Here is a 57,671-nt window from a genome sequence, read left to right as displayed (position 1 = left end):
GGGGCTGTCACCAATACCCTGCCCGTACTTTGGACCCTGGCCAGCGGCGACACCGACAAAGACATACAGGAAGCCCACGACCTGCTGGCCAACGGCCGCCACCGTACGTTCAAGCTTAAAATCGGCCGGAAAGACCCCAGCGTGGACATCGCCCATGTGGCTGCCATCAAACAGGCTGTGGGAGCCGATGTGAAGGTAACGGTGGATGTAAACCAAGCCTGGACCGAAAGCGCGGCCAAACAAGGTATTGCCAAACTTCAGGAGGCCGGCGTGGATCTTATCGAACAGCCGATCGTGAAAACGAACTTCGACGGGCTGGCCCGCCTGACCCGTTATTTCCGCGTACCTATTATGGCCGACGAAGCCGTCGCCACGGTATCCGATGCCTTTAAATTGGCCAAAATTGGTGGCGGCAGCGTGTTTGCCCTCAAAATCTCCAAAGCCGGCGGCCTGACCAACACCCAACGGCAGGCGGCCATTGCCCGGGGCGCTGGCATCAGCCTCTACGGCGGCACCATGCTGGAAGGCACCATCGGCACCCTTGCCTCAGCCCACCTTTTCAGCACCCTCTCAGACCTGGACTGGGGCACCGAGCTCTTCGGCCCGCTCCTGCTCACCGACGACATCGTGAAAAAAAGAATCACCTATGCCAACGGGGGGATGGAGCTACCGCAGGGACCGGGCCTGGGCATTGAACTGGATCTAAACCAAGTAGAAAAGTATAAACGAAAATAAGCCATGCTATTTCACGTGCACATGACCGTTAACATCCCCCTGGACCTGGACAAGGCCTATGTGGATGAATTGAAAGCCAAGGAAAAAAACCTTTCGCAGGAACTGCAGCGGCAAGGCAAATGGACACATATCTGGCGCATAGCCGGCCAGTATGCCAACATCAGCATCTTTAATGTAGACAGCGCCGGCGAGTTGCACGACATCCTGATGTCGCTCCCGCTGTACCCTTTCATGCAGGTGGAGGTAACCGCCCTTTGCCAGCATTACTCTTCCATCAAAAACGAGGAGGAAGCCCACTAACCACCTTAAAACAAATCGAACTATAATCTATAAAACTTTACGACCATGGAAAGAAGTCAAATCGATGCCGTTATAGAAAGAATCACGTCCACTGAGGATCCAAGCAAGGGCTCTGCCCGTGTGAAGGAAATCGTGAACCGCCTGACCCGCGACCTGTTTTACGCCATTGAAGACCTGGATATACAGCCAGAGGAAATCTGGCATGCCGTGGACTGGATGACAAACACCGGCAGAAGCAACGAGTGGGGCCTGGTGGCGGCCGGTATCGGCCTGGAGCACTTCCTGGACCTGCGCATGGACGAGGCCGAGGCGAAAGCAGGCATCACCGGCGGCACGCCCCGCACCATCGAAGGGCCGCTTTACGTACCGGGCGCTCCGGAGTCGGTAGGGTATGCAGAGCTGGAGACAGAGCCAGAAATAGGTGCTGAAAGACTGTACATGCAGGGCCAGGTGAAAGACCAGGACGGCACGCCTATTCCGAATGCCAAAGTTGAAGTATGGCACTGTAACCTCAAAGGTATGTACTCTATTTTCGATACCTCCCAGCCTCCTTACAACCTGCGCCGCAGCATCATCACTGATTCAGAAGGAAAGTATAAATTCAAGAGCTTTTTGCCGGTAGGCTATAGCTGCCCTCCGGGCGGGAGCACCGATCAGATGCTGCAAGCCCTCGGTCGCCACGGCAGCCGTCCGGCCCACATACATTTCTTTGTAACAGCGCCCGGCCACCGCAAGCTTACCACACAGATAAACATCGAGGGTGATCCGCTGATTTGGGACGACTTTGCCTTTGCCACCCGCGAAGACCTGGTGCCACACATTACCCGCTACTCCGAGTCTGAGGCCAAAGAAAAATTCGGCATCGACGAGCCTTTTGCCTCTATCAACTTCGATTTTGAAGTGCATAAGGAGAAGGAAGGCGTGTTTGACGCAGAAATTGAGAGAACCCACGGTCCGCGCTAACATCAAGCAAGCAACCGGAAGTATGGCAAATGGCAGCCATACTTCCGGTTGTTCACCAAGTATCACATTGCCAGCTGCGCGCGCCAGCATCATCACTACAGAACACTTACCTGCCTTATGCCAACTGTTAAGCTAACGAACCATACCTGCTTTTATACTTTTCTGGATGCCGGGAAAGAAGATACGATCGTGTTCTCCAACTCCCTGGGAACGGACCACACGATGTGGGATGAACTGGATCCCATACTTCGTCCGCAGTACAACATTCTTCGCTACGACACGCGCGGCCACGGGCAAAGCACTATTCAGGCAGACACGGTTAGTATAGCGGAGTTGGGGCAGGATGTGGTGGAATTGCTGGACCACCTGGGGCTAGGTAAAGTATACTTCTGCGGCCTGTCCATGGGCGGGCTGATTGGGCAGTGGCTGGGCATTCATGCTACGGAGCGCTTTAAAAAGATTGTGCTGGCCAACACGGCTGCCAAGATCGGCACCGAAGAAGGGTGGAATTCCCGCATCAAACAGGTGAGGGAGCATGGCCTGGAAAGTATACTGGACGGTACGGCGCAGCGCTGGTTTACGCCAGCATTTCGCGAGCAGCATCCTGAAGTAGTGGCTGCTATTCTGGAAAAGTTCGCACGGAATTCGGTGCAGGGCTATACGTCCTGCTGCGCCGCTGTACGCGATGCTGACTTCAGGGACAAGCTGCAGCGCCTGCAGGTGCCGGTGCTCGTCATCAGTGGCCAGCAGGACGAAGTGACCACGCCTGCCGACGGGGACTTTATAGTTAGACGCTTGCCGCAAGGGCGCCACGTGACGCTCGATGCCAACCACCTTTCCGCCGTGGAGCTGCCTCAGGCCTTTGCTGAAAGTATGCTGCACTTCCTCCAAAAAGATTAAGTCTTCTACAAAAGAATTAGAACATATGAAATCGGTACCACAAATTAGCCTTGAAGAAGCCGTTGCTTTGGTAAAGGATGGCGATATACTACTGCAGGGCGGCTTTGGCATGACAGGCAACCCGGTGCACCTGATGCACGCGCTGGCCGAAACTAACACCAAAGACCTGACCTTTATTGGCAACAACGTAGGCGAAGCCGGCATCGGTGGCGGCAAGCTGCTGCGCAACGGACAGATCAAGAAGATGATCGGTTCGTTCTTTACCAGCAACCCGGAGGCCGTAAAGGCTGCCCAGGAAGGCAAGGTAGAGTATGAGCTCCTGCCACAGGGAACGCTGGCCGAGGCCATCCGCGCAGGTGGCGCAGGCATTGGCGGCTTTTTTACTCCAACCTCTGCCGGAACAGAGCTCGCCAAAGGGCGCGAAACAAAGGTGATACAAGGCAAAGAGCAGGTGTTTATTGAGGGCATCCGGGGAAATGTGGCCTTTATCCGTGCCTGGCGGGCTGATACTGCCGGTAACCTCACGTACCGCATGACGGAGCAGAACTTTAACCGTGCCATGGCCACGGCCGCCGACCTGGTGATAGTCGAAGTGGAGGAAATTGTGCCGGTAGGTGAGATAGCGCCGGAGCACGTGCACACGCCGGGCTCTTTTGTGGATTACCTCGTAGAAGCCAAACTAACCTTGGAAGACTTGGGGTCCTCGGCATCGGTGGCCTCGTCTAAGAAAGTGGATGAGAAACGCATGCACATGGCGCGCCGGGCTCTAAAGGAACTTAAAAAAGGGGATGTGGTAAACCTGGGCATCGGCATCCCGACATTGGTAGCGGATTTGATCACGCCGGCAGATGGCATTGTGATGCACACCGAGAACGGGATGCTGGGCGTCGGGCCAACCCCAACTGACGGGGGAGGCGCGATGGATTATCCGGTGAATGCCGGTAAAATTCCGGTAACAGCCCTGCCGGGTGCCAGCTACTTCGATAGTGCCGACTCGTTTGCCATGATCCGCGGCAGGCACGTGGATGTGGCCATTATGGGCGGTCTGGAGGTGGATGAGAAAGCCAACCTGGCCAACTGGGCGGTGCCGGGCCAACCGCTGCTGGGTGTTGGCGGCGCCATGGACCTGGCCTCCGGAGCCAAAACGCTCATCATCACCATGACCCACACGAACAAAGATGGTTCTGCCAAAGTAGTACCTGACTGTAAGCTGCCGCTTACAGCGCTCAAGGCTGTGGATATGATCGTCACCGATCTGGCCGTGTTCCGATTTATTGACGGGCAGCTGACGCTAACGGAGCTGATGCCGGGTGCTACGCTGGAAGAAGTGCGGACTAAAACATCGGCCCATTTTGAAGAGAGATTAGGGTAGCCGCCAGCAAGTATGGCTGCCGCGACAAAGTATAAAAGTATAAGTATGAGCAAAGAAGCCTATATCATAGATGGAATAAGAACTCCGATCGGAAGCTTTGGCGGTAAACTTTCCCCCGTGCGCACCGACGACCTGGCGGCCATGGTCATCCGGGAACTAGTAAGCCGTAACCCCGGCATCCCGCAGGACGCAGTGGACGACGTTATACTTGGCTGCCACAACCAGGCTGGCGAGGACAACCGCAACGTGGCCCGGATGGCGTTGCTGCTGGCCGGGCTACCAACCTCCGTGCCTGGCGAAACGGTTAACCGCCTTTGCGCATCGGGCATGTCCGCAATCATCAACGCGGCGCGTGCCATTAAAGCCGGTGACGGGGAGGTATTTATCGCGGGCGGCGTGGAGCACATGACGCGTGGCCCGCTGGTCGTTTCCAAGCCGAGCAAAGCCTTCGGCACCGATTCCCAGATGCATGATTCAAGTTTCGGCTGGCGCTTCGTCAACCCGAAGATGAAAGAAATGTACGGCGTGGACCCCATGGGCAATACCGCTGAAAACCTGGCCGAGAAGTATGAAATTTCCCGTGAGGACCAGGATAAGTTTGCCTACCACTCGCAGCGCAAGGCAGCGCAGGCGCAGCAGAACGGCATCCTGGCCGAGGAGATTATGCCTGTAACGATACCCCAGCGCAAAGGCGATCCGGTAGTGGTATCGGAAGACGAGTTTATCCGCCCCAACACCACGGTAGAAACCTTGGCAAAATTGCGTCCGGCTTTTAAGGCTGATGGTACTGTTACTGCCGGCAATGCCTCGGGTTTGAATGATGGTGCCGCAGCTGCCTATGTGGTGTCCGGGGAAGCGGTAGAGAAGTATGGCCTTAAGCCCTTGGCCCGCATCGTAAGTTCGGCAGTGGTAGGAGTGGAGCCGCGCATCATGGGCATCGGCCCGGTACCAGCCACACAAAAGGCGCTGGAAAGAGCAGGGCTCAGCCTGGACGACATGGACATAATCGAGTTGAACGAGGCCTTCGCCGCCCAAAGCCTCGCCTGCACCCGTGCCTTAGGTCTGGAGGACGAGGACCCGCGCGTGAACGTAAATGGTGGCGCCATTGCCCTCGGCCACCCACTCGGCATGTCGGGCACTCGTATTGTACACAGTGCAGCTCTTTCTCTGCAGCGAACCAATAAGCGTTATGCCCTGGCTACCATGTGTGTAGGCGTAGGGCAGGGGTATGCCGTGGTGCTGGAGAAAGTATAACTCCGGGTTTAAAGTATAGATTGATAGGTGGAAGGTGCGGTAGCAGTTACCTCAAGTATGGAAGAACTGTTACCGCAACTTCTGTTTATACTTTATACCCGCCGCTTCTCATCCCGCTGGCGCGAGTTTGCAACTCGTGCCTACCTATGATGTTGGGTTTGTAACCCAACTGGCTTGAAAAGCCATACTTATACTTCGGCTATACTTGTCGGTTTATACTTTCATAGCCGCCGCTTCCCTCAACTGACACAAGCTATACTTTCTAGCCCCCGTTCATCCTCCAGACTTACATAAGCTATTGTTTCATCTCTTACTTGGCTCCCTCAAGGCCGGGAGGCCTCGCCTTCGGGCATCGCGCTGTCTACATTTCCTTTGCTCCTACGTCGCAATGCCGCCACAGCGGCACCGGAAATCTAGAAGGCGCTCAACCCAAAGGCTGGGAACAGGTTCGATAGCTACAGCCTTTGCTATGGAACGAATACAGACTGTCCCCTTGAGGGGACCATAGGGGTGTAACTCCCAATACCGTTTGCTACGGAGCTTATACTTTAACAACAGCAGTCACAGGCTCCCCGCCTTGGATAAGGAGGGGCAGGAGTGGTTGGGCCCGGTAATTACAAAACTCCAATAGTATATTTTGAGCAAAGCGCTTATGGCAACTTATACTTTACCTAAAAGTCCCTCTCCTAGAATCTCACGAAGGGTATGCGCCCCCCCAAACAAAGTATAAAAGAATAATGCCAGTCCCCGGAAGAAACTCCCGGGGACTGGCATTATTTGGAAAGTATAAACAAACTTACTGCACGGCAGGCATCTTCTTCAGGTCGTCCTGAAACTTCTTCAGCTGCTTGTCAATCACTTTTTTATCACCCACCACTACCAGCGTCATTTCTTTCGGGCGCATGTAGGTTTTGGCGATTTCTTGTACTTTCTGGGGCGTCACGGCATGTATGTTCTCTACCTGGTTGGTCAGGAACGTTTCGGGCAGGTCGTGCAGGTCGAGGAAGTTGAGCTGGCTGATGATACCCGATGGAGTGGAGTTGCGCAACACAAAAAGCCCGGCCTCATAATTCTGAATGCCTTTCAGTTCTTCCTCGGTTGGTGGCTCTTTACGCAGCCTGTCAATTTCATACACGATCTCTTTAAGCGAGTTTCCGGTATGCTCAGTCGTCACATCGGCTTGCTGGTACCAGTCACCCACCTTATACCTGGCCGAGATGGAACTGTAGGGCGAGTAGGTATAACCTTTGTCTTCGCGAATGTTGCGGGTGATCCGGGAGCCAAAAGAGCCACCCAGCAGCGAATTGGTAACACGGAGCGCCATGTAATCGGGATGGGAAGGGGGAACTACAGGCAAACCGATAACGAGGGTGGACTGCGGAGCACCGGGTCGGTCCACCACAATCATATCGCTTTTCGTAACTGGTTTGGCCAGCTGAATCTCACGTGCAGGTCCCTCGCGCCAGCCGCGGAGCGAAGAAGTAATAGCCTCTTTCATGGCACTTTCATCGAACCTGCCGGCTACATACACATTGGTGCGCTTCGCTCCGAACTGATTCTGGTAGAAGTTTCGCACCTGTTCCAAGGTATAGGCGTCTATCTCCTTGTCGGTAGGCAGGTCGCGGCCATAGGGGTGGTCGCCGTACAGGGCTTTGGTGAACCTGATTTGCGCCTGCATGCCCGGTTGCGCGCGGGCCAGGTTCATCTGCCGCTTAAAATCGTTCTTCACCCGCTCCAATTCCGACTCCGGAAAGGATGGGTTCTGCAGCAAGTCCGCCATGAGTGCTACCAGCTCCGGTCCATACTCCGAAAGCGCATCCGCATAAATGATGGTTTGGTTGGCACCGATGCTGATGTTCAGAGAGCCGCCCATGCGCGCCACTTCTTCCGCTATCTGCGTGGCGCTGCGGGTGGTGGTGCCTTCCTGCATCAGGTGACCGGTGATGTCTGCCAGTCCGTTCTCGTTGGCCTGCTCATGTACGTTGCCGGTCTGCACTACCAGGTTTATGGTCACCTTCGGTAGTTCCCCATAGGGCACCATGGTCGCCTCCAGGCCATTGGGCAGTTTAAATTCTTCCTTGGCAGGCAGGGTAAAGTTCTTGGGCTGTCCGCCTTCCGGTGGAGTCTGTTTCTGTGCCACGGCTATACTGGCGCTCATGGCCAGCAGCACGCTTAGCGATATCGTAAGTATATTTTTCATGATGTTCTAGATTTGGGCCTGTGGGTTGATGACAAGTATGGTGCGGTTAGTGGGTCGCAGGTATTCCTTGATGGTTCGCTGAATCACCTCGGGCGTTACTTTCCGGAACTCCGCCTCCAGCTCGTTGATGCGGGCCGGGTTATCGTCAAACAGGGCGAAGCTTGCCAGCAGGTCTGCCTTGCCAAACCCGTAGAGTTCGCTCAACTGGTCGTAGAGGGAGGAGCGGACTTTTACCATAGCCAGGTCAAGCTGTTCCTGGCTAATGCCTTCCTGCTGCAGCCTTGCCACCTCCTGGTCCAGCACCGTGAGGATAGAGTCGGCCGAAACATCTTTGTCGTACACCAGGTTGCCCATCCACAGCATAGGGCCGTTGTAGTTAAACATGTTGCCCAGGTAGGCGTTTATGCCACCGGTAACCGAGCCCGTATAGCCTTTCTCCTGCACCAGGGCCTGGTACAAGCGGCTGTCGTTGCCCTGCAGTAGTATCTGGTCCAGCAGGCCCATGGCATAATACTCAGGTGTGTTGCGCTCCGGCATGTGGTAGGCAAAGGCCAGGGCCGGCTTGTTGGCCAGCTTGTCGTCCTTGGTAAAGCGCTGCTCTTTCTCCTGGCGCGGCTCGGTCAGGTCTACCGGTGCGGGCAGGGTAGAGGATGGAATCTGCCCGAAGTACTGCTGCACCCACTGTTTGGCCTGCTCCGGCTCAAAATCCCCGACTATCACCAGGGATGCATTGTTGGGCGAGTAAAAGGTTTTAAAGAACGACTGCACGTCCTCCAGGTTGGCAGCATCCAGGTCTTTCAGGTCGCCATAGAAGTTGTGGGCGTTGTACCAGTTCTTGTTGGCATACTGCGGCATGTCGAGCCACGGAAAACCGCCATAGGGCTGGTTGAGCACGTTCACCTTCACCTCGTTCTTCACCACACCCTGCTGGTTAGTCAGGTTTTCCTGCGTAATGTTGAGGCCCTTCATGCGGTCCGCTTCTGCCCAGAGCATGGTCTCCAGCTTGTGCGCCGGCACAATCTCGAAGTAGTTGGTGTAGTCAAAGCGCGTGCTGCCGTTCAGGATGCCGCCGTTCTTCTGCACCAGTTGGATGAACTCCATCTTACCCAGGTTCTCCGATCCTTGGAACATCATGTGCTCGAACAGGTGGGCAAAGCCGGTGCGGTCCTTGGGCTCAATCCGGAAACCGATGTTGTAGTACACCGCCACCGTTACGACAGGAGCCGTCTTGTCAGGCGAGAGCACCACTTTCAGGCCATTGTCCAGCTTGTAGTAATCTACCGGCACCTGATAGGTTGGAGCGGCGGTAGCCACCTCGGTCGTATCAACAGCCTCGGCACCTTCGGTGGTACTAGCGGTGGGCGCCGTTGTTTTCTGGCTGCAGGAAGCCGCCAGAACAGCCGCACCAAATACCAGCGGTATCAGTCGCCGCTTAGTCGGATGGAATAGGTTAGGGATAAATTGCATAGGAACAATTGGTTAGGATTAGGTTTCAGCATTAAATATAGCACTATACGATTATTGCGCAGTATAGTGCAAAATATTATTAGTTAATCTAAAAATAATTTCTGAACGATACGTTATACTTGAAAATTATTTTTCCAGCTCCTGCGCATACATAAACTTAGTCTTGAATAGCTTAACCTGACCAATTTAAACTATGAGCAAAAGTATACTTTCAGTTCTCGTCTTTTTTGCCTGTTCCCTGGCCTTTCCGGCACAGGCCCAGCACCTGAAGCGCCGCCCTTTTCTGGGGGTGCAAATTGCGCCAGTCTCTGACTCCCTGGCAGCGGTGAATCAGCTCGGGGACGGCGCAGGAGCCATGGTGGTAGCCATTATTCCCAACAGCACGGCAGCCGCGCTCAAGCTTCAGCCAAACGATGTCATAGTCAGCATCAACAAGGAAGCTGTCCGGACGGCAAATGATGTGGTGGCCAAGGCCCGTACTTTCTCCACTGCTGCGCCTGTTACGGTTGGCGTTATCCGGAACAAGAAGCGACTGACGCTGAAAGGGAAGGTGAAGGAAATGCCACGCGAGGAGGATGCAGCTGCTGAGGTGCTCTATGATGAAGTGAAGACAGACCACGGCTACGCCCGCCTGATAGCAAAGAAGCCAAAAGGTAAGGGCAAATACCCCACGGTTTTCTTCCTGCAGGGCTACGGCTGTAGCTCCATCGATAACCTGCCCCCGCACGACCCGCAGCGCCGGTTGATGGATGGCCTGGTGGCCAAAGGTTATGCGGTTTTCAAAATGGACAAGCCCGGCGCGGGGGACAGCCAGGGCAGTGCACCATGCACCGAGATTGGCTACGAAGAAGAACTGGCTGCCTTCTCGGTTGCCCTTAAAAAGCTACAGACCTATGACTTCGTGGATACGGGCAACGTGTTCCTATTCGGCCACTCGCTCGGCGCCAACACAGCGCCTGTTATCGCTGCCGATACAAAGGTGAAAGGCATCATCGGGTATGGCGTGGCCGGTAAACCCTGGTATGAGTACATGCTGGACGTGTTCCGGGAGCAGCGTGCCGAGATAGGGTTTGACCCGGTGCGGATTGACGAGGACATGCTGGTGTTGGGCCCGCTGACATACGAATTGCTCGTCGGCAAGAAATCGGCGGAAGATCTGGCGCAGGATCCGAAGTATAAACAGCACCTGGAGCAAAGCTTCGAGTACGATGGAAAGGGGCATGTCTTCGGGCGCCATTATCGCTTTATGCAGGAAATACAGAACGTGCCCTATCACAAAACCTGGCGCGATGCCGATACAAACGTGCTGATTATCTATGGCGGGGCAGACCTGCCTTCCATCAGCCCGCATAACTCGCAGCTGCTGGTAAATGCGCTCAACACCATGCGTCCGGGCTCAGCTGCCTATCAGTTCCTTCCCGATACCGACCATGGCTTCATCAAAGTTGGAACCAAGCAGGACCTGATGCGGCTGCAGCAAAACGGGGGTTTTGAGGCCTACGTGCGCGATAATTTTAACCCGGAGCTGGTGGAGATGCTGGATAGCTGGATGAAAGGAATCATGCAGAATCAATAAAGCTGGTGTTGGAAAGGGTAGAAAAGTATAAAGCACTGGATACTTCGGGTAAAGTTCTGAGGCATACGCAGAAATATCTTGTATCTTTGCAGCCCTAAAATTGATTGTATGATTTCAGTAGACGCGGTTGCAGTAGAGTTTAACGGGGCAGCCCTTTTCAGTAACGTAACCTTTAACATCAACGAGAACGACCGGATTGCCCTGATGGGGAAGAACGGAGCCGGTAAATCCACCTTGTTGAAAATCATTGCCGGTGTAAACAAGCCTACCCGGGGTAAAGTGTCGGCCCCGAAAGATGCCGTAATCGCCTACCTGCCGCAGCACCTGCTCACCGACGACGATTGCACCGTGTTTGAGGAGGCTTCCAAAGCCTTTGCCAGAATACTGGAGATGAAGAAGCAGATGGAGTTTCTGAACAAAGAACTGGAGACGCGCACCGACTACGAGTCGGATGAATATTACGCCATCATCGAGCAGGTATCGGAGCTGAGCGAGAAGTATTACTCGGTGGAGGAGATAAACTACGATGCGGAGGTTGAGAAAACATTAAAAGGCCTCGGTTTTACGCGCGAGGATTTTACGCGCCCGACCAACGAGTTCAGCGGTGGCTGGCGCATGCGCATCGAACTGGCTAAAATCCTGCTGCAGCAACCCGACCTGATTCTACTCGACGAGCCTACTAACCACCTCGATATTGAGTCGATTCAGTGGCTGGAGGAGTTTTTGGTGAACAACGCCAAGGCCGTAATGGTGATTTCGCACGACAAGGCCTTCGTGGACAACATCACCAACCGCACCATCGAGGTGACAATGGGCCGCATCTACGATTACAAGGTAAACTACAGCCAATACCTGCAGCTGCGCCAGGAGCGACGCGAGCAGCAGCAGAAGCAGTACGACGACCAGCAGAAAGAGATTGCCGAAATCACGGCTTTCATCGAGCGTTTTAAGGGCACTTACTCTAAAACCCTGCAGGTACAGTCGCGGGTGAAGATGCTGGAGAAGATGGAAATTATTGAGGTGGATGAGGTGGATACTTCAGCACTAAACCTCAAATTCCCGCCTGCCCCGCGCTCCGGTAACTACCCTGTTATTGTAGAAGGGCTTACCAAGAAGTATGGCGACCACACCGTTTTCCAGGATGTGTCCCTGACCATCAACCGTGGCGAGAAAATAGCCTTTGTGGGCAAGAACGGTGAGGGTAAGTCCACGCTGGTGAAAGCGATTATGGGCGAGATTGACTTTGACGGAAAGCTGCAGTTGGGCCATAACAGCATGATTGGCTACTTCGCCCAGAACCAGGCTTCGCTGCTGGACGAGAGCCTAACCATTTTCCAGACGATTGATGAGATTGCCGTAGGGGATGTCCGTACGAAGGTAAAAGACCTGCTGGGCGCCTTCATGTTCAGCGGCGACACAATTGAGAAGAAAGTAAAGGTGCTGTCTGGCGGTGAGAAAACGCGCCTGGCCATGATCAAGCTGCTGCTACAGCCGGTTAACCTGCTCATACTGGACGAACCTACCAACCACCTGGACCTCAAAACGAAGGGAATCCTGAAAGACGCCCTGAAAGCCTTTGACGGAACCATCATCCTGGTTTCGCACGACAGGGATTTTCTGGATGGGTTGGCTACCAAGGTGTTTGAGTTTGGCAACAAGCGCGTGCGGGAGCACTTCGAGGACATCAACGGCTTCCTGCGCAACAAGAAAATGGAGAACCTGCGCGAAATTGAGCGCAGCACAACGAAGTAACAATTTTATACTTTGCAGAAAGTATAAATCCGGAATTAAAAAAGCGGTGCAGGGGAAGGCTTGCACCGCTTTTTTGCTTTGGGCAACTGGGTTATACTTTATTCCACCTACTTCAGCTGGCTGAACTTCCGGCGGATAATCTCCTGCACCGGGATGTTTTCAATCTTGCTTTCCAGCCAGGAGATGATGTCCAGGTAAAGGAAAGGGCGGCGCTGGAAAGGGTTTTCCGCAATAACCGTAAGCTTCTCTTTCAGGTCAACAAAGGCATGCTTTAGCTCATGGGGCGGTATACTTCCCAGCCTGCGCAAGAACCTGAAAATCTCCACCTGCATCTCGTGCTGGTCGTTCATTTTGCCCAGGAAACGGTATACAGAGCGAATCTGCAGCTCCAGCTCGTAATCGTCCCCGGCCTCGTAGTAGGCAATCAACCGCAGAATTCGGGCAAAGCACTGGATGTCTACGCGCAGGCTGGTGTCCTGGTAGTTGATGATCTTGTTCAGGTAGCGGATGGCTGTCTCGTTATCGCCGCTGCCAAAGTATAAACTGGCTATTTTAAAGTAGAAGATAAGCTGCCGGTGCGGGTCGAGTTGCTGCTGGAACTGCTCCAGCTTTTTGAGCAGGTTGGGCAGCCATACTACGCCGCCCTCAAAATCGCCCCGCATGAAGAAGGCATTAATCCGGTTGGTATAGCCGTAGAGAAACAGCTGCGCCTCGGTGTTTGGCGTGTGTCTTCTGTCCTCGTCCTCTGCAAACTGCTCCAGTTCCTGCAGCACCTGCTCAAAGCGGGAGTAGTACTGCAGGTTAAACAGCGCGGCCAGCAGGTTATGCAATCCTTTGATATAGAGTGAGGACTGGATGTTCTTCATCTCTGGGTTGTCTTCAAACAAGTTTACCCACTTTTGCGCAAAGCGGTAGCAGGCTTTGAAGTCCTGGCCCAGGTAATGGTACCATACATGCGCCTGGTAATAGTATAGCTTCTCCATGAAGCTGGCCGAAGCGATATCAATGTCGGGCAGGTTCTCCCGGAAATAGGCCTCGAAGTGGGCATAGTCTTCCTGCGTCTTGGCGTGACCCGCCTGTATGTATACCCCGTAGAGGCGCAGTGCCAGGTTCGAAAGCTCGTGTGCCCGCGACACATGCATGGCCAGCTCGGTTGCCTCTTCCGACAGGGAGTCGGCGCGGCCGCTCAGGCTTCGGGTGATAAACTGCGACTCTATCTGCTTCTCAAAATCGATGGCGGCGAGGGCTATGTGCTGCAACTCTGCCTGCTTGGCGGCAGTCTTCACTTTGTCCAGCAGCTTCAGGCATTGGCGGTAGAGCCCTTTGTTATAGAGCACGCGGGCATGGCCCAACTGCTCCAGCAACTGTATGTCCAGGTTCTGGTTAGCATGGTAAAGGCGCAGGCTGGAGAGCAGCTGCTTGTACAGGTTTGCTTTCAGGTTGGGCAGCTGCACTTTTTTCAGCTCCGGCATTTGCTCCAGTATCCGCTCTTCCTCGTAATCCGACAGTCTATCGAGCACATCGAAAAGCTGCAGAAATTTTAAGCCTTCGTTAGTGCCCTGCCGCTTGGTGAACAGGCGGAAATGCCGCTTCTCGGAGCGGGTAAGCGACTTAACGAGCTGGAAAACAGGATCGGAACTCAAATTAGCCATGGTAGAAGTGTAAACGTTATTTTGTTGACTTACAGCATGTTGTGTTTAAGGGCTCTACCTATAGAAATAGTAGCGTTTTGGAAATTTGGTTTCCCTTGCTGCAGATTCTCCGGGATATTTAGAGCAGTACCATAACTGTAAAAGACCAAATAAAGGATGTCAGCAGAGAAAATACAAATATTTGATACCACCTTGCGTGACGGGGAGCAGGTACCCGGCTGTAAATTGAACACAAATGAGAAGCTTGTTATCGCCAGGCAACTGGAGCTGCTGGGCGTGGATGTGATCGAGGCCGGCTTCCCAATCTCCAGCCCCGGCGACTTTGAGGCGGTTAGAGCAATAGCCCTTCAGACAAAGGAGGCAACCGTTTGTGGACTCTCCAGAGCTGTGGAAGGCGACATTCGTACGGCAGCGGAAGCCCTGAAAGGGGCTGTTCGTCCGAGAATCCATACCGGCATTGGCACTTCTGACCTGCACGTGCAGTATAAGCTGCGCACCTCCCGCGAAGAAGTTATTGCCCGCGCTGTGGAAGCGGTGAAGCTGGCCAAAAGCTTTGTGGAGGACGTAGAGTTCTATGCCGAAGATGCCGGTCGCACCGACAACGAGTTCCTGGCCAGAGTCTGCGAGGCAGCTGTTAAGGCAGGTGCTACTGTGCTGAATATCCCTGATACGACTGGGTACTGCCTGCCAGAGGAGTATGGGGCCAAGATCAAATACCTGTATGAGAACGTGAAGGGCATCGAGAATGTATGCCTCTCCACACACTGCCATAACGACCTTGGCCTTGCCACGGCCAACTCTATAGCCGGCGTTGTCAACGGCGCCCGCCAGATAGAGTGTACCATTAATGGGGTAGGGGAGCGCGCAGGAAACACCGCTTTGGAAGAAGTCGTGATGATCCTGCGCCAACACCCATACCTGAACCTGATGACCGGCGTGAACAGCAAACTGCTTACCGAAACCTCGGCGTTGGTATCGCACATGATGCGCATGCCGGTACAGCCGAACAAGGCCATCGTGGGCTCCAACGCCTTCTCGCACTCCAGCGGCATCCACCAGGACGGGGTAATCAAGCACCGCGAAACATATGAGATCATTGATCCAAAGGATGTGGGAGTAGACAGCTCCTCCATTGTGCTCACGGCCCGCTCCGGCCGCGCAGCTTTGGCCTACCGCTTCCAGAAGCTGGGCTATAACTTCGATAAGGAGACATTGGATAAAGCTTACGGTGTGTTCCTGCAGGTAGCAGACGAGAAGAAAGAAGTAGGCGATAGCGACCTGCATGTGTTGGTAGAAAAGCAAAACCTTGTTACGGCAGGATAAGATGGGAAAGACCTTATTTGACAAGATTTGGGATGCACACGTCGTGCGAACCATTGCAGGAGGTCAGGATGTATTTTACATCGACAAGCACCTGATACACGAGGTAACCAGCCCGCAGGCGTTTGAGGAACTCGAGAAGCGCAACTTGCCGCTGTTCCGCAAGGAGCAGATTGTGGCTACCGCCGACCATAACGTACCTACCAAAAACCAGCACCTGCCTATCGAGGAGCCGCTGTCGCGCTCGCAGGTGGATAAGCTGACGGAGAACTGCGCCAAGTATGGCGTAGAACTCTACGGCTTGGGCCACCCGTACCAGGGCATCGTGCACGTGATTGGTCCGGAGTTGGGCATCACCCAGCCCGGCATGACCATCGTATGCGGCGACAGCCATACTTCCACGCACGGCGCTTTCGGCACGATTGCCTTCGGCATCGGCACGAGCCAGGTGGCGCAGGTGATGGCTTCACAGTGTTTGCTGCTCTCGCGCCCCAAGCGCATGCGCATCACTGTAGAAGGGGATTTGAAGCCAGGTGTTACCGCCAAAGACCTTATCCTCTATGTGATCGCTGCCCTCGGAACAGGAGGGGCCACCGGCTACTTCGTGGAGTATGCAGGAAGCGCCATTCGCTCCCTAAGTATGGAAGGCCGCATGACGGTTTGTAACATGAGCATCGAGATGGGCGCTCGCGGTGGTATGATTGCCCCGGACGAAACCACCTTTGCCTACCTGAAAGGCCGTCCGTTTGCGCCACAGGGCGAGCGTTGGGAAGAAGCAATAGCTTACTGGCAAACTTTATACTCTGATGAGGACGCCACCTTTGAGATGGAGTATACTTTCAACGCCGCTTCTATCACCCCGATGATCACCTACGGCACCAATCCGGGCATGGGCATTGCCCTGAATGCAAATGTGCCTTCCCAAGTAAAGGCCAGTGAGCAGGTGAGCTTCGAGAAGTCGCTGCAGTACATGGGCTTCCAGGCGGGCGAGTCGCTGCTGGGCAAGCAGGTGGATTACGTGTTCATCGGCAGCTGCACCAACTCCCGTATCGAGGATATCCGCATGGTGGCCAATTACGTGCAGGGCAAAAAGAAGGCCAGCCACGTGGAGGCCATTATAGTACCAGGCTCCAAGCAGGTAGAGCAGCAGGCAATCGCCGAAGGGCTCGACAAGATACTGGCCGAGGCGGGTTTTGAGCTGCGCGAGCCGGGCTGCAGTGCTTGTCTGGCCATGAACGAAGACAAGATTCCGGCAGGGGCCTACTGCGTGTCTACCTCGAACCGAAACTTTGAGGGGCGCCAGGGACCTGGGTCACGCACTTTGCTTGCGAGCCCACTGGTGGCGGCGGCATCTGCCGTGGAAGGAAAGATTGTAGACGTAACTGAATACCTCTAAGGAAATGGAAAAGTTTGAGATACTCCGAACGTCAGCCGTGCCGCTGCCGATCGAAAACATAGATACAGACCAGATTATACCTGCCCGTTTCCTGAAGGCCACCTCCAGGGAGGGTTTTGGCGAGAACCTGTTCCGCGACTGGCGCTACAATGGCGACGGCACGCCGAAGGCTGATTTTGTGCTGAACAACCCGCGCTACCAAGGCCAGGTGTTGGTGGCAGGCAAGAACTTTGGCTGCGGCTCCAGCCGCGAGCACGCTGCCTGGGCGCTGTCCGATGCCGGCTTCCGCACCGTGATCTCCAGTTACTTTGCCGACATCTTCCGTGGCAATGCCCTGAACAACGGCCTGCTGCCTGTGCAGGTGTCTGATGAGGTGCTGGCGCGCCTGTTCGAGCAGATTGAGAAAGATCCGGAGACAGAGCTTATCGTGGACCTTCCTGCCCAGCAGCTGCATGTGCCGGTTTGGGAAGAGAGCATCCCGTTTGAGATTGATCCTTATAAAAAGGAGTGCCTGCTGAACGGGTACGACGACATTGATTTTTTAGTAAGCCAGAAAGAGGCGATTGAGACTTACGAAACAAAGAGAGTATGGGTATATTAACTAAGAAAATAGCAGTGCTGGCCGGGGACGGAATAGGTCCGGAAGTATGCCAGGAAGCCATTAAAGTGCTGAATGCCATAGGCGATAGATTCGGCCATACTTTTACGTTTGACCACCAGCTGATGGGCGCCTGTGCCATCGACGCCACAGGTGATCCGCTGCCCGAAGAAACGCTGCAGGCTTGTTTTGAGGCGGATGCCGTGCTCCTGGGAGCCATCGGCGATCCAAAGTATGACAACAATCCGGCTGCGAAGGTAAGACCGGAGCAGGGCTTGCTGCGCCTGCGCAAGTCGCTGGGCTTGTATGCCAATATCCGTCCGGTAACGGCCTATGAAATGCTGATTCCGCACTCTCCGCTGAAGAACGACCGCATTGCCGGGGCTGACATGATTTTCTTCCGCGAGCTGACCGGAGGTATCTACTTCGGGGAGAAGGGCCGCACTGAGGATGGCGCCTATGACAACTGTACGTACAGCCGCTTTGAGATTTCGCGCATCGCGCACCTGGCTTTTAAAGCGGCGCAGAACCGTCGCGGAAAGCTAACGCTCGTGGACAAGGCCAATGTGCTGGAAACCTCGCGTTTGTGGCGGGAGGTAGTGCAGGAACTCAGCCCATCGTACCCGGACGTGAAGGTGGATTACCTATTCGTGGACAACGCAGCGATGCAGCTGATCCTTAATCCAAAACAGTTTGACGTGATCCTAACGGAGAACATGTTCGGGGACATCCTTTCGGACGAAGCCTCTGTGATTGCGGGCTCGCTGGGATTACTGCCTTCCTCTTCTGTAGGTGATGCGGTAGCTTTGTTTGAGCCGATCCATGGTTCCTATCCGCAGGCCAAGGGCAAGAATATTGCTAACCCGATTGCCACGATACTTTCCGCAGCCATGATGCTGGAGCACTTTGGGCTGCTGCAGGAGGCCAACCTGGTGCGCTACGCCGTGGAGGAAGCCCTCGACAAGAAAATCGTAACGCAGGATTTAGCCTCTCCAATCATGTCTTACTCAACTGAGCAGGTGGGTACTTTTGTCGCCTCTTGCGTGATGGGTGGCGTACTGGAAGGCCTGCACAAAGAGAATGTGCAGCTTGGCATGAGCACGGTGATTTAGAATTAAGGTTAACTATTTTGCCATTGTAAGCAGCCCGGTAAGTTTATACTTGCCGGGCTGTTGCTTTTTGTAGCTGATGGAAGTGTGGCGTTCGGTAGTGGTAAATCTGGTTTGCAAAGACACAGAAGTATAATTTTCAGCATAAGTAAAATAATGTCGAAAAATTCTGAACTCTGCTGACAAAGGGCTGTCACTGGGTGGGTATAGCTTTGTAGTAAATAAAAGTTACACCTTAAAAAAACAAGAACGTATGGAAAATGCAGTTGCAACCCCCCAAACCGCTAGCGTTATCACACCAACTGAACTGCTGGAGCACTGGCAAGGCCACCGAAGCCTCACCCGCCGGGTAATCGAAGCCTTTCCGGAGAAGGAGCTTTTTGAGTATTCTATCGGCGGTATGCGCTCCTTTGCAGCCATGGCGCAGGAGCTTTTAGCCATTGCTGCTCCGGGTATGAAGCAGGTAGCTACTGGACAAATTGAGGAGTTGAATGAGGAGATCAAGGAGGCTACTTCAAAAGAGCGTATCCTGGCGCTTTGGGATCAGAGCACGGAGGAGATCAACACGTATTGGGCCCAGGTTCCGGAGGAAAGATTCCGCGAACGCATTCTGACCTTCGGGAAGTATGATAACGTGGTGTGGTGCACCATTCTATACTTCATCGATAATGAGATCCACCATCGGGGACAGGGTTATGTGTACCTGAGGGCCTTGGGCATTGAGCCTCCAGCCTTTTGGGATAGATAAACGGAGACCTAAGATGAAAAACGTTTTGGTCTTTAAAACATCCGTGAACACGAGCCTGGCAGCGCGCCTGCTTCGCCCCACGCTGGATGGTTTGATGGGCCACGGCGAAACCTGGAACTTCGACCTGGAGGATTGCGACCGCATTCTCCGGGTCGAAGCTACCACGCTGCAGGCAGCCACCGTTATCCGCCACCTAGAGCGAGCAGGGTTTTGGTGTGAAGAGCTGGAGGATTAAGTATAGCTTTGTACTCCAGCCTCCAGGTTCACCCGGGCTTTTTCAAGCAGTTCGCTTACCCGGTCCCGGAAGCTCTCTGGGCCTACTATCTCGGCGCAATCCGCGAACATCATGTACCAGCGTGGCATGCCATCCTGCATATCATTGGCCAGAAAGGTCATCTCCACTTTATCACCCACTATACTTTCCGATACCAACCCGTAGTACTTGCTCCCGGACCGGATGTAACGGGCGGCTTCCTTGTCTACCCGAATTGTGACCTCTGTGCCAGGTGCCGTAGGCGCTGCTTTGCGGTAGTTCTGCAAAGGGCCGTGATCTTTGGTGAAAGGGGTGGAGGTGAGTCGGATACCCTGCATCCGGTCGGTGCGGAACTGCCGGTAATCGTGGCGCAGGAGGCAGTAGGCCATCACGTACCAGTAGTTGTTCTCGTTAAACAGGCCTATTGGCTCTATGATACGGTCCGTTAGTTCGTCGTTGTAGGGAGTACGGTACTGCAGCGTCACCTGTTTTTTCTCGGCAATGCTGCTGAGCAGCACGTTCAGCGCGTCGGGGGTGCGCTCGTTAAACAGCTCCAGCGAGGTCTCCACCCAAATCTGCGACTCCAGCGCGGCCACCTGGTCTTTGGCGCTGCCCTTCAGCACCGACTTCACCTTATACATGGCCGATTCGTAGTGGGAGCTGAGCGCTTTGTCGCTGAACTTTTGCATGAGCTTCTCGGCGGCCACAAAGCTGGCGGCTTCCTCCTGCGTAAACATAACCGGCGGCAGGCGATACCCGTCTACGAGTGAATAACCCACGCCTGCCTCGCCCGTAATCGGCACCCCGGCAGCTTCCAGCGAGCGGATATCGCGGTACACGGTGCGCAGGCTCACCTCAAAACGCTCAGCCAGATCCTGCGCCTTTACCACACGCCCCGACTGCAAGTGAATTAGTATGGCTACAATGCGGTCGAAGCGGCTTAAGTTTTCGTTTTTCATAGTTTGGGGTTTGTGTTTAGCTTGGTGTTACTCAGCGTGTTTTGCTGTCTGTCCAAATCGAACCTAGGTATGCCTGTCGTTTACCTACTGAGTTTAAGTTGCGATATACTAATTGCGATATACTAATATGGTGGAAGTGTAAACCCACCCCTGCCCCCTCCAAGGAGGGGAATAATACTACACTTGCAGAAATTCCCCTCCTTGGAGGGGTTAGGGGTGGGTTAATCATAAGTTACTTCATTACATTCGTCGCTATTCTGAATCCTAAATCGTCAATTTTAAAGGAGAAAGGATGACTACGTCTTCTGGTTGTCGCCATAACGCTTCTTTCCGCATCACTCCAACCGCCACCCCGGAAAACCCGGTAGGACCCATAGACGCTTTCGTCATAAATGTCGGTACACCACTCCCAAACGTTCCCCAGCATATCGTAGAGCCCCCATTCGTTGGGCTGCTTTTTCCCGACTTCCTGCGTTTGGTTTTGCGAATTGTCTTTATACCAAGCTATGGCATCTAACTCCCCGTACCTGATGTTCTTTTTTCCTGTCTGGCAGGCATACTGCCACTCTGCCTCCGTAGGCAACCGGAATCCATCTGCATCCGAATCAAATGCGACTTCTTTTGTCTCGAAGTCAATAGTATAGCATAGGGTTCTTCCCATCTGCTCCGATAGCCTGTTGCAAAAAGTGATAGCCTCAATCCACGACACTGTCTCAACAGGGAGATTGCTACCTTCAAAAGTAGCGGGATTTTCATTCATCACAGCTCCATAGAGCTCTTGCGTAACCGGGAATTTAGATAAGTGAAATGACTCAATCTCGACCTCCCATACCTTTTTGATTCGATCATCTCTCATTTCAACAGCTCCTGCCGGAATCAAAATGAGCAATTCATCTACAACGCTTTTGTCTATCGTTCTTTCTGTAATTGGTTTCACGTTATCTCAATTAATCCCAGAGGGTTCCATTATGTAGCTGTGTGCAATAGCTTATAGGAGTTGGTGTAGACTATTTTAAGTTCTATCCTGGCACATTCGGCACATCAATTTTTAAATCTCCTTTGCCCTGACGAAACGTAACGTTTAAAAATATCCACCATTCATTACCAGCGTTAACATTCAAGTTGTCAAATCCTGACTCTGAAATTGTCATGGATTCTTGTATTGATGCGTACAGTTTGAGGATATCATTTTCTTCGATTTCAATTGTGAGGCTAATGGCCAAGTCTGAGAAAAAAGTAGAATTTACAATATACCCGCCATGGCTCGAGATTTTACCTTTCAAGTCTTCAATGGCCTTATTCCTCTCCTGCTCTGTAAATACTTGCCAGTTTAATTTTCGAATCACTTACTAAAAAGACTTTATGTTTAATGGTAGCTACAGCGTGCATTAGTACTTTATCATTTTCTCAATCTTCAAGGCTTCACCGATTTTAGGTCTAATCAGTTTCATCAGATAAATAGTATCTAATTTGGCAGGAAGTTTTTTAGCTCAAGCTGCCAATCAATCAGAAGCAGTATTGTTATTTCTTTCAGTGCTTCTAGTTGCCCTTTTTCTTATTCCTATTCTTCAAGTCACCTTCGAGAAACTGCCTTATTTTACTAAAAGGAGACAAGCTGTAATATGCAACAACTAAGAGTATTAAGCCTAGCAATATCAACAATTCTCCACCAAAGCCTGATGGGGATAGGGTCCTACTATTAACACCAACTGCTACTAGGTTATATACAATCATCATGATGCCCCAGATGATTAAAACTACCGCCAGCATGAATAATGATATAGACCCAACCTTATCTTTTTTCCCCTTCATTGCTTTAAATTTTCTACAACCAAAGTATAAAAGAAAGTTGAAACCTGCTTTACACCGGCATCACCCGCTGATACCGGCTGCGGTACTGCACTGGCGAGAGCCCTGTGATGCGCTTAAACACGCTCCGGAAGGCCTTTACATCCGTGTAGCCCACCTGGTACATCACCTCGTTCACGTTCTCCTTCGAGGTTTCCAGGCTCATTTTGGCCGCCTCTATTTTTACCCGCTGCATGTACTCGATGATGGAGTTGCCGGTGGCTTTTTTGAAGCGGCGCTCCAGGTTGCGGCGACTCAGGGCCAGCCTGTCGGCCAGGGTGTCCACCGTAATCTTCTCCTGGAAGTTTTTCTCGATGTACTCTTGAGCAGCTTTTATCGGCTCATCCTCGTGCTCTTTCTGTCCGCTGAAAATGGTGAAGGGAGACTGGCTGCGCCGGTCGATATCTATCTGGAAAGCCTTGGACATGAACACGGCCACATCGCGGCCCGCATACTTCTCAATCAGGTAAAGGATAAGGTTGAGGTAGGAGAAGGCCCCGCCGCTGGAGTAGAGCCCCTGCTCGTCGGTGATGATGCGGTCCTGCACCAGCTGCACCTCGGGGAACATCCTGCGGAAATGGTTCGCCGCCATCCAGTGAGTGGCGCACTGGCGACCATCCAGAAGACCGGTTGAAGCTAGCAAAAAGGCGCCTACGCAAAGGCTGCCCACTTCGGCGCCCGCCCTGTGCTGCTCCACAATCCAAGGGATAAAGTCGCGGTTCAGCTCCATGGCCGCGGCAAGGTCTCCGTCTAGTGCAGGAATGATAATCAGGTCCGGTTTTTCAGCGTCGGAAAGCAGCGCATCAGTATAGACGGTGTAGAGCCCGCCGGCCACCTTTACCTGCTCGGTCAGCCCCACCAATTGTATCCGGAACAGAGCAGGTTTGCCTGTGTTTTGCAGGAATTTGTTCACCTCGCTGAGCACCTGGCGCGGTCCTTCGATGCTGCCAAGTATAGCTCCCTTGGGCACAAGTATAGCGATGTTTTTCATAGTTTTTTCAGGTCAGTATTTTGTCGTAATCAACCCCTTTTATTGGCGTAAAAGCACTCGTTTTAAGACATCCTTTTCACCTAAGTTTGTATTGCTGCCGGTAAGTATGGAAAGCAGCAATCAGTTGATAACTAAGAGAGTAAACATACTAAAATTTACGACTATGAAAAACAGAACCATCAGAAAAACCATCACCATCAATGCCCCTAAAGAGCAGGTTTGGGAGGCGATGATGCAGGATAAGTATTACCAGGAATGGACAGCTCCGTTCAGCGAGGGCTCAAAGGTAGAGACAGACTGGGAGTTGGGTAGCAAGGCCGTTTTCACAGACAAGAGCGGCAGTGGCATTGTTGGGAGAGTGGTGGAGAAAGAGCCTTATAAAACGGTAACCGTGGAGTTTGAAGGCATGGTGCGCGAGGGCAAGGAAGATTACGAAAGCGAAGAGGCCAGGCAGGTGAAGGGCAGCCGGGAATCCTACGTGCTGACGGAAGAGAACGGCAGCACCCGGCTCGATACTTCCTCTGAAATGGGGGAGGAGTACTACGAGCAGATGTCGCAGGCCTGGGACAAGGCGCTGCAAAAACTGAAGCAACTGGCCGAAGGCCTGGCAGAGAAAACTGTTTAAATATTTAACATAAAAATAGCACCATGGAAAAAGCATTTGAGGCTACTGAAGCTGCCACTGCACGCGCACTTATACTTTCCCGCACCTTCGAGGCAGACCGGGAAACCGTTTTCAAAGCCTGGACGGAGGAAGACCAACTGGCACAATGGTGGGGGCCAAAAGGGATTCCCCTGCAAATCGTTAAGCTGGACGCCCGTCCGGGTGGTTACTTCCATTACAACCTGCAGTTGCCCGACGGTAGCCTGATGTGGGGCCGTTTCGATTATCGCGAGTTGGCGGAGCCGGAGAGAATCGTGTATGTGTCGGCTTTTTCGGATGAGGAGGGCAAGGTGGTGCGCGCGCCGTTCAGCGCGGACTGGCCACTTCAAATCCTCAACATCGTGACGCTGGAGGAGGAAAACGGCAGGACCACCCTCACTTCTAAAAGTATACTTGAAAATGCAACTGTGGCCGAGCAGGTAACCTTTGAGCAGGCCTTTGACAGCCTGCGTCAGGGGCTAACCGGCACCTTCGACCAGTTGGAAACTTATCTTAACAAAGTATAAAGTATAAAGTATAAAGTATAAAGTATAAAGTATAACCATCTTAAATAACTAGAAACTATGATTACCATCAATCCTTATCTCAACTTTAAGGGCAACACCGAAGAGGCGTTCAACTTTTACAAATCCGTTTTCGGAGGCGAGTTTCTCGGCCTGATGCGTTTCGGCGACACTCCGGGTTGTGAGAACATGCCCGAGGCAGACAAATCCAAGATTATGCACATTGCCTTGCCTCTCGGCAAAAACAACATCCTGATGGGCACCGATGTGCTGGAATGCGCCGGAGCTGACTGTGCGGGAGCTGATTTTAAGGTAGGAAACAATATTTCGCTATCGCTGAGCCCTGAAAGCGAGGAAGAGGCTGATAAGCTGTTCGCCGCACTGGCGGAAGGAGGGCAGGTGGTGATGCCGCTGGAAAAGGCCTTCTGGGGCGATTACTTCGGGATGGTAACTGATAAATTCGGCATCCAGTGGATGGTGAATTACGCTTACCAGCAGGAAGCGGCAGGAGCGGAGCGCGTGGCGGAGGCAAACGCCTAGTCGCAAAGTATCAACTACACAGGAAGCGGGAGGGAAAGTATAGATTTCCCCTCCCGCTTTTTTGTGGGCATACTTGTGGAGAAGCCGCGAGTATTTATACTTAAGTTAGAAGCTTGAGAGATGATAAGCAGTTATCAATTCCATAGAGCCTGCAGGGGGCAACTTCGGCTGTAGTATAAATCCCGGTAAAGTGATAACTTAGGGCAAGACCCTAACCCGTACTGATGGCTACATTCAGATTTCACCCTGGCCTGCTGCTGCGCACCCCTGCACTTTCCTATACTTCCTATCATCCGGAATCACTGCCTACGCTGCTCTTAAATCCATACTTTCGGGCCGCTTTGCGTTTGGCTAGTCCGGCGCTGTACCAGGTGGTGGAGGGCAGCAACTTTACCTACGAGGCGCTGGCTCCAAAAGTGAAAGCGAGCTTGCAGAAGTACCTGAACAGGATGTGTTTCCGGCCAACCCCGTTCGGACTTTTCTCTGGTTTCGCCTTGTGTAGCTGGGGCACTCCTGAACCACTTATACTTCAGCAGGAGAAGAGTAGGGCGCATCTTTCCCTAACTTTTTCCTGCTCTAAGCGGCTGGCAGCGGAGCTGTTGGCTAACGAACTGGCTCCCGCTCAGCGGTTCCGGCCAAACCCTTCGCTCTACAAGGTGCCGGGAGGGTACCGGTATATCCGCTTTCAGGAGGATGCCACGGGCAGCAAACGGGAATTCTCCATCGACAACCTACAAGGCGGACGTATACTGGAGCGGCTACTGCGTGTTTGCTCCGATGGCTACACCTGCCAGCAGTTAATAGGGGAGGTGGTGAAACTGGCGGATGTGGAGGAAGCCGAGGCTGCTCTTTACGTAGAGCAGCTGCAATCGGAGCAGGTGCTGGTACCGCTTAGCGGCATGCGTGTGACGGGTGCCGATAGCTTGTCCGGGCTGCTGGAGGAAAGCAAGGCGCAAAGTATAGCAAGTCCCAGGGTAGAGCAGATTGGATGTCTGCTGAGCGGGCTAAAAAAAGCTGGGCAGGTCACCCAAGTTTCCGAGTCAGCTTTATTCGAAGAACTGCCGCAGGAGGCGTTAGCTGACTTGGCTATTTCCCCGGAAAATGACCTCCAGGCTACGTTGGAGAACACGGTGCAGGGCACGCTGGAGACTGCTTATCAGGCAAAACTGGCTGAGGCGCTCGACTGTCTGCAGCGCCTGGTGCCTGCGCCCGAGCCCACGGGACTTCGTGCGTTTGCCAACGCCTTCAGCAAAAAGTTCGACCAAAGGGCTGTGCCGTTGCTTACTGCGCTGGACCCGGAACTGGGTGTAGGCTACGAAGATCTTGCAGTACGGCACCAGGCGCCCCGGCTGCTGGAAAGTATAAAATTGGAGGAACCACCCACGACAACACAGTCCCTTAACTGGACGCCTGCCCACCGCCTGCTACTGGAAAAATGGCAATCCGCCGGAGCTTTCCCAAATGAGCTTATACTTTCCGGGGATGATTTGGAGCAATTGCCTGCGGCGGAGGAGGCCTTGCTGCCACCCAGTTTTTCGGTCGTGTTCAGGCCCATGGGGGAGGAGGTGTACCTGGAGCAGGCGGGCGGTATCAGCGCCACGACCCTGCTGGGGCGTTTTACCCCGCTTCACGACGGCGTCAGAAGTATGGCCCGGGACATTGCAGCGGCAGAGGAGAAGTATAACCCAGGAGTAATCTTCGCTGAGATCGGCTATTACAACAACGCACACACCGCTAACATCGATCGGCGCGAGGCCGTGCGCAGCTATGAGATTCCGGTACTCGTGCCCTCGGCACATCCTGTAGAGAAACAGGTGCAGTTATCCGAGCTTTGGGTTATGGTGGAGGCGGGGCGCATCGTGCTGTGGTCGGAGCGCTTGCGGAAAGAGGTGGTGCCGCGCCTTGGCTCCGCCTACAACTATTTCCGCGACGACCTGGCCGTTTTCCGCTTCCTCTGCGATTTGCAATACCAGGGGCTGCGGAGCAACTTCACACTCGAACTGAGCCACTTCTTTCCCGGCTTAACCTATTACCCGCGGGTACGCTACAAGCAATCTATTCTGCACCTGGCTTGCTGGCATCTGCAGGAAAAGCAGCTGGCGGCTATTTTTGAAAAGGGGGAGGGAAGCTCGCTTCTCCGGTTGAAGCAACTAGCCGAAAGTATGCATTGGCCACGCCACGTAGCCCTTACCCAAAACGATCAGCAACTCGTGTTTGACCTGGAGCGTGAGGCTAATTTATGCCTACTCCTGGAAAGTATAAAAGGTAAGACTAGCGTGCAGGTACGGGAGTTTCCGTTCACCGCGGCAGAAAATCAACTGGTTACGGATGCCGTAGGCCAGCCCTACGTGCACCAGTTCATCACGGCGGTGTATCAGGAGCGCACCGTTTATCAGGCGCAGCCACTGCCCATACTCTCAGCATCAAAGCGTAAATCACAAAAGCGAACCTTTGCCCCCGGCGAGGAGTGGTTATACTTTAAAATCTACTGTCATCCCTCCCGGGCCAACCAGTTACTTGCCCACACGCTTCTGCCGCTTTGCCACAAACTGCAGCAAGCGGGTGCTGTCACGCAATGGTATTTTGTGCGCTATCGCGACCCGGACTATCACCTGCGCCTGCGGCTTAAAGTTCTTTCAGGGGCAGGTCAGGTGATGGAGCAGGTAAGCAGAAAGTTAAGTGGCTCGTTGCGGCAGGGGCTGCTGCAGGATGTGCAGTTGGCCGTGTATGAGCAGGAATTGGAACGGTACGGGCCGGAGCTGATAGAGACCGCGGAGCAGGTGTTCTGGGCTAACAGCCGTTGGGTGGGGGAGTATCTGCGCCAGGTTCCGTTTGGCGAGGAGGAATACGCATTCTACCACATGGCCTTCCTCGGTTTAGAGGAGGTGCTGGAGGCATTTGGTTTTTCTGCAGGAGAGAAGGAAACGCTGCTGGAGCAGCTCTACCATACTTTCTACCAGGAGTTTGGGGCCACAAAAGCGCTGCGCCTGAGCCTGGCCGCAACATACAGGGAGCTTAGCCAGGTGCCGGGTATACTTTCTGATGATGGTATAAAGTATAGCCCACCACTCAAAAAACAGCGAAAAGCCCACCGGGAGGCGCTACAGATGATGGCAAAGCTGGCAGAAAAGCTTCCGTTTCAGAGGCGTCAGCAGCTGGCCTCCGACCTGATGCACATGCACCTCAACCGCCTGCTTTCGGACCGGAGCAGGCAGCAGGAACTGGTGATTTATTTCTGCTACTGGAAGTACTGCCGATCTGCCCGGGCGCGCTCCACTGCCTGAGCCTTTCCTATACTTTTATACTATCACCGCTGCCTGCGTAATATGCGCGGCGGGGGCAATGTTGTTGGGGGCCGTTACCCTGGTTTCGGTAATAAAGTGGCCGTCCGGAGTAGCGTAGGCTGCAAAAGAGGCCCGCTCGCCGTAGGCGTGCGCGAGTCGCCGCTGCAGGTTGTCGAGCCCGATGCCGTGGCCCCCTGCCTGGTTCTGGTTTATGAGGTTCCTCGTCGTGATACAAAGCACCCCGTTCTCCAGATTTATTTTTACCTGCGCCGCATCCTCCTCCTTGGCCAGGTTTCCGTGCTTAAAAATATTCTCTGCCAGCGTGATAAGCACCAGCGGGATAAACCGCACGCCGGCCAGGTTATCGCCGTAGCATAAGTTTACCTGCAGCCTGTTGTTGTGTCTGATCTGATGGATATTGATCAGGTGCTCCAGGTGCTCGATTTCCTCTAGCAGGTCCGATTCCTGCAGCTCGTTCTCATTCTGCAAAGCGTAGCGCATCATCTGCGACAAGGACATAATGGCCTCCGCCGCTTCCGAAGAGGTTTTCCGGACGCTGTTATACACATAGTTCAGGGTGTTGAACAGAAAATGCGGGTTGATCTGCGCCTTCAGGAAAGCGTTCTGAGACCTAACCAGCTCGTGTTGCAGCTTCTGCTTTTCGATGATGTGCAGCAGGTGTTGCTTGGCCGCCTCCTCGGCCCGCTTCAGTTCCTGCAGGTAGTTGCGCAGGAAAAAGTAGCCCGTGGCAAATCCTATAAAGTATACCGCCCGCCAAATCGCCCTGAGCCAGTAGTGGAAATCAGAAGTTAGTGGACGTGTTAACACAACCTGCATGTATTGCGTAAGCCACAGTTCCAGCAGGTAGGTAAGGGCAGCATAGGTTGCTATCTCACAAACAACCAGCAGGGGGATAAGCCAAAGGGCCGTTTTCTTTTTTGCCAGGGGCAGCACCAGGCAGGCGTGGCAGTAAAAGAGGCTGATGTGCAAGGCATAGTGGCCCAAATAATCCCAGAAGGAGTTAAACCTGCCATTCAGGGCAGAGACCAGCGATATTTCATAAAGTATAAATAAAGCCCACGTAACGAGGTGGCCTTTATACTTTCTGGCAAAGCCGATTATATGATCTTGCACCATAAGCCGTTTGTCCTGGGTATGGGGTGGTTGGTGTAAAATTCAGTAGAGTATAATTGAATAGTTATAACTTATAAAGAAAAAACCTATGGCAACTAATCGAAACTCTAAACTCGTTGTAAGCAAGCGCACTCTGTTCAGATTCTCAGGCAAGGAAGCTGCCGGGCGCGCCATCAGCACAGACCCTACTACTGTCACCATTACCTCTACTTTCCTGGCCGCCACGGGACAGGTTACGGCGAAAAAATAATTAGATCCTGGTAACCGGCTTACCTGCCGGTTACCAGGATTTTATCTGAAAGATACTCCTGAAATCCCGGCCTGTAGGTATCTCCGATGGGAACCTCCAGGTTATTACGAAGCCATATAGAGCGGCTCTCCACCCGTTCAATATGGCTTTTGGCTACAATATAGGACTTGTGCACCCGCATAAATCCCCCGAAAGTATAAAGTGCATCCTCCACTTCTTTCATCGTCAGGTAAGCAATGTGGCGCTGCCCCAGCGTATGCAGCAGCACATAGTTTTTCAGCCCCTCCACACAAATCAGTTCCTGCAGGTTTACCTTGATGAGTTTGTGCTTCTGGTCGCTTTTGATAAAAAAGGTTTGCTCGGCAGGCGGGGCTGAGGCGGCATTGCGCTCTATATTTTTCAGCAGGAGGTCCACTGTCAGGGCGAATTTTTTCATGCTGATGGGCTTGAGCAGGAAATGGTCGGCCTGAACATCGAAGGCATCCAGAGCATACTTCTGGTGGGCTGTCGTGAAAACCAGAAACCGGGTTTTGTCCCGCAACGATCTGGCCAGATCCAGCCCTGAAAGGCGGGGCATGTCAATGTCCAGAAACACGAAATCATACTGCTCCTCCTCATCCATCAGGGCCGCAACAGGGTCCTGGAAGGTTTTAACGAGCTGCAGCCGCGGGGTGTCGGCAATGTAATCGGAGAGTACTTCAATAGCATGGTTCTCGTCGTCGATTACCATACAGCGATAGGTTTTCTGTAGGCTCATGGTGTTGTAGGTTAAGTGGTGCAGTACCCTTGCTCAGGGTGTATTCAGCCCTCTGTTAAACAGCGAAAAGTATGGCCTGAACCGGTGTTCTGTTCTAAGACCTAACTGCTGCGTTAAGAGATTCTGGAACTCCAGAAACAGGTATATCCGAAGTATAAAAGCGATATATATATAACATCCTAAATGCTTCTTGTTCGGGTGTCTGTGTAGCTGAGTTCCGGTCATAAAGTACAAAAAATAAAGTATAGTGCAAGTAGTAGCCAGCAAATCTGTGCCGGGCATCAGTCCTATACGCAGCTAACTGATTTGTGGCGCAGCAAGTCTTGGATGATGTTAATTAGCGCGTAATTGGGCCTCAGAAAAGAGGCAGCAGCGCGGATGCATCGCTTGGTAAAGTCTAGCAAGTTTGTCAGGCGGAAGGGGGAGTTGGTGTAATATTCTGTTTGGGGATGCGGGCAATACGTAATATCAATCTATTAGTGGTATGGAGCGGGCAGGAAAGTATTAATAGGCGCTTCTGCCCATACTTGTCGCATACTTCTGATTTAGAATGGCAAACCTATGATGCATAAGAGGCTCCGTAAGTGGCGCATCAACGCAAGTTGGAAGGGCGTTTTGCTCGCCTGTCTCACGTTGGTAACCTTGGGCGTGCAGGGGCAAACCCCGCAGGTCAGGTCCAGGCTAGCACCGGCACTCACAACTGGCAGCGACCGGCCAACTACTTACAGGTTGCAGGTAACCAGCAGAGAGGCTTTGGAGGAATGCCTGCGAAAGTATAACATCAGCGCCAAAGTATACGCAGAGCCCAGGACGCCGCAGTTGCTGCTGATATCAGGCTTAAATGCTGCCCAGCTTCGTGAGCTTGCCGCCTGTCCGGCTGTAAAGTACATAGACCAGGGAAACAGGCAACCCACTGAGGAAGCCGAGCTGCGCAATGCGGATTTGTCGGCCAACCATATTCCTGCCGTCCATAGCCAGTACCCGCAGCTGATGGGCCAAGGGCTGGTGGCTTCGGTAAAGGAGCGTCCCTTCGACCCGGCCGACCTGGACCTGAGAGGCCGTACGATCGCTGCTGCGGAAGCCTCGGACGGATACTCGCCACACGCTACCACCATGGCTACCTACATAGCGGGGGCAGGCAATTCAGGCCCTTTGGGACTTGGCGTAGCACCCGGCGCTAAACTAACTTCCTCCAGTATGGAAGAGCTCTTGCCGGACCCGACCGCACAGTTGCTTCAGGCAGGGGTGAGCGTGCAAAACCATTCCTATGGCGTGGGGGTGGAGAATTATTATGGGCTGGAGGCACAGGCCTATGATGCGCAGGTTATCGAGGCGCCTCAGCTACTGCACGTGTTCTCCTCCGGCAACAGCGGGGGCGAGGCAGGCGCGACAGGCAAGTATGCCGGTATTCCTGGTTTTGCCAACCTGACAGGGCAATTCAAGCAATCAAAAAACTCCCTGAGCGTAGGAGCTTTAGACCCGGATGGAAGTATAGGAGCCAGAAGTTCGAAGGGCCCGGCCTACGATGGCCGGGTGAAACCAGAACTGACAGCCTACGGAAAGGGAGGAACATCAGAGGCTGCGGCAGTTGTCTCGGGCATTGCACTACTGGTGCAGCAAGCTTATAGGGAACAGCACGAGTCGCAACTGCCGCCAGCCTCTCTTGTTAAGGCCATTCTCATCAATAGCGCAGACGATGTGGGCAGGCCGGAGGTGGATTTTGAGGCCGGCTTCGGAAACGCCAACGCCCTGAGCGCCATCCGCACCACCAGGAACAGGCAATACATCACTGAAAATATAGCGCAGGGGCAGGAGCTAACTTTCCGCATTTCGGTGCCTGCTGGTGTGCGCCGCCTCAAAGCCACCCTGGTGTGGCACGACCCGGCAGCTGAGGCCGGAGAAGAGCAGGCCCTTATCCACGATCTGGATCTGAGCCTGCGCCAAGCTGCCACCGGGCAGGTGTGGGAGCCGTGGGTGCTGAGCGCTTACGCGTACCCCGATTCGCTGCGGCAACCGGCCAGGCGCGGCAAAGACCGTATCAATAACGTGGAGCAGGTGACACTGGCCTCCCCAAAGGCCGGCGTGTATGAACTGCAGGTGCAGGGACACCGGGTGCTTAGCGGGCGTCAGCCTTTTGCCCTGGTTTATACTTTCGAAACAGACGCGGAATGGAAGTACCCTGTAGCGGGAAGCAGCCTGATTGCGGGTCAGGTAAACCGCATTCGCTGGCAAGGCATGCAGCAGGGCAACGCACGCCTGGAGTACCGCATAGCCGGGAACGATGTATGGCAGCTGATTGCCGAAGGAGTGGACGCCACAACTTTTGGCTATGACTGGCAGGCGCCGGACACAGTGGCCGAAGTACAGGTGCGCTTAAGTATGGCAGGGGAGGTGCTGGAGTCGGACACGTTTCTACTGAGCAAGCCGCTGCCTCTGACGATTGGGTATGCCTGCCCGGGTCAGGTCATGGTACACTGGCCGCAGCTTTCTGCCGACACGCAGTATCAGGTATACAAACTGGGCGAAGCTTACCTGGAGCCGCTGGCGCTGCTGTCGGACACGCTGCTGGTACTCGGCGAGGAACAGCTGCAGGCGCTGAGTCCGGGTTATCTGGCAGTTGCCCCCGTTGTGGCGGGCAAAACCGGGATGAAAAGTATCTCGGTGAACTATGAGGAGGAGGGCGCGGCTTGTTACGTTGCCAGTTTCCTGGCCACCAGTTATGTTACAGATCAGGTGGTGCTCGAACTGCAGCTGTCTTCTACTCACCAGTTAGCTTCCCTTACGCTAGAGCGGCTCGATGATGGCTCATTCCGTCCGCTCAAGTCCGTAAGTCCGGTGAACGCGCAGGATTTTAAACTTGAGGACTCATCCCCTGGATCTGGTAAGAACGTGTACAGGGTAAAACTGACGACAGCGAGTGGTTTGACTTTCTACAGCCAGCCCGAGGAAGTGGTGCATACTGGCGCCGGGCAAATGCTGGTTTACCCGAACCCCGTGGAGGCCGGTCAGCCGCTCTTTATTGCCCTCAGCAGCGAAACAGCGCAGGTGGAGTTAGTCGATAAGCTGGGCAGGCTGCTGTACCGGGGCACCCGGGAGGGGATGGTAAAGGAGATTTCTACCCTGCAACTGCAGGCAGGTTTATACCTGATTCGTGTGCGAACTGAAAAAGGTGATTTGCTGGTGGAGAGAGTGCAGGTACGGTAAGTATGGCAGAAGTATAGTTTGGCTATACTTACTTGGCTCAGATGTCCCTTTCGCTGGCGCGGCTTTTTAACCCAACTGGCCCGCAGAGCCATATTTTTAACTCCGGCTATACTTTTATACTTGCCAGCCTATACTTTATACTTTCATAGCCGCTGCTTCGGACATCCTTGTTTGGAACCTGGGCTACTGCGGACTTCCGAGTCCGTACGCATTATACTTGCTGGTTTATACTTCCCTAGTCGCTGCTTCCTTCCACTTGACACAAGCTATACTTTTCAAGCCATCGTTCATCCTTTAGTTCACACAAGCGACTCGTTTCATCTCCTACTTGGCTCCCTCCTAGGCCGGGAGGCCTCGCCTTCGGGCATCGCGCTGTCTACATTTCCTTTGCTGCCCTTCGGTCGCAATTTCGCTGAAGCGAAACCAGAAATCTAGAAGGCGCTCAACCCAAAGGCTGGGAATCATTCGATAGCCGCTGCCACTACTGTCATCTCGACCAATGGGAGAGATCTGGATAGGATTCCAAGTCGATCTCTCACAGCTTCGCTGGCTCTTTTCGGCTCTCGCCTCAAGAGTACTCGAGATGACAGAGAAAGCAGCAAGAATAATTCCCCTCTTGGGAGGGGCTAGGGGTGGGTTTATACTTTGAAGGGACAGGTCGCGACCTGTCCGCACGAGAACTGAGGCTACAAAACTTATACTTCAACTTACGTAATTACAGATTCCCCGCCTTAGCCAAGGAGGGGCAAGGGGTGGTTGGACCCGGTATTACAAAAGTCCTGCTGTTTGAACAGCCAGAACATCCCTGAAACCTCTTACACAAAAATAACACCCCGCCCATGCCGGTAGCCAGCAGGGCGGGGTGTGATGTGATGTATGCTTGATTAGTTCCTAAGTACAGATTAGTACAGGTAGTTGAGCGCGGTTCTGTCGTTAGAGTTGAAAGGTCTGTTCTGGCCGGTGCCGATACAGGCAAGCATCCAGGAGTTAGGGTCGGCACCTGTCGGTGTGCCCGGAATATGGATAGCACCTACTGTAGAGGCTCCCTCGTTGTAGTACGCGCCGCCGCAGCTATAGCTTCTGTTCATATAATCCGTATGGCGGAAGCCGATGGTATGGCCAATCTCGTGCGCCAGGATAGTTGCCAAGTAGCTTGTGCCGGGGTTACTGCCCAGGTAATCAGAGTTCACCCTGATTGAGTTGTAGGGATTGCCACCGGAAGGGAAGCCGGCAGAGGCCAGGTAAGAGGAGCCGCTTGGTGCTTTCGACACCAGGATGTTATACCCTGAGGACACGCGGCGGAACTTGATGCGCAGGTTCTCGGCGTTAAAGCGGCGAATCGCCTCATCCAGCGCCGTTACGTAGGATGAAGGAAGGCTGGAACTGATGGCGACGTTGATCGTACGGCTTGTGCCAACATTCACCAGGTTGGAGGTGCGGTACTGCTCCTCTTCGCCAACGCGAAGCGCTTTTGCCTCAGCAGAGCCCCTCAGGTTTTCCTCTGTCAGGATGATGTCACCCTCAACCAGGTAGCCCTCAGCAATACGTTCTACCTGCTGGGTGTTAAAGCCCAACTCACTGATTTGGTCCAGGGTTAGTTGTGAGATTTCGTCATTGGAAACGACTTGTTCCTCTTCTTGGCACGAGGAGAATGTAAAAATGGCGGCTAATGCAGCCAGGGGGAGTAAGCGACTTGCTCTCATAAAGGTTAAGTTTTAAGGTTTTAAATGATTGATATGAGGAAAGTACGCAGGTAGATGCATTAAGAATTTGGTATTACACCAACCGCAGGCTGGCATACACATACTATGTTATAAAGTACACGTGCCGTCAGGCAAGGTCCGGGCGGCATGGTGAACCGGAACGCGAACAAGCGGGGATACAATGATGTCAGGAGAGAAGTGTGGGTAGGGCAGGAGCCGGTTAACACAGCAATTTGTACTTTGGAGGATGATGCTTTTACAAGCTGTCCTTTATGAATCACTTATTAAGCACGATTAAAAAGGTGCTATTAAACGCTTATTTGCAAGAGCAATAGAAAAAGAGGTAACAAGTATAAGAAAGCACAATTTTATACTTCGTCTGAAAACCAGAAAGCCGCCTGCATCTCTGCAGGCGGCTTTCACGGAGTATTCTACTTTTAGCCTATGTGGTTCTTAATGCGGAAGCTTCTCTTTGATAAGGCCGTAGGTAAAAGTGCCGGCTACTGCACCGAAGATCACCAGCAGGAAAGCCCAGTAGCCGTGGCCAAGGTTCACGAACAGCGGCCCCGGACACGCACCGGCCAATGCCCAGCCCAACCCGAAGATAATGCCCCCGAACAAATAGCGCGAAACGGATTTTTCTTTCGGCGCAAACACAATAGGATTGCCCTGGTAATCGCGTAGCTTATACTTCTTAATCAGGTAAGTGATGATAACGCCCAGCACCACGGCTGTACCGATGATGCCATACATGTGGAACGACTGGAAGCGGAACATCTCCTGGATGCGGAACCACGATATGGCCTCCGACTTACTCATCACGATGCCGAACAGGATGCCGGTAAGTATAAATTTTATTCCTTTCACGGTATTTTAATTTCTTGGGATTAAAGACGAACGATTAATTTCCAATAAGAAATGAATAGCTAAATCAGAATTGAATTATTCATTACTCATTACAAATTATTCATTAAAAAATAAGTGGTAGCAGCAGCCAGGTGGTAATCAGGCCCCCAATAAAGAAACCGACCACAGCGATGAGCGAGGGCAGCTGCAGGTTAGAGAGCCCGCTGATGGCGTGGCCCGAGGTGCAGCCCCCGGCGTAGCGCGACCCGAAACCGATCATAAAACCGCCCAGTAGCAGTATCAGAAATCCCCTCACACTCAGTACAGACTCTAAAGTAAAGATTTCCTCCGGCTGCAGCCCCTTCGGCGCAGCAATACCGAGCTGGCGCAGGTCCTGTATGGTTGCCTGCGAGATGCGCACGGCCTCACCGTCTGATAGAAACTCGGAGCTGATGAAGCCGCCGATGATGGCTCCCACCAGGAAAAGCAGGTTCCAGGTTTGGGCGCGCCAGTCAAAATCGAAGAGGCTGGCATACTTTCCTGCACCACAGGCCGCACAAATCACCCGCAGGTTAGACGAGAAGCCAAACGATTTCCCGAAGAAGAGCAGCAGCACCATAACTAGTGCTATCACTATACCCGATACATACCAGGGCCAAGGTTGACTCAGAAACTCAAGCATAGATTTAAGTTGGTTGATGAATGGTGTATTGTTAGAACCAGCAACAGCATATAGTTACAGCTAATACGTTGCTCTGATAACAGTACAAAGGTCCGGTTAATACTCGCCCTAGTCTGTGACTTTGGTCACGCAGGTGCTGATTTTATACTTTGCCACGCTTGTAAGTTCTCGAACTATTGGTTCATGGCCCTGAACTGCTCGGGCGTGCAGCCAAGTTGCTTCTTAAAGAAACGGAAAAAATAGGCGTTGTCGAGATAGCCCAACTTTGACGCTATCTGAGAGCTGGTTAAGTCGGCGTGCACCAGTAGCCGCTGCGCCTCCAGCAAAAGCCGGTGCTGGATCAGCTCCTTGGTGGTTTTGCCGAGTTTTTTCTTGCAGACTTCGTTCAGGTGCTTGGGGGTTACATGCAGGTGCTCTGCGTAAAAGGCCACCGGCTGATGCGCTTTGTAGTGCAGGTCGATGAGCCGCTCCAGGTTTTGAAGCAGCGTTTGATCCCTTCCGGTGCTTCCGGCTATACTTTCGGATGGCTGGAAAAGGCGCGTCAGCTCAATCATGAGGATATCCAGGTACCGGCTAAGCATGACGCCTCGCATGGGTTTGTCGCCTTCATACTCGTGCTCCAGCCGTAGCAGGACAGGCCGCAGTACTTCCTCATCAACGTCTGAAAGGCTTAGCACAGGGGTGGAGAGCAGGGCATTGAAAAACGGGTAGTCATAGAGCACCCTGTCAGGGTACTGCCGCGAGTAGAACCCATGCGTAAAGAAGATGACATAGCCGTCCGCATCGGCTGACAGATCCCAGCTGTGCACCTGCCCCGGCGTCATGAAAAATACCGTTCCTGGCTTTACCTCATATTCCCTGAAATCGATGGTATGGACACCCGTGCCTTTGGTTACCATCATGATGATGTAAAAATCGTGCTTGTGGGGCTCCCGGATGAACTGGTGCTCCTGCAGGTGGGTGGCAAAAGAACTGAAATAGAAATACCGTTCCTTCTGGCTGAGGGCCTCAAAATCCTGAATCTGGTATATCGGTAAATGTTCTTTCTGCATGTTTGCTTCAGGCTTGCCACGGGTTTTAGCAACAGTTCATGCGCTGTACTTGTTACTAAGGTATAACTGGGCATAAAAGTACAGCATTTAATCATTTTTATGCCGAGCTTATGCTCTTTAGTTGTTGTATCTTTGTTGTATCACTAATCAAGGTTATTGGCCATGAGCGAGGGAAACTCTTTACTATACAGTATTGTCACTGCAAAATGTCCGCGTTGTCGTGAGGGAGCTATGTTCCCCTCGGGCACTTTGTACACTACCAAGTTTGCAGACATGCACAAAAACTGCCCAAAATGCGGGCAGACCTATGAGCCGGAGCCAGGTTTTTACTACGGAGCCATGTATGTGAGCTTCGCCTTCAATGTGGGCATTTTCCTGGTTCTCCTCTTTTTGTTACACCACTTTGTGGGGGAGGTAACCATGGGCATGATGATAGGTGTGATAGTGGTGTTGATGGTAGGTTTACTACCCATTATTTTCCGGCTATCCAGAGTCATCTGGATCAACTTTTTCATCCGCTACGAAGGCCCGGCCAGCCGGATTCCCAGAAAGGCAGGGGCGTAATTTTGAGTACGCCAGGTGAGGGGCTTTGCCCTGAAGACAGCTGGGCTCCGGGTAAGTATAAGAACCGTTTTTAAAGTTACTTCATAGGATCCGGATAGTGTAACATGATAGCCGGGGCGTGCTGCAACGCACATTGTAGGCGCGGCTGGTGCAGGATGTAAGCTTTCTGAGGATTCAGGATGTGTGTGTGGAGCTCCCTTAAAAGGAGCTCCTTTTTTTATTAACAGCGATAAGAAGCAGCCTATACTCCCGATGAAGGTTATATCGGGAGTATAGGCTGCTTCTGCTAATGGCAGAACAACATTGTTTAATTGTTCCGGATTAAAAAGCTGCTACTGTTGTATAAGAAGCCAGGTCAGGTAGGCTACGTACCCCAACAGCAGCACGGCACCTTCCCAGCGCACCACCTGCCTTCCCTTCCCAGTAAAGATAAAGACAAACAGTAGCAGGCTCGTCAGGATGTTCACCGAGATATCTGTGATGGAGCCTGCGTGCACAGGCAATGGCGTGATAACAGTGGAGACGCCAAGTATAAAGAAGATGTTGAAGATGTTGGAGCCTACCACGTTGCCTATGGCAATGTCTACGTTGCGTTTGCGTACCGCCACCACCGAAGTGGCCAGCTCCGGCAGCGAGGTGCCGATAGACACGATGGTCAGGCTGATAACGCGCTCAGACAGTCCCAGCAGCTGCGCCAGGTTCACGGCACTCGTCACGATGAGCCGGCCCCCTATAATAAGGCCTGCCAGGCCCAGCACCAAGTATAAACTTGACTTTAGCACCGTATACTGCGTAGCTGGCGTCTCTTCCTCATTCGTGCCACCAACGGCCAGTGTGATGTTATAAACCAGGAAAATAGAAAAGAAAAGCAGCAGCACAATGCCATCGGTTCTGGAGATGGTGTCTGCGCTTGCCTCGTCCAGGAACGCGTCGTTGGCCAGTACCAGCACCGCCACCGCCGCCAGCAAGCTAAGCGGAACCTCCAGCCAGGTAGTGTTGGATTTAACGGTGAGCGGATAAATAAGGGCAGAGATACCTAGGATGCCAAGTACGTTAAAGATGTTGCTGCCCAGTACGTTGCCGAGTACCATGTCTGTGTTGCCGCTCAAAGAGGCAAACACGTTCACGACCATTTCAGGTGCCGAGGTGCCGAAAGCCACAATCGTAAGACCGATAACGATGTTAGGGATACCAAGCCTGACGGCGAGGCTTGAGGCGCCATCCACAAGCTTATTGGCACCAAATATCAAGGCTACAAAGCCCACCAGGAGGAGTATAAAATCCATCATGCTACAGTTAACTCTAAAAAGTTTGCAAAGTTTAGCCTAAAATTCAGATTCGCCAACTGCTAGCGGCAACAGATAGGAAATTTAATTTGCTATGCCTTACTTGCAAGGCTTAGGCATTAGGCACAGCCAGTGCTTGGTTGCTTCAACAGGAGCAGCAGGGGTAAGTATAAAGGCCTCTTGGATTGCTTTCTGCCCCGCGTTTTTTAACTCATAAATAATAAGTGCATGTTAAGGTCCCTGGCATTGCTGTTCATCGTACTGGGATGCTTATACTTTCTGTTATACCCGTGGCTCAGGAACACGGTCGGACGTAAAAAGCTCTTCAGGTGGTTTTTGATAATTTACGGCGTAGTTGCGCTTGCCTCCACTTTGGGTAAGGTTTTCCTGAATTAGCAGTTCATACTCGCTTCCTTCTGCCTGCAAAAAGGCTTTCCTGCGCTTTTAGGGGCAGCCTTTGCTCTAAATCCGATTTAGGGAGTAATAGTAGCAGCAATTATACTTTGATTGCTATACTTCCATTCCTCTCGCTGGCGCGGGTTTGTAACCCGTGCCTCACTATGATGTTGGGTTTGCAACCCAACTGGCTTGAAAAGCCATACTCACACTTCGGCTATACTTATTATACTTCCCAATATATACTTGCCGGTTATACTTTCATAGCCGTCGCTACAATCCACTTGAACGAAGCTATACTTCCAAACCACAGCTCATCCTCCAGCCTAACATGAGCTAGTGTTTCATCTCCAGTTTGGCTCCCTCCTAGGCCGGGAGGCCTCGCCTTGGGGGTAGGGGCCCTCGATAAGGGCATCGCGCTGTCTACATTTCCTTTGCTCCTGACGTCGCAATGCCCTGGACGGGCACCGGAAATCTAGAAGGCGCTCAACCCAAAGGCTGGGAAGCATTCGATAGCATCAACTGATGCAACTTCAGCCAAAGTCCCCCTTTGAAGGGGGTAGGGGGATGTAATCGTTAGCAGACAATTCCCCTCCTCGGAGGGGCTGGGGTGGGTTTATACGTTGTAGGGACAGGTCGCGACCTGTCCGCGCGAGAACCGTGGCTATTCAACTTATACTTTAGCCAAAGCTACTACAGACTCCCCGCCTTAGCCAAGGAGGGGTAGGGGGTGGTTGGAGACGGCACTAAAACGGGCTTACAAAGTATGAAACGGACTAAGCTAAATCCTAAAAGACATAAAAGGAAAGCCGCTGTCAGGGGAATGATACAATCAGGCACTAAACTGTGACAGCCATTCCAGCGCGCTTTTTCGGTCGGTGAACATGCGTGTTGGATTTTTTGGCTTGTTTACCATGATGTAGAAGTTAGCCGTCATTTTCAACATCGGCGAGCCAATCAGGATAGCGCTGGCAGAGACGAGATCATTTCCTTCGTTAGCCATAAAGTCCCTGGCTTCTTTTGTGGACTGCTTGATGCGGGTAATGTCAAAAAGGCTGGGGTAGGCTTTCCCGTCGATAAACGCCAGACGCTCACTTACACAGGCTTGGGCATATTCCAGGTCCACCATGTCTACCTCCTTGTAAATGCAGTGTAAAATCCCACCCTCCACAAAAAGTTCTAAGTGTTCCGTAGATCTGATGTTAGGATTCTTCTCGAAATTTGCCATTCAGCCTTGAATCATTTGACGGTTCAGTTGTTCATCATTAGAAATGCAAAAATACTCAAATTAGGTGGCAAAAATAAGACACAACAACATCATAGATACGGTAGACGCGGTGCTGACTGTTTCTAAAAAGAAGGGGATAATTCACCTGCACGCAGAAGATCAGCAGCTTACAGGGGGGCATCTGACGTTGCATGGCAAAAAAAATCTTCATTTTGGCACCTGCGGCTACCTGGGCCTGGAGCACCACCCCGCTGTAAAACGTGGCGCTATCGAGGCCATTGAACGATTTGGTACCCAGTTTCCCATGTCGCGTACGTATGTTTCCAACCCGCTTTACCGCGAATTGGAGGAGCTCATCGAGCAGCTGTACCAGGTGCCGGCCGTCATTTCAAAAAACTGTACGCTTGCCCACCTTACCACCATCCCAAGTATTATCCGGCAGTCTGACCTGGTTATACTCGACCACCAGGTGCATGCCAGTGTGCAGGAGGCCGTCAAGAAAATGCTGGGCCAGGGCGTGACTGTGGAGATGGTACGCCATAACAACCTGGAGATGCTCGAGGACCGCATTAAAAAGCAGAAAGGCAAGTACGAGCGCATCTGGTACATGGCAGACAGTGTGTATTCTATGTACGGTGACTTTGCACCCATAAAAGAGATGATTGCCCTGGCTGAAAAGTATGAGCAGCTCTACCTGTACGTTGACGATGCGCACGGCATGAGTTGGGCAGGTAAAAACGGCACTGGCTATGCCATGAGCCAGATGCCGGACGGCCTTTACCGCAAGATGATTCTGACGGCGAACCTTGGAAAGGCTTTCGGGGCCTGCGGTGGCCTGTCCCTTTTCCCCAACAGGGAGTGGTATGATAAGGTGAGCAACTTCGGTGGCCCGCTTACTTTTTCGGTGCAGATTGAGCCGGCCACCCTTGGGGCTGCCATTGCCTCTGCCCGCATTCACCTGAGCGAGGAAATATATACGCTGCAGCAAGAACTGCAGCGCAGAATCGCTTACTTCAACCAACTGCTCCGGAAAACGGACCTGCCGCTGGTGCACGAATGCGAGAGCCCGATCTTCTATATCGGTACCGGCACCATGGATATGGGCAACCACCTGGTTCAGGCTTTGCTGAGCGACGGCATCTACGTAAACTTGGCTACTTTCCCGGCTGTGCCGGCCAAAAACATTGGCGTGCGCATTACAATTTCCCTGAGCAATTCTTATGAGGACATTGAAGAGCTGGTGCGCAAACTAAAGCTTCATTTTGATATGGCAATGGCTGCCACCGGGCAAACGCAGGAAAATATCCGGAAAGCCTTTAAAATGCCGGTGCTGGCTGCTGCGGCTGCACCGGCCACTCCTGCAGCAGCTAACAAGCTATCGCTTCATCGTTATACTTCCATCGAAGCGATAGACCGTGTGACCTGGAACAGCTACCTGGGCAACAGGGGCATGTTCGACTGGAATGGCATGAAGTTCCTGGAAGAGTCGTTCAGGAATAACGCTGAGAAGGAGAGCAACTGGGGCTTCCGGTATTATGTTATTGAGGATCCGAAGGGAGAGACTGTTTTGATGACCTTTGCCATGGTTGGATTGGTGAAGGAGGATATGTTCTCGCAGGCGTCCATCTCCAGGATGATCGAGCGGGAACGTGAGGCGAACCCATATTACCTCACCTCAACAGGCATTGTGCTGGGCAGCCTGTTCACAGAGGGCGATCACTTGTACCTGGACAGGGAAAGTCCTTATTGGAAAGAAGCTCTTAAGACGTTTTTGGCAGAATTGTACAAAGAGCAGGAGCGGGAAGGCGCCAGCAGTATCATGTTGCGCGACCTGGCAGCCGGTGACCCGGAGATGGATGAATTTATGGTAGAGCAGGACTTCGTTAAAATGGACCTGCCGGAATCATGCGTGGTGGAGAACCTGGGCTGGAAAACAGAACAGGAGTTCCGACAGACGCTCTCCAAAAAGGGCAGGGAGAACTTTGTGCAGAAAATCAAACGGTATGAGCATTTCTACGATGTGCAGGTGAAGAGCCGCCTCACAGAAGAAGAACTGCAGTACGCCATGAGCCTGTTCAGGAATGTGAAGAGCAACAACTTTGCTATCAACAACTTCCTTTTCCCCGACAGGCTCTTTCACCTGCTGAATGAAGATGACTCCTGGGAATTTATTGTCCTTTACTTCAAAGAGGAGCACTCGATGCACCGGAAGCCTGTTTCCGTGGCTTTCTGCCACCTCAATGCGGCACAGGTATACAGCTTCATGCTGATAGGCATGGACTATGAATACCTGCTGGAGTACAACGTTTACCGGCAGACGCTCTATCAGGTTATCAAACGGGCGAATGGGCTAGGTTGCAAAAAAATTAACTTCGGAATTTCGGCTACTATGGAGAAAAAGAAAGTAGGAGCAACACCTTACCCCAAAGTGGGGTATTACCAGGCAAAAGACAATTTTGCAATGGAAATGATAGGGGCTACCTTTGCAGTAGAAAGAGAGTAGGCAGCCGCATAAACGCCTTAACGCCATTTAAGTATAGCCTAGTGAAAGTCCTGAAGGTGAGAATAGAAGAGATAATGACACTGATAGCCGAGGTTGCCAATGGTAATTTCGGCTATCAACTGGATGTGTCTGAAACGGGGGATGAGTTGGATGCGGTTATCTCGGGCATCAACATGCTGGGGCAGGAGCTTCAGAACTCTACCGTATCCAGGGACTTTATGCAGAGCATCTACCAGGGCGTGGTGGACATGCTGCTGATTCTCAACAACGATTTCACCATACGCAATGTAAACGAGGCCTTTGAGGAAGCGACTGGCTTCAGGGAGGCTGACCTCATCGGTTTGCCCCTCGACACGCTTTTCCGGCAGGATGACCGCGAGAAACTAACCGCGGAAATCAGAAAGTTTGAGGAAAAAGGAAAACTGCTGAACGTAGAGCTCTACATCACCTCCAAAAACAAAGGGGCTATCCCGGTATCGTGCTCTTTTTCTTTTCTTAGAAACAACGGGCAGGAACACAGCGGCATCCTGATTATTGCCAAGGATATAACCGAGATAAAGCAAAAAGAGCTGGAGCTGCAGGAGGCAAAAGAAAGGGCAGAGGCCGCAAATGAGGCAAAAAGCAATTTCCTTTCCAGCATGAGTCACGAGATCCGTACGCCTTTGAACGGTATCCTCGGCTTTACCAACCTGCTGATCGACACCCCGCTGAACGAAACGCAGAAGCAGTACGCCACTTTAATCAAGACCTCGGGCAGCAACTTGTCCAAACTGCTCAACGACATTCTGGACCTGCACCGTATTGAACAGGACAAGATAGAAGTTGAAACCATTGCCTTTGATATCCGGGAGGCGATTGCCTCACACCTGGAGCCTTACAAGCAACTGGCCAGAGGCAAGGGCTTGTCCTTTGCCTATACTTTTGATGAGGCCATTCCGCGTGTCGTGGCGGGCGACCCGACGCGCATCAACCAGGTGCTCATCAACCTCGTCAGCAACGCCATTAAGTTTACCGAGTCGGGAAGTATAACCATGCACGCTGCGCTGGATGCGGCTACAAGTGAGAACGAATCCATTACCTTGAAATTTGCGGTAACGGACACGGGCGTAGGCATACCTGCTGACAAGCAGGAACTGATTTTCGACTCATTCACACAGTCCGACCAGGCTGTGTCGCGTAAGTTTGGCGGCTTTGGCCTGGGGCTGGCCATCTGCAAAAAACTCGTGCGTCTGATGCAGGGCGAGATGGGTGTAGTCAGCCCTCCTGCCGGAGCAGCCACGGGAGCTACCTTCTGGTTTACCATTAGCGTCGGGAAACTGCCTGCCGATGCCATGGAGCCGGAGGAGGAGTTCGATGTCAGTTTCACGTTTAGCAAACCAACCAAGGTGCTTGTGGTGGACGACAATCCGATAAACGTGTTCTTGATGCAGGATGTACTGGAAAATTTCGGCGCGCAGGTAACAACGGCTGAAAGCGGGGCAGAAGCGGTGCAACTTGCGTTGGCAGATGCGTTCGATCTAATTTTTATGGATATCCAGATGCCGGAGATGGATGGCTTGGAAGCTACAAGCAAACTGAGGCGTGCCCATATCACCTGCCCCATTATTGCTTTCTCTGCCAGTGCTTATAAAGAGGATATTGCTAGAAGCCTGGAGGCTGGTATGAATGATCACTTATGCAAGCCATTTACGCCCAGAGAACTAAAGACCCTGCTGAGTAAGTGGCTATAGATTCTTCCAAAGTATAAATGGCCGGCACTCGACTTTATACTTTCCCTGGCTGCCATACCGCAAGTATAGGTTGCCAAAGTATGGTGGTTTCACAAGTATAGATGCGGCTGTTCTGAAAGCTTCATCCACCCGTTTCAATCACTCATTTATACTTTCATTTACAGGTTATGCAGGCGGCGTTGCAAAAACTCCGAATTTTTTGAGTTAATTTAGGCTAAGGACTTACCAAACTTTAAGCCTATGACCACTCCCCGAACTTTGCGCGCCGATGCCAGCCTGGACGCTTTCAACATCCTGGTGGGTACGCGTTACGAAATGTATAACAGCCTATTCTCCTCATTGCCCTTTCACCGGGTCGAGAAAACAGGCGTGCTGCTGTCGTTGCTGGTGCTGCATTGCGAAGAGGGGTTTCAGCGGCAACAGAGCCCCCAGGAAATTATCCGCAGCTTTTTTGAGCAGTATACCAGCTACCGCACAGAGCAGGAGCAAAACGACCTGCTTTTCCGGTTCGTGCAGTACGCAGAGCGGCAAGTAGTGCTTTTCGATGCGCTGGAAGAAGCGGCGTTCCGAAACACCCACGACCTGCATGGCCTAGGCACGCTGAAGCAGTTGAGCGCCACAGTGCAGCAGGAGCATGCCCAGCAGCAGCTGGCGCAAAAGTTGCAGGACTTTGCCGTGCGCCTGGTACTCACAGCGCACCCCACGCAGTTCTACCCGAGCAATGTGCTGGGTATCATCAACGACTTGTCGCAGGCCCTGGCGAGCGACAACACCTCTCTGGCGCATTCTTACCTGCGGCAACTGGGCAAAACGCCTTTCTTCAAAAAGGAGAAACCCACGCCCTATGAGGAAGCCGTCAGCCTGGTGTGGTTCCTGGAAAACGTTTTTTACCGCGCCGCCGGCAACATCATTTCTTACCTAACAGCCCAGTTTCCGGAGGCCATGCAGCCAGGCATGAAGCTCATACGGATGGGCTTCTGGCCGGGCGGGGACCGGGACGGGAACCCTTTTGTGAAGGCTGATACCACGCTGCAGGTAGCCGACGCGCTGCGCAGTTCTGTCATAAGGGCCTACTACCGCGATGTGCGCCAACTCCGCAGAAGGCTGACGTTTAAAGGAGTGGAGGACATTGTAAAGGATCTGGAAGCCAAGCTGTACAACAACCTGTTTGTGCCCGGCTACAAACTCGATTTGAAGCAGGAAGCCATACTGGAGCCGCTTGTACAAATCCGGCAATTGCTGCTTGAGGAGCACAACAGCCTGTTCCTGAGCTTGGTGGAGGCGCTCATTCACAAGGTGGAGCTTTTCGGTTTGTTCTTTGCTTCCCTGGATATCCGGCAGGACTCATCCGTACACGCTCACTTGTACGAGCAAGTGGCAGCGCGCACCAAGCTGCTGCCTGCGGACTATGCGGACCTTCCGGAGCAGGAAAAAATAAGCGCCCTGCTAGCCATTAGTGAAAGTATAAAGACAGACATATTCGCTGACGAGGATCTGTTGCAGGACACGCTGCAGACAGTGGATGTGATGCGTACCATTCAGGAGCGTAACGGGGAGGAGGGATGCCACCGCTACATTATCAGCCACTGCACCAACGCGCTGAACGTGTTGGAAGTATATGGGCTGTTCCGACTCACCGGCTGGCAGGCAGAGGAGATACGGGTGGACATCGTGCCGCTCTTTGAAACCATCACGGACCTGCGGAATGCCGGCGATGTGATGCGGGAACTGTATGAGCAGCCGGCCTACAGGAGCCACCTCGAGCGGCGCGGCAATGTCCAGACGATTATGCTTGGCTTCTCGGACGGTACCAAGGACGGCGGTTATCTAATGGCCAACTGGAGTATCTACAAAGCCAAGGAAGACCTGACGAAAGTTAGCCGCGACTATGGTGTAGAGGTTGTCTTCTTTGATGGCAGGGGAGGTCCACCTGCACGCGGTGGCGGAAAAACACAGCAGTTCTATGCCTCACTGGGCAGCAATATCGCCAATAAAGAAATTCAGTTGACGATACAGGGGCAGACGGTCAGCTCTAACTTTGGTTCGGTGGATGCGGCACAGTTTAACCTGGAGCAGCTGCTGCACGCGGGTATCAGCAACACCTTGTTCAGTCGCAAGCAACTTACCCTTTCTCAGGAAGATGACCAGCTGCTGCAGGAACTCTCCGAGGTAAGCTATGAAGCCTATGTTGAACTGAAGAACCACCCGGTTTTCCTGGAGTACCTGAACTATGTGAGCCCGCTGCGCTACTACGGCGAGGCCAACATCGGCAGTCGCCCTTCCAAGCGCAAATCCGGTAAGCTGAACCTGGATGACCTGCGTGCTGTGCCCTATGTGGGGTCCTGGAGCCAGCTGAAGCAGAACCTGCCCGGTTACTACGGAGTGGGCAAGGCCCTGGAAGCGCTGCACGAGCGAGGCGATTGGCCCAGAGTGCAGCAGCTGTACAGGAGTTCGCTATACTTTAAAACCTTGCTCGATAACTGCGAAATGGCTATGAAAAAGTGCTTTTTCCCGGTTACCGCCTATCTGGCCGAGCATCCAACCTACGGGCCGCTCTGGAAGCAGATCTATGAAGAGTATGAGCGTACCAGAAAGTATGTGTTGCTACTGGCCGGGGCCGACACGCTCATGGCCGATAAGCCCCTCGACATGCTCTCGATAAACATGCGCCAGCGCATCGAGCTGCCACTTATCACGATACAGCAGTTTGCCCTGGCCAAAATAAGGGAGCTGGAGGAACAGCAGGCCACAGAGGCAAAAAAAGTATACGAAAAGCTGGTTGTGCGCTGCTCCTTCGGTATCATCAACGCCGAGCGGAACTCTGCTTAAGCGGCATTTATACTTTCTAGCTGGTACCTTTGGTTTGGAATGTATAAATACCTGCCGGAAGTATGTAAAGAGCCCTAGGCTTCATCTTTTTGCAGAGCATCACAAAGTATGCTGTGCACTGGTGATGAATCCCGGGGCATTTAATTTTATACCCAAGGCACGATTTGCTGTTCTCGGTAAAAGCGTAAAAACAACACTGCCAGGAGGGGCAGCGCTGGGGCACTCTACTCACAGGGCCTTTTACAACTTGTCATTCTGTTGAGAAACTTGGTAGAAGGGAGGTTAAGCCTTTACTACTGGCTACCAAGATCCTTTCAGGATGACAAAGTGAAAAGTATGAATTGTCCCTGCTCGTGGGAGTAGGTTGAGCATAACGCCAGTTTTTAAAGTATAGGCAAGGCACTTCTGAATACAACCTGAGTCGAAGGCTACATCAGTTATTTATCAATCAAATGCCGGTAAAGGCTGTTGATGGTGGCGGCCAGGGCCTTGTTATACTCATCGCTGTCCGGGGCGCTGCATCCGTTGGTGATCACCACAAAGCCATACTTCTGTTTCGGATCAAAAAACATCGCGCTATAGAGGCCGTAGGCCGAGCCGGTGTGCCCTTTCAGTTTCTTGCCTGGTATCAGGTCCTTTGCGGTGGTTAGGGCCAGGCCGTAGCCGTTGCTGGCAATTTCCTTTTGCATCTGCCTGGCGCTCTTTTTAGAGATGATGCGCGTATCTTTATACTCGCCCTTGTTCATATGCATGGCCATGTACTTGGCCAGATCAGTGGCGGAGATTTTCATGCCGCCGGTAGGGGAGAATATCGGAGTGCTCTGGCCCATCACATAGCTCCGGATGGCCTCCCGGCGCGGGGCATAGGCCGATGGGGAGGGGGAGAAGCTGTTCGAGTCGGCATTATAGGCGTAGAGCGTGGTGAAGCGGCTGCCGTCCAACGAGTCAACATTGTACCCACCGTACAGGCCCAGCGGGTCCAGGATGTGGTGCTTTACGTACTGGTCAAACCGCTCACCTGATACTTTTTCAAGTATGGTGCCGGCCATGTTAAAATTGAGGTTGCAGTACTGGTAATCCGTGCCTGGCGCGTAGCTGTTGTAGCATTTCTCCCACTCCGGGTTTTTGGCTGGGTTGATGGAATCGAGTGTGAAGTAGCCCTGGCTGTCGTTGATGCTGGACGTATGGGAAAGCAGCATTTTCAAGGTAATGACCTGCTCCGGGTATCTGGGGTTCCTTACTTTAAATCCAAGTAAATTACTTACATCATCCTCCAGCGATAATTTACCGGCCTCTGCCAGCTGCTGCAGGGCCGTGGCGGTGAACGACTTGGAGATAGAGGCAATCCGGAAGATGTCGCTGTTGCTGAGCGGCGTTCTGGTTTCCAGGTCCTTCAGCCCAAAGGAATTAGCGTAGACGATGTCTTCTTTTTGCACAACGGCCACCGAAAGGCCCACCACGTCATACTGCTGCATGATGCTCCTGATTTCTGCCTCGGCCTTCGCTGCCTGGCCGTAGCTGCTGGTGGCAGCGGATAAAAGTATAAATGTCAGGAGAAAGAACCTCCACCCGGTTGTTTTGATCATCGTTTCTTGCTTTAGAGTAAGGATGTTGTAAGATACTAATCTGCCCCGGATTTTGCTGCTCCATTTCTTGCGATGGACAGGTAAATGCACTGGAGTTAGCAACTTACTTCCCTGGCTCGTGCACATGCGACTCCTCCACCTCATGCACGTCCATTTTCGCTTCTGCCCAACTGTGATCTTCCTCGTCCGCCTGCAGGCCTTCCTGCTCTGCCCCATGCGCCACGTCATACACCAGCTCGACCAGCATCGGGAAGTGGTCGGAGCCAAAGTATGGGAGCCGCTCGATATGGGCCAGGGTAAAGTGCTCGCTGTGAAAAAGGTGGTCTAGCGGCCAGCGCGCAAAGAAAATGCCGGCATGGAAGGTATTGAACATGCCCCGCCCGATGCGTGGGTCCAGCAGGCCGCTGATTTTCCGGAAAAGCCGTGTGGTGGCAGACCAGGCCACATCATTCAAATCGCCGGTGATGATGATAGGGTCCGTTTCGTCGGCCACGCTCTTGCCCACCACCAGCAGTTCGGCGTCGCGCTCTGAGGAGGCCGGGTTTTCGGTGGGGCTGGGCGGGGCCGGGTGCATAAAATGGAAGCGAACTTTTACATTCGATCTCAATTCTACCAGCGCGTGCATAGAGGGCACATCCGGCTCTACCAGAAATTGTATGGCCGTATCTTCCATCGGAAGCCTGGAGTAAACGTGCATGCCGTAGCGGTTGTCCAAGGGGCATTTTATACTATACTTGTACTCCTCTTCCAGCACGCGCAGTTTTTCTTCCCACCACAGGTCTGTCTCCAGCGTTACCAGCACATCCGGCTCAAACTTTTTAACCAAAGCTATCAGACTTTCGGCGTTGCGGTTTGTCATCAGTACATTGGCCGTAAGCACGCGGATGCTGTTGGCCTCGTACCGGTTCCGCGCCGGTTTCACCTCCATGGGAAAAAGCCTGGTGTAGGGCAATATCCAGCCAAACTGAAAGCAGAAGCAGCCGAGCGCCGAGCCAGCCATCAGCCAGGAACTAAAGTGGGCGAAATCGAGGAAAAACAGGTCGGCCAAGAGCAGGAAAAAGGCCAGCAGCATGAACTGAAAGCGCGGGAAATCCAGGCCACGCACCCACCAGGCCGTGTGCCTCCAGAGCGGCAGCAAGGTTACGTAAAGTATAAAATACGTGAGCACGACCAGTAGCTTGTAAATCATCAGCGATGCCTTTTATACTTCCGGAAAAAAATGGTGTGTTTGGTTAAGGACAATACGCGTCCGGGAGGAGCGAGGTGAAAGTATGGGCGAAATATGATAAGTTACGATGAAGGAACCCAGGAGCTTTGCCGTATCTATAGAAAGCAATATATTTCAGAAAAATACCTTGATGGCGCTTACCGAAACCTCATCCTATGGCAAGAATTATACTTCTCCTCACACTGCTAACGTGCGTACTTCAACCGGCTATGTCTCAGCGAAAAACAGATAAGCACCTACGGGAGATTCTCACCAGCGCGGGCAACCACAACGTGAACAAGCTGCTCAGCAACCCGGAAGCCTACCGCGTGCAAATCATCTACACCGAGATTAACCGGGATAAGCGCAACAAGCCCTCTTTCCGAAATCATTACTTCAACTACGATCCGGATTTATACTTTAACCCGGCCTCCATGGTGAAGATGCCCCTGGCTTTTATGGCGCTGGAGAAACTGAATACGCTCCGCAAAGCAGGCATTGACAAGTATACGCCTGTGGTGTTCGATAGCAGTTATGTGGGGCAGCGGCCGCTTTACGAGGATGCCTCCTCCGAGAACGGGATGCCGTCCATTGCGCACCTCATCAAGCGGGCCTTGCTGATCAGTGAGAACGATCCGTACAACCGGCTCTATCAGTTCGTGGGCCAGCAGGAGATAAACGAAAACCTTCGTCGCAAAGGCTACAAGGATTCCCGCATTGTGCGGCAGTTCATGGGCTTTACTACGGAGCAGAACCGCCATACCAACCCCGTCCGCTTTTTAAACCCCGACGGCACAACCAGGTATAGCCAGCCAGCCGCATACAACCCAAACCCCATCGACTTTAGCAAGGAAATAAAGTTAGGAAAAGCCCACTTCGACAGCAACGACAGCCTGGTGAACGGCCCTTTCGATTTTACGATACATAATAATATGCCGCTGGAGGATATGCAGCAGCTACTGCAGTCGGTGATGTTCCCGGCGTCGGTGCCCAAAAAGCAACGGTTTAACCTCACGCAGGATGATTACAACTTCCTGTACCGCTACCTGTCGCAATATCCTTCCGAGACGCCCTACCCAAAGTATGACACGGCGGCTTTTTACGACAGCTACGTCAAGTTCTTTTTCCGGGACAGCACGCACCGTATGCCGGAGCAGGTTCGGGTGTTCAACAAGGTGGGCTGGTCCTATGGCTTTATGACGGATGTGTCGTATGTGGTTGATTTTGAGAACCAGGTGGAGTACATGCTATCGGCCACGGTGTATGTGAACAGCGATGGCGTGATAAACGATGGCAAGTATGACTACGACACCCTGGGCTATCCTTTCCTCCACAGCCTGGGGCAGGTTATTTACCAGCACGAACTGGCAAGGGAGCGCAAGTATAAGCCGGATCTATCTGCATTCCGGGTAGCCTATGAAAAGCGCGACAGCCAAGATACCCGCCCCGCCTTGCGGGAAGTAGATAACTAGGGTGGGAGTAGTTTCATTTGTGGTGTGTTTAGGGGAAATAGCACGCACGGACAAAGTATAAAAATCGATGTCCTTATACTTTACAGAAAGCTGACTGTGATATAGCTATCCGTATTCCGGCCCTGGTCATCGGTACAGGAGATTTTATACTTGCCGGGCCTCTGTGGCTCAAAAAACATCTTCTCGTTGGCGGCAGTGGCGCGCAGGAATTTATCGTTGATATACCAGTATACCTGCTTCACCTCGTTGTGGGTGTTGCTGTGCAGCATCAGTTGCTGGCGTTCTTCCCGTTCCAGAATATACTCCATGCCGGAAGCCGGAGACGCGATAACCGGGGCATGTTCTTTAAAGATGCGGCTGCAAGTGGGGTTGTGCGCCGGAATCTGTTGGTAGGGTATCCGCTCAGCATCGTAAAACGTGAGCAGCTCCGGCGCGTGGTTGGGGTAGAGTTGCTGCACAAAGCCTGTCGCCGGCTGGCAACTGGTGCAATAGCTATACTTTTTATCGACGGAAACGGCAATCCTCTTCAAATGGCTGCACTTTTGCGTGTAGGAGATGCCGGGTATAAACGTATCGAGCACCTGGTTTTTGCAGAAGCTGTTGGCCGGGCTACCGCTTTCGGTGCACACCACTCTTAAACCAATGCCTTTGGGCTGTTGGAACCACCCGTCAGAGGAATTATAGTCGATGCTGTTGAAGATGTCGAAGAGCAGGGGCGTGGCTGAGTCGGTGCCGTTGAGTTCTGGTACGCCCTCGCCGGAGAAATTGCCGACCCAGACCCCTACTGTATACTTCTTGTTGTAGCCGATGCTCCAGGCGTCCTTGCGGCCATAGGAGGTGCCGGTTTTCCAGGCAATCTTGGGCAGGTTCGGGCTGTTATGTGCGTTGTGCGGCAAGTCGGGGCGCGTGAGCTGCGTCAGAATCTGACTCACCATATAGGCTGATGCGGGTGAAAGCAGCTGCGTTTCCGTTTGCGTTGTGTCGTGCTGCAGCCAGCGGATAGAGCTATACCTGCCCTGGTTGGCAAAGGCGGCGTACAGCAAGGTCAGCTCCTCCAGCTTTACATCGCATCCCCCCAAAATCAGCGAGAGACCAAGCTGGTTACCCATCTGCTTCATCTGCGAAAACTCTGCCTGCTTCAGCTTCTGCACAAAAGTATAAACCCCGAGTTGGTCGAGCACTTTCACGGCGGGCACGTTGAACGAAGTGGCAAGCGCATGTTCTATCGTGACTTTGCCGTTGTAGTTGCCGAAGAAGTTTTGCGGGCGATACCCGGCATAATCCACGGGCACATCCGTGATGACGGTTTTCGGCGTAAGTATACCTTTATCAAAAGCGGTAGCATAAAGAAACGGCTTCAGGGTGCTGCCCGGCGAGCGAATGGCCCGCACACCGTCGACCTGTCCGTGGTGCGCAAAATCATTGAAATCCGCAGAACCCAGGTAGGCCTCTACCGCCCCGGTTTGGTTGTTGAGGACCAGTACGGCCGCGTTGTGAATGTTTTGGTAGCGCAGCCGTTGCATGTAGTTGTAGGCCAGCTGCTCCACTTTCTCCTGCACCTGCCGGTTCAGCGTGGTTTTAATAGTGGACTGGTTTTTATACTTGCGGTACATGCGGTAGGCAAAATGCGGCGCTACTTTGGGTGCTTCCTGCCTGCGTGCTTCCAATGGCTCCAGTAAAGCATCCTCAATCTCTGCAGCCGGAAATGCCCCTTGCTCCTGGTAGTATTTCAACCATTTATTCCGAAACGCCACAATCCGCTCGTTCTGCTCGCCAATCCGCAGCGAAGAGGGCTTGTTAGGTATAACCGTCAGCGTCACCGCCTGCGCCAAACTTAGTTGCCTCGGCGACTGCTGGAAGTATAAAACAGAGGCTGCCTTGACGCCTTCAATGTTACCACCGAAAGGCACCAGGTTCAGGTATAGCTGCAGGATTTCGTCTTTGCTGTAATGCCACTCCAATTGCATCGCCCGGAACATTTCAGTTAGCTTGTTGGCATAGGTGCGCTGCTGCGGGTAAAGCAGCCGGGCCACCTGCATGGTAATGGTCGAGGCACCGGAGGTTTTTTTATTTTGAAAGACGTTGTTCGCAAAAGCTCTGGCAATGGCAAAGGGGTTAATGCCCGGGTGGTAGTAAAAGTACTTATCCTCTTTCAGCAGCACCGCCTTCTTCAGAACAGGGCTCAGTTCATCTGGCTCCAACTGCATCCGCCACTTATCGTCCCGGCTCAAAAAGGCATTAATAATGCTGCCATCGGAAGCCGTGATGACGGGGGAGTAGGAAATATTTATTTTAAGTGGGTAGAGGTGGTTGAGAATGGCAAAGGCAAGGCAAAGCATCAACCCAATGTATAAAGTATACCTGAGACAGGGCTTGCTATACCTTAGCAGCCGCTGGCTTGGGTTATACTTTGGCTTTTGTGTTGGCATGTAGGTTTTAATTGCTGTTTTCCTAAGGACTTCTGCTACGCTGCTCCGGATTTGCAATCCGGAGCTTTGGGAAGTGCGGATTTGTAATCCGCCGCTCCACCAGTAGCTACTGCCTTTGCGGTTGCGGATTGCAAATCCGCTGTTAACCTACTTTCGGATTACAAATCCGAAAGAGCAGGGGTAATATTTTGGCGCGCCTGGCACCGCTATCTGTTTCAGAGTTTAAGTGTAAGTTTGTCTTGCTATATCTGCCAGAGGTTCATATGCTACAATGCTTTTACCTGTAAATAGTTAGAGGCAGAGATTCCCCTCTCGAGAGGGGCAGGGGTGTGTCAATCGTGCACGATTCGGACAGGTCGCGACCTGTCCCTACGAATCCATTCCTAAACTCTCTAACTCCTAAACCCCTAAACTCACTTAACTCTCACAACGCCTCCCCCCGAGTAACTATGGTACTCCGCATTATACATGGCATCCGCCCCAATCGGGCCTAACTGAAAATCACCTTTCGAGACGGCACGCACTAGGTAGAAGAAGTACTGCTGCTCCGGTTTTGCGGTGGCGTAAAGATTGATTCTGTCATCACGGATGTCGATGTAATCTGGTGTGGCGGGTTTTTGAGCCTCCAGCCAGCTAAACTCGCGGGCAGTCATCAGGCGTGGGTTTTCTATCTCAAAGCCGGCTGGCAGCATGTCGGTGATGGCCACGTTGGGTATACTTCGGCCATCCTGCGATTGCAGCTCTACCCGCACGATTACCAAATCATTCTGCTTAAAGGTGTTGTCGGTAATTTCTTTGCCATTTCGGTCGAAGAAGGTTTTGCGCACTTTCAGGTAGTTGTCTTCGCGCTTTACATCGCCACTCTGACTAATGCCTTCCAGTTCCCAGAAATAATACAGGCTGCCGTTGCCCTTGCCGCGAATGCTGATAGGGCCGCTGCCGATGTTGCTCGTTAAGGTCAGGTCCTTGCCGGTGAAAGTGCCGATTTGCTTACCGTTCTGGTATACCTGCGCGGTTTGGTTGCCCTGGTTCTGGCTCGACAGCTTGCCCAACGCCATCAGCGCAAAGGCCCGTTCTTGGGTGTTGTACCAGCGCTTGGAGCGCAGTTCATCTGATAAATGCCGCGCCATGGTGCCAATCTGCGGGTTGTCCAGGTCCGCTTCTATTAAGCTGTTCAGCGAAATCGCCATGTCGCGGAGCGGAGAGTAGAAGCTGCCGCCCAGGGCGCGTACCGAGGTTTCGCCGAAGAAGGAGCGGGGCAGAATCTGGTTAAAGCTCTCGCGACTGCCGTTCAGGGCATAGGTGCTGGCCAGCAGGTAGCGCGCATCCAGCGACAGCAGTTCCGGCTTGGCCTTATAGTAGTTCATGGTAGACCAGTCCACCTGACCGGCGATGCTGAGCACATACAGCGAGTAAGTCGTTTCGCGGGCGGCAATGTACTTGCTCTGCACCTGGCGCTTGGCGTCGTAGTAGCGGTATTCTTCCAGGGCCTTGCCTTTTACTTTTTGCTGCAGGTAGCGCAAGGCCTTGTCCAGCACCTCCTGCGTAACCGGGTAGCCAGCCTTTTTGGCCTCGAGCAAGAAGTGCGTGGCGTAGGTGCTGCTCCACCAGTCAGTGTAGGTAGCGCCCGGCCAGTAGGTAAAGCCACCGTCGTACTGCTGCATCAGCTCAATTTTGGTGATGGCCTCCTGCACCAGGTAGTTCGGGTTAAACGTGCGGCCTTTCTGGTCCTGGTTCAGGGAGCGGGCCAAATCGGTATAGTATAAAAGCGGAAAAGCGGTGGAGGTCGTCTGTTCCAGGCAACCGTGCGGATAGCGCAAGAGGAAGGTAATATCATCCGTAAACTGCGCCAAGGGTGAGCGGCTTATCACCAGCTTGGCCGATACCGAAGAAGGGATGAAGTCGTTGGCCAGTTTGATGTCGGCCGTGGCGCCGTCTTTTATACTTCCAGCCTCCGTTACTTTGGTTAGCGGGGCGATAGGGCGAACGGTGATATCGGTATTACTCACAAATTGCTCGTTCAGCGCATTCACCGCGACCTTTACTGTTGCTTGTCCAATAGCTGGTGTTGCTACGAGTTTATAAGTAACCTGCGCTTCCGCATTCGGATTTATACTTGCTGATTTCTTGATTTCGCCCACTACACGCAAGGGACCTGTCACCGTGATGGTGCTGGCGGCTGTGGCTTTGTTGGCGGTGGTATTGCTCAGGGTTACCGGCACCAGAATCGTATCGCGTGGACTCACGAAGCGAGGGAGCGCTGTGCTAACCACAACCGGGTCCGACACGCGCATCATCTTTTCAGAAGAGCCAAAAGCATTGTCCTTGTAAGCCACGGCCATGAGGCGCACCGCTCCCGAAAACTCAGGTATACGCACGTTTACTGTTGCCTCGCCGTTGCTGTTTGACTTTAACTGCCCACTCCACAG

Annotated in this window: 45 protein-coding genes (2 of these 45 only partly in view); 25 read left to right on the top strand and 20 right to left on the bottom strand. The window is 52.8% G+C overall.

All coding sequences use genetic code 11. The annotated features are described in order from the left end of the window. The 6 genes from BM040_RS03175 to pcaF form a co-directional block, all read left to right on the top strand. Positions 1-735, top strand: the 3' portion of a protein-coding gene (locus BM040_RS03175) for a muconate/chloromuconate family cycloisomerase (protein ID WP_092098949.1). It extends 387 nt beyond the left edge of the window; the window shows 735 of its 1,122 coding nt (coding positions 388-1,122); its start codon lies off the left edge, out of view; it ends in the stop codon at positions 733-735. A gap of 3 nt (positions 736-738) precedes the next feature. Then, positions 739-1,035 (top strand): muconolactone Delta-isomerase, encoded by a 297-nt coding sequence (catC, locus tag BM040_RS03170; RefSeq protein WP_092098947.1) that lies wholly within the window; start codon positions 739-741, stop codon positions 1,033-1,035. A 45-nt stretch (positions 1,036-1,080) separates the two neighbouring features. Beyond that, the gene (catA, locus tag BM040_RS03165) at positions 1,081-1,998 is read left to right on the top strand and encodes a catechol 1,2-dioxygenase (RefSeq protein ID WP_092098945.1); all 918 of its coding nucleotides are present in this window, start codon (positions 1,081-1,083) and stop codon (positions 1,996-1,998) included. Positions 1,999-2,115: 117 nt separating this feature from the next. Beyond that, positions 2,116-2,898, top strand: a complete 783-nt coding sequence (pcaD, locus tag BM040_RS03160) for a 3-oxoadipate enol-lactonase (RefSeq protein WP_092098943.1) — start codon at positions 2,116-2,118, stop codon at positions 2,896-2,898. A gap of 25 nt (positions 2,899-2,923) precedes the next feature. Beyond that, the gene (locus BM040_RS03155; RefSeq protein WP_092098941.1) at positions 2,924-4,270 is read left to right on the top strand and encodes a 3-oxoacid CoA-transferase; all 1,347 of its coding nucleotides are present in this window, start codon (positions 2,924-2,926) and stop codon (positions 4,268-4,270) included. A 12-nt stretch (positions 4,271-4,282) separates the two neighbouring features. After that, a complete protein-coding gene (pcaF, locus tag BM040_RS03150) occupies positions 4,283-5,524 on the top strand; it encodes a 3-oxoadipyl-CoA thiolase (RefSeq protein ID WP_317040151.1) in 1,242 nt (413 codons plus the stop codon). Between the two features lie 796 nt (positions 5,525-6,320). Here the strand turns inward: pcaF and BM040_RS03145 are convergent. Together BM040_RS03145 and BM040_RS03140 are read right to left on the bottom strand one after the other, a co-directional pair. After that, the gene (locus BM040_RS03145; RefSeq protein WP_092098938.1) at positions 6,321-7,724 is read right to left on the bottom strand and encodes a M16 family metallopeptidase; all 1,404 of its coding nucleotides are present in this window, start codon (positions 7,722-7,724) and stop codon (positions 6,321-6,323) included. A gap of 6 nt (positions 7,725-7,730) precedes the next feature. Further along, a complete protein-coding gene (locus BM040_RS03140) occupies positions 7,731-9,191 on the bottom strand; it encodes a M16 family metallopeptidase (RefSeq protein ID WP_092098936.1) in 1,461 nt (486 codons plus the stop codon). 193 nt (positions 9,192-9,384) lie between these two features. Here BM040_RS03140 and BM040_RS03135 point away from each other — a divergent pair, with 193 nt between their 5' ends. Beyond that, positions 9,385-10,767, top strand: a complete 1,383-nt coding sequence (locus BM040_RS03135) for an alpha/beta hydrolase family protein (protein ID WP_092098934.1) — start codon at positions 9,385-9,387, stop codon at positions 10,765-10,767. A 108-nt stretch (positions 10,768-10,875) separates the two neighbouring features. Next, positions 10,876-12,519 carry an ABC-F family ATP-binding cassette domain-containing protein gene (locus BM040_RS03130; protein WP_092098933.1) on the top strand — a complete coding sequence of 548 codons (1,644 nt, stop codon included), beginning with the start codon at positions 10,876-10,878 and terminating at the stop codon, positions 12,517-12,519. A 107-nt stretch (positions 12,520-12,626) separates the two neighbouring features. Here the strand turns inward: BM040_RS03130 and BM040_RS03125 are convergent, their stop codons facing one another. Continuing rightward, positions 12,627-14,171, bottom strand: coding sequence for a hypothetical protein (locus BM040_RS03125; protein WP_092098931.1), 1,545 nt, complete (start codon positions 14,169-14,171; stop codon positions 12,627-12,629). Positions 14,172-14,327: 156 nt separating this feature from the next. Between BM040_RS03125 and BM040_RS03120 the strand changes: the two genes are divergently transcribed. The 6 genes from BM040_RS03120 (at position 14,328) to BM040_RS03095 (ending at position 19,577) form a co-directional block, all read left to right on the top strand. After that, positions 14,328-15,494 (top strand): 2-isopropylmalate synthase, encoded by a 1,167-nt coding sequence (locus tag BM040_RS03120; RefSeq protein ID WP_092098929.1) that lies wholly within the window; start codon positions 14,328-14,330, stop codon positions 15,492-15,494. Position 15,495: 1 nt separating this feature from the next. Then, positions 15,496-16,887: a 3-isopropylmalate dehydratase large subunit gene (gene leuC / locus BM040_RS03115; protein ID WP_092098927.1), complete on the top strand. Its 1,392-nt coding sequence runs from the start codon at positions 15,496-15,498 to the stop codon at positions 16,885-16,887. Between the two features lie 4 nt (positions 16,888-16,891). Next, positions 16,892-17,488 carry a 3-isopropylmalate dehydratase small subunit gene (gene leuD / locus BM040_RS03110; protein ID WP_092098925.1) on the top strand — a complete coding sequence of 199 codons (597 nt, stop codon included), beginning with the start codon at positions 16,892-16,894 and terminating at the stop codon, positions 17,486-17,488. Further along, the gene (leuB, locus tag BM040_RS03105; RefSeq protein ID WP_092098923.1) at positions 17,476-18,597 is read left to right on the top strand and encodes a 3-isopropylmalate dehydrogenase; all 1,122 of its coding nucleotides are present in this window, start codon (positions 17,476-17,478) and stop codon (positions 18,595-18,597) included. The genes leuD and leuB overlap by 13 nt, the downstream gene beginning before the upstream one ends. A 250-nt stretch (positions 18,598-18,847) precedes the next feature. Beyond that, positions 18,848-19,342, top strand: a complete 495-nt coding sequence (locus BM040_RS03100; protein ID WP_092098921.1) for a DinB family protein — start codon at positions 18,848-18,850, stop codon at positions 19,340-19,342. Between the two features lie 13 nt (positions 19,343-19,355). Next, positions 19,356-19,577 carry a hypothetical protein gene (locus BM040_RS03095; RefSeq protein WP_092098919.1) on the top strand — a complete coding sequence of 74 codons (222 nt, stop codon included), beginning with the start codon at positions 19,356-19,358 and terminating at the stop codon, positions 19,575-19,577. Here BM040_RS03095 and BM040_RS03090 read toward each other — a convergent pair. The 5 genes from BM040_RS03090 to BM040_RS03070 form a co-directional block, all read right to left on the bottom strand. After that, the gene (locus BM040_RS03090; protein ID WP_092098917.1) at positions 19,574-20,554 is read right to left on the bottom strand and encodes a helix-turn-helix transcriptional regulator; all 981 of its coding nucleotides are present in this window, start codon (positions 20,552-20,554) and stop codon (positions 19,574-19,576) included. The genes BM040_RS03095 and BM040_RS03090 overlap by 4 nt on opposite strands. Before the next feature lie 232 nt (positions 20,555-20,786). Then, entirely contained in the window at positions 20,787-21,491 is a 705-nt protein-coding gene (locus BM040_RS03085) for a formylglycine-generating enzyme family protein (protein ID WP_245756079.1), read from the bottom strand. A gap of 82 nt (positions 21,492-21,573) precedes the next feature. Continuing rightward, positions 21,574-21,900 carry a hypothetical protein gene (locus BM040_RS03080; protein WP_092098913.1) on the bottom strand — a complete coding sequence of 109 codons (327 nt, stop codon included), beginning with the start codon at positions 21,898-21,900 and terminating at the stop codon, positions 21,574-21,576. A gap of 193 nt (positions 21,901-22,093) precedes the next feature. After that, the gene (locus tag BM040_RS03075) at positions 22,094-22,366 is read right to left on the bottom strand and encodes a hypothetical protein (protein WP_092098910.1); all 273 of its coding nucleotides are present in this window, start codon (positions 22,364-22,366) and stop codon (positions 22,094-22,096) included. Positions 22,367-22,415: 49 nt separating this feature from the next. Beyond that, a complete protein-coding gene (locus BM040_RS03070; RefSeq protein WP_092098907.1) occupies positions 22,416-23,393 on the bottom strand; it encodes a GlxA family transcriptional regulator in 978 nt (325 codons plus the stop codon). Positions 23,394-23,556: 163 nt separating this feature from the next. Here BM040_RS03070 and BM040_RS03065 point away from each other — a divergent pair, with 163 nt between their 5' ends. From BM040_RS03065 to BM040_RS03050, 4 genes are all read left to right on the top strand, one after another. Continuing rightward, positions 23,557-24,018 (top strand): SRPBCC family protein, encoded by a 462-nt coding sequence (locus BM040_RS03065; RefSeq protein ID WP_092098905.1) that lies wholly within the window; start codon positions 23,557-23,559, stop codon positions 24,016-24,018. Positions 24,019-24,041: 23 nt separating this feature from the next. Next, positions 24,042-24,563, top strand: a complete 522-nt coding sequence (locus BM040_RS03060; RefSeq protein WP_092098903.1) for an SRPBCC family protein — start codon at positions 24,042-24,044, stop codon at positions 24,561-24,563. A 57-nt stretch (positions 24,564-24,620) separates the two neighbouring features. Beyond that, complete coding sequence (locus BM040_RS03055; protein WP_092098901.1) at positions 24,621-25,100, top strand: VOC family protein; 480 nt, start codon at positions 24,621-24,623, stop codon at positions 25,098-25,100. A gap of 224 nt (positions 25,101-25,324) precedes the next feature. Then, a complete protein-coding gene (locus tag BM040_RS03050) occupies positions 25,325-28,384 on the top strand; it encodes a lantibiotic dehydratase (RefSeq protein ID WP_092098899.1) in 3,060 nt (1,019 codons plus the stop codon). 15 nt (positions 28,385-28,399) lie between these two features. Here the strand turns inward: BM040_RS03050 and BM040_RS03045 are convergent, their stop codons facing one another. After that, complete coding sequence (locus tag BM040_RS03045; RefSeq protein WP_092098897.1) at positions 28,400-29,521, bottom strand: sensor histidine kinase; 1,122 nt, start codon at positions 29,519-29,521, stop codon at positions 28,400-28,402. 85 nt (positions 29,522-29,606) lie between these two features. On the opposite strand from BM040_RS03045, the gene BM040_RS21640 reads away from it, so the two are divergent. Further along, on the top strand, positions 29,607-29,768 hold the full coding sequence (locus BM040_RS21640; RefSeq protein WP_175490959.1) for a hypothetical protein: 162 nt from the start codon (positions 29,607-29,609) through the stop codon (positions 29,766-29,768). A 19-nt stretch (positions 29,769-29,787) separates the two neighbouring features. Here the strand turns inward: BM040_RS21640 and BM040_RS03040 are convergent, their stop codons facing one another. Then, the gene (locus BM040_RS03040) at positions 29,788-30,525 is read right to left on the bottom strand and encodes a LytR/AlgR family response regulator transcription factor (RefSeq protein WP_092098895.1); all 738 of its coding nucleotides are present in this window, start codon (positions 30,523-30,525) and stop codon (positions 29,788-29,790) included. Between the two features lie 561 nt (positions 30,526-31,086). On the opposite strand from BM040_RS03040, the gene BM040_RS03035 reads away from it, so the two are divergent. Then, a complete protein-coding gene (locus BM040_RS03035) occupies positions 31,087-33,729 on the top strand; it encodes a S8 family serine peptidase (RefSeq protein WP_092098893.1) in 2,643 nt (880 codons plus the stop codon). A gap of 902 nt (positions 33,730-34,631) precedes the next feature. Here the strand turns inward: BM040_RS03035 and BM040_RS03030 are convergent. The 4 genes from BM040_RS03030 to BM040_RS03015 all read right to left on the bottom strand — a co-directional run bounded on the left by BM040_RS03030 (position 34,632) and on the right by BM040_RS03015 (position 38,012). Next, entirely contained in the window at positions 34,632-35,432 is an 801-nt protein-coding gene (locus BM040_RS03030; RefSeq protein WP_092098891.1) for a M57 family metalloprotease, read from the bottom strand. A gap of 453 nt (positions 35,433-35,885) precedes the next feature. Beyond that, entirely contained in the window at positions 35,886-36,299 is a 414-nt protein-coding gene (locus BM040_RS03025) for a DUF6691 family protein (RefSeq protein ID WP_092098889.1), read from the bottom strand. Between the two features lie 103 nt (positions 36,300-36,402). After that, entirely contained in the window at positions 36,403-36,960 is a 558-nt protein-coding gene (locus tag BM040_RS03020; protein WP_092098886.1) for a YeeE/YedE family protein, read from the bottom strand. A gap of 173 nt (positions 36,961-37,133) precedes the next feature. After that, a complete protein-coding gene (locus tag BM040_RS03015; protein WP_092098884.1) occupies positions 37,134-38,012 on the bottom strand; it encodes a helix-turn-helix domain-containing protein in 879 nt (292 codons plus the stop codon). A 273-nt stretch (positions 38,013-38,285) separates the two neighbouring features. On the opposite strand from BM040_RS03015, the gene BM040_RS03010 reads away from it, so the two are divergent. Then, positions 38,286-38,576: a DUF983 domain-containing protein gene (locus BM040_RS03010; protein WP_245756078.1), complete on the top strand. Its 291-nt coding sequence runs from the start codon at positions 38,286-38,288 to the stop codon at positions 38,574-38,576. Positions 38,577-38,908: 332 nt separating this feature from the next. Here the strand turns inward: BM040_RS03010 and BM040_RS03005 are convergent, their stop codons facing one another. After that, entirely contained in the window at positions 38,909-39,862 is a 954-nt protein-coding gene (locus BM040_RS03005) for a calcium/sodium antiporter (RefSeq protein WP_317040150.1), read from the bottom strand. A 1,228-nt stretch (positions 39,863-41,090) separates the two neighbouring features. Continuing rightward, a complete protein-coding gene (locus tag BM040_RS03000) occupies positions 41,091-41,486 on the bottom strand; it encodes a DUF7793 family protein (RefSeq protein ID WP_139217749.1) in 396 nt (131 codons plus the stop codon). 64 nt (positions 41,487-41,550) lie between these two features. Between BM040_RS03000 and BM040_RS02995 the strand changes: the two genes are divergently transcribed. The 3 genes from BM040_RS02995 (at position 41,551) to BM040_RS02985 (ending at position 48,548) form a co-directional block, all read left to right on the top strand. Continuing rightward, the gene (locus tag BM040_RS02995; protein ID WP_092098871.1) at positions 41,551-43,989 is read left to right on the top strand and encodes a bifunctional aminotransferase class I/II-fold pyridoxal phosphate-dependent enzyme/GNAT family N-acetyltransferase; all 2,439 of its coding nucleotides are present in this window, start codon (positions 41,551-41,553) and stop codon (positions 43,987-43,989) included. A gap of 41 nt (positions 43,990-44,030) precedes the next feature. Then, on the top strand, positions 44,031-45,719 hold the full coding sequence (locus BM040_RS02990) for a PAS domain-containing hybrid sensor histidine kinase/response regulator (protein ID WP_092098869.1): 1,689 nt from the start codon (positions 44,031-44,033) through the stop codon (positions 45,717-45,719). 240 nt (positions 45,720-45,959) lie between these two features. Further along, the gene (locus BM040_RS02985; RefSeq protein WP_092098867.1) at positions 45,960-48,548 is read left to right on the top strand and encodes a phosphoenolpyruvate carboxylase; all 2,589 of its coding nucleotides are present in this window, start codon (positions 45,960-45,962) and stop codon (positions 48,546-48,548) included. A 437-nt stretch (positions 48,549-48,985) separates the two neighbouring features. Here the strand turns inward: BM040_RS02985 and BM040_RS02980 are convergent, their stop codons facing one another. Both BM040_RS02980 and BM040_RS02975 read right to left on the bottom strand, forming a co-directional pair. Continuing rightward, positions 48,986-50,134, bottom strand: a complete 1,149-nt coding sequence (locus BM040_RS02980; RefSeq protein ID WP_092098865.1) for a serine hydrolase domain-containing protein — start codon at positions 50,132-50,134, stop codon at positions 48,986-48,988. 103 nt (positions 50,135-50,237) lie between these two features. Beyond that, positions 50,238-51,323: an endonuclease/exonuclease/phosphatase family protein gene (locus tag BM040_RS02975; RefSeq protein ID WP_092098863.1), complete on the bottom strand. Its 1,086-nt coding sequence runs from the start codon at positions 51,321-51,323 to the stop codon at positions 50,238-50,240. A gap of 248 nt (positions 51,324-51,571) precedes the next feature. Here BM040_RS02975 and BM040_RS02970 point away from each other — a divergent pair, with 248 nt between their 5' ends. Next, positions 51,572-52,813, top strand: coding sequence for a serine hydrolase (locus BM040_RS02970; RefSeq protein WP_245756077.1), 1,242 nt, complete (start codon positions 51,572-51,574; stop codon positions 52,811-52,813). Positions 52,814-52,893: 80 nt separating this feature from the next. On the opposite strand, the gene pbpC is transcribed toward BM040_RS02970, so the two are convergent. Together pbpC and BM040_RS02960 are read right to left on the bottom strand one after the other, a co-directional pair. Then, the gene (gene pbpC / locus BM040_RS02965) at positions 52,894-55,242 is read right to left on the bottom strand and encodes a penicillin-binding protein 1C (protein WP_092098859.1); all 2,349 of its coding nucleotides are present in this window, start codon (positions 55,240-55,242) and stop codon (positions 52,894-52,896) included. 413 nt (positions 55,243-55,655) lie between these two features. After that, positions 55,656-57,671, bottom strand: partial view of an alpha-2-macroglobulin family protein gene (locus BM040_RS02960; protein WP_092098857.1) — the end only. It continues 3,420 nt past the right edge of the window; only the last 2,016 of its 5,436 coding nucleotides appear in the window; its start codon lies beyond the right edge, outside the window; its stop codon occupies positions 55,656-55,658.

The sequence above is a fragment of the Pontibacter chinhatensis genome (genome assembly GCF_900113285.1).
Lineage (GTDB): Bacteria > Bacteroidota > Bacteroidia > Cytophagales > Hymenobacteraceae > Pontibacter > Pontibacter chinhatensis.
Note: the sequence above shows the minus strand (reverse complement) of the source record. Positions and strands in the feature narration are given on the sequence as shown.

Excerpts from the sequence above, each read along its gene's own strand:
- leuB (WP_092098923.1), top strand. The coding sequence starts at position 17,476 with ATGGGTATATTAACTAAGAAAATAGCAGTGCTGGCCGGGGACGGAATA.
- BM040_RS03130 (WP_092098933.1), top strand. The coding sequence starts at position 10,876 with ATGATTTCAGTAGACGCGGTTGCAGTAGAGTTTAACGGGGCAGCCCTT.
- BM040_RS03095 (WP_092098919.1), top strand. The coding sequence starts at position 19,356 with ATGAAAAACGTTTTGGTCTTTAAAACATCCGTGAACACGAGCCTGGCA.
- BM040_RS03065 (WP_092098905.1), top strand. The coding sequence starts at position 23,557 with ATGAAAAACAGAACCATCAGAAAAACCATCACCATCAATGCCCCTAAA.
- leuC (WP_092098927.1), top strand. The coding sequence starts at position 15,496 with ATGGGAAAGACCTTATTTGACAAGATTTGGGATGCACACGTCGTGCGA.
- pbpC (WP_092098859.1), bottom strand. The coding sequence starts at position 55,242 with ATGCCAACACAAAAGCCAAAGTATAACCCAAGCCAGCGGCTGCTAAGG.
- BM040_RS03005 (WP_317040150.1), bottom strand. The coding sequence starts at position 39,862 with ATGGATTTTATACTCCTCCTGGTGGGCTTTGTAGCCTTGATATTTGGT.
- catA (WP_092098945.1), top strand. The coding sequence starts at position 1,081 with ATGGAAAGAAGTCAAATCGATGCCGTTATAGAAAGAATCACGTCCACT.
- pcaF (WP_317040151.1), top strand. The coding sequence starts at position 4,283 with ATGGCTGCCGCGACAAAGTATAAAAGTATAAGTATGAGCAAAGAAGCC.
- BM040_RS02980 (WP_092098865.1), bottom strand. The coding sequence starts at position 50,134 with ATGATCAAAACAACCGGGTGGAGGTTCTTTCTCCTGACATTTATACTT.
- BM040_RS03060 (WP_092098903.1), top strand. The coding sequence starts at position 24,042 with ATGGAAAAAGCATTTGAGGCTACTGAAGCTGCCACTGCACGCGCACTT.
- pcaD (WP_092098943.1), top strand. The coding sequence starts at position 2,116 with ATGCCAACTGTTAAGCTAACGAACCATACCTGCTTTTATACTTTTCTG.
- BM040_RS03000 (WP_139217749.1), bottom strand. The coding sequence starts at position 41,486 with ATGGCAAATTTCGAGAAGAATCCTAACATCAGATCTACGGAACACTTA.
- BM040_RS03070 (WP_092098907.1), bottom strand. The coding sequence starts at position 23,393 with ATGAAAAACATCGCTATACTTGTGCCCAAGGGAGCTATACTTGGCAGC.
- BM040_RS02975 (WP_092098863.1), bottom strand. The coding sequence starts at position 51,323 with ATGATTTACAAGCTACTGGTCGTGCTCACGTATTTTATACTTTACGTA.
- BM040_RS03055 (WP_092098901.1), top strand. The coding sequence starts at position 24,621 with ATGATTACCATCAATCCTTATCTCAACTTTAAGGGCAACACCGAAGAG.
- BM040_RS03015 (WP_092098884.1), bottom strand. The coding sequence starts at position 38,012 with ATGCAGAAAGAACATTTACCGATATACCAGATTCAGGATTTTGAGGCC.
- BM040_RS03040 (WP_092098895.1), bottom strand. The coding sequence starts at position 30,525 with ATGAGCCTACAGAAAACCTATCGCTGTATGGTAATCGACGACGAGAAC.
- BM040_RS03010 (WP_245756078.1), top strand. The coding sequence starts at position 38,286 with ATGCACAAAAACTGCCCAAAATGCGGGCAGACCTATGAGCCGGAGCCA.
- BM040_RS03145 (WP_092098938.1), bottom strand. The coding sequence starts at position 7,724 with ATGAAAAATATACTTACGATATCGCTAAGCGTGCTGCTGGCCATGAGC.
- catC (WP_092098947.1), top strand. The coding sequence starts at position 739 with ATGCTATTTCACGTGCACATGACCGTTAACATCCCCCTGGACCTGGAC.
- BM040_RS03030 (WP_092098891.1), bottom strand. The coding sequence starts at position 35,432 with ATGAGAGCAAGTCGCTTACTCCCCCTGGCTGCATTAGCCGCCATTTTT.
- BM040_RS03140 (WP_092098936.1), bottom strand. The coding sequence starts at position 9,191 with ATGCAATTTATCCCTAACCTATTCCATCCGACTAAGCGGCGACTGATA.
- BM040_RS03035 (WP_092098893.1), top strand. The coding sequence starts at position 31,087 with ATGATGCATAAGAGGCTCCGTAAGTGGCGCATCAACGCAAGTTGGAAG.
- BM040_RS03135 (WP_092098934.1), top strand. The coding sequence starts at position 9,385 with ATGAGCAAAAGTATACTTTCAGTTCTCGTCTTTTTTGCCTGTTCCCTG.
- leuD (WP_092098925.1), top strand. The coding sequence starts at position 16,892 with ATGGAAAAGTTTGAGATACTCCGAACGTCAGCCGTGCCGCTGCCGATC.
- BM040_RS03155 (WP_092098941.1), top strand. The coding sequence starts at position 2,924 with ATGAAATCGGTACCACAAATTAGCCTTGAAGAAGCCGTTGCTTTGGTA.
- BM040_RS02985 (WP_092098867.1), top strand. The coding sequence starts at position 45,960 with ATGACCACTCCCCGAACTTTGCGCGCCGATGCCAGCCTGGACGCTTTC.
- BM040_RS21640 (WP_175490959.1), top strand. The coding sequence starts at position 29,607 with ATGGCAACTAATCGAAACTCTAAACTCGTTGTAAGCAAGCGCACTCTG.
- BM040_RS03045 (WP_092098897.1), bottom strand. The coding sequence starts at position 29,521 with ATGGTGCAAGATCATATAATCGGCTTTGCCAGAAAGTATAAAGGCCAC.
- BM040_RS03075 (WP_092098910.1), bottom strand. The coding sequence starts at position 22,366 with ATGAAGGGGAAAAAAGATAAGGTTGGGTCTATATCATTATTCATGCTG.
- BM040_RS03050 (WP_092098899.1), top strand. The coding sequence starts at position 25,325 with ATGGCTACATTCAGATTTCACCCTGGCCTGCTGCTGCGCACCCCTGCA.
- BM040_RS03090 (WP_092098917.1), bottom strand. The coding sequence starts at position 20,554 with ATGAAAAACGAAAACTTAAGCCGCTTCGACCGCATTGTAGCCATACTA.
- BM040_RS02970 (WP_245756077.1), top strand. The coding sequence starts at position 51,572 with ATGTCTCAGCGAAAAACAGATAAGCACCTACGGGAGATTCTCACCAGC.
- BM040_RS03100 (WP_092098921.1), top strand. The coding sequence starts at position 18,848 with ATGGAAAATGCAGTTGCAACCCCCCAAACCGCTAGCGTTATCACACCA.
- BM040_RS03125 (WP_092098931.1), bottom strand. The coding sequence starts at position 14,171 with ATGGCTAATTTGAGTTCCGATCCTGTTTTCCAGCTCGTTAAGTCGCTT.
- BM040_RS03020 (WP_092098886.1), bottom strand. The coding sequence starts at position 36,960 with ATGCTTGAGTTTCTGAGTCAACCTTGGCCCTGGTATGTATCGGGTATA.
- BM040_RS03120 (WP_092098929.1), top strand. The coding sequence starts at position 14,328 with ATGTCAGCAGAGAAAATACAAATATTTGATACCACCTTGCGTGACGGG.